We start from the raw sequence: 54,928 nt of genomic DNA, 5'->3' as shown, positions 1-54,928 counted from the left end.
CCGCCCTGGAGATCGTGCGCGCCCAGCGCCGTCACCTCGACACCCAATTGATCCTCCAGTCGGTCAGTGCGCTGCATGAGCGCCAGGGTCAGCTGGCCGCCGCCCTGGGCGCGGCGCGGGAAGCCCTGGACAGTGCCCAGGCGGCGCTGCACCACATGGGCGAGGCGGCGCTGCACCACCAGCACCTGGACCAGGAGCTGCGGCAGGCCCGCGCCGACGCGAGTTCCTGGCAGGACCGCCTGCGCCGCGCCGAGCGGCTGGCCCGCCAAGACGCCCTGACCGGCGTGCTGAACCGGCGCGGCCTGGAAGAAGGCATGCAACTGCTGCGCCGTCAGGAAGAGGGCAGCGCCCTGGCCGGCTGGTCGCTGCTGGCCGCCGTGTTCGTGGACATAGACCATTTCAAGAGCGTCAATGACCGCTTCTCGCACACCCACGGCGACCGGGTGCTGCAGGTGGTGGCCAGGCTGCTGTCGCAGGTGGCGGCCCAGGCCCGGCCCGGCACCCTGGTGGGCCGCTACGGCGGCGAGGAGTTTGTGCTGGTGGCGCCCATCCGCGCGCCGGGGCAGGCCCAGGCGCTGGCCGAAGCCTGCCGCCAGGCCGTCGAGGCGCACGAGTGGTCGGCGCTGCTGCCCAGCATGAACCTGACCGCCAGCGTGGGCTACGCCGTCGAGCGTCCCGAACGTCTGCCTGCCGCCCTGCATGCTGCTGACGACCACCTGTACCGCGCCAAGCGGGCCGGGCGCAACCAGGTGCATCCGCCTGGGTAAGGGAAGTGGGGAGTAGGCAGGAGGAAATGGGAAAGGCTCGGGGGCTGGGGTAGGGAGAAGGCAGCGCTTGGAAAGCCACCTCCAGGGCACCGAGTTGAACCGTCCCTGAAATGATTCCTCTACTTCCTACTCCCCACTTCCTGTCCGTCTAGCGCTTCAGAATCGTCTCAATCTGCTCCAGCACATCACTGCTCAGCCGCACACCGGCCGCCTTCACCGTGTCCTGAATCTGGCTGGTTTTGGTGGCCCCGGTAATTACGCTGCTGACGCCCGGCTGGCGCAGAATCCAGGCCAGGGCCAGCTGCGCGCGGGTGATGCCCAGATCGTCGGCGATGAGCCTAAGATCACGCACTTTCTGAATGTTGTCGTCGGTCAGGAAGTTCTTGCCCCAGTTTTCTTTCTCGGTCAGGCGGGCGCCCTCAGGCTTGCCGTCGTCATACTTGCCGGTCAGCAGGCCCATTGCCAGAGGACTCCAGACGACCAGGCCCACCCCAGCGCCCTCGGTGTAGGGCAGAATCTCGCCTTCCACCCGTTCGCGGCGCACCATCGAGTATTCGGGCTGCTCGGTCACGGGGGCGTGCAGGCCGTTGGCGCGGGCAAATTCGACGGCCTGGGCGATGCGCGCGGCCGGCCACATGGAGGTGCCCCAGTACAGCGCCTTGCCGTCACGAATGACCTGGTCAAAGGCCATCACGATTTCTTCCATGGGGACATCGGGGTCATAGCGGTGGGCAAAGTAGATGTCCAGGTAATCGGTGCCCAGGCGCTTCAGGGTGCCGTCAATGCTGTGCAGCACATGCTTGCGGCTCAGGCCACGGTCGTTGACATCGTCACTCATGGGCCAGAACACCTTGCTGGAGATCACCAGGGTGTGCCGGGGAAACTCGCGCAGCGCCGCGCCCATCAGTTCCTCGCTGCGGCCACGCGCGTAAATATCGGCCTGGTCAAAGAAATTGACGCCGCCCTCGTAGGCCGCCGTGACGATCTCACGCACCATCTTTGAGGCGTCCTCGTTGATGCCGTAGGTTTCCCAGCCGCCCAGGGCGACTTCACTGACTTTCAGGCCACTTTTGCCGAGGTTGCGGTAGTCCATGCGCGACACTTTATCCGTCTTCCAGAGGCGGCTGTGTTGGTTCGGCCTTTTCTCAAGGGAGAGCTGGCCGCAGAGCTGGCCAGTACAGGCGGTGAAGTGCTGCTGCGGTCAAAGGAGAGGCTGGCACGCCGCCGGGTGACGGTCGGGGATCTCAGATGAATGCTGACCGCACCGTTTCCCCGGCAGTGGTGACACGGGCAGGCCAAGAGCAGGGGTCATCAAGACGACCGAGCGCGTGAATAGAGCTGGGCTGCAGAGCCTTCAGTCCGGTCACAGCAACTAAAAAACGGCTTCAGGGTGCGGCCAGACCATGCACCTGCACGCCGTTGCGGCCGGCCGCTTTGGCGGCGTACAGGGCTGCGTCGGCCCGGTCCAACAGCAGTTGCAGGTGGCTGCCCTCCACCTCGGCCACCTCGCCGTGGGCCACACCAGCGCTCACGGTGACCGCGCGGCCATCGGGGTGGGCAGTGTGGGCGGCGCGCGCCTGCTCCACACGGTGCAGCACGCCTTCGAGTGTCGGCCCGGCGGTCAGCCACACGAACTCCTCGCCGCCTACCCGCACCAGGAGGTCGTGGGTGTCGGCGTGCGCCCGCAGCACCCCGGCAAAGCAGCGCAGCACCTCGTCCCCGACCCGGTGCCCATGGCGGTCGTTGATGGCCTTGAAGTGGTCCAGGTCCAGCATGACGACCGCAACCCGGTGTCCGGCTGGCACGCGCGTCAGCGAGCCCTCGAACTCGGCGTGCAGTGCCCGGCGGTTCAGCAGGCCAGTCAGGGGGTCGGTGCGGCCCAGGTGCAGCAGTTCCTGGGCCTCGTCCTCGGCGGCGCGGCGAAAGAAACTGACGGTCAGACCCGTGACCACCACCGGCACCGCCTGCACGACGGCTTCCAGCCACCAGCGCTCGGCGCCCGGCAGCAGCAGCTGGCGCGTGCTGGCCAGCAAGCCCAGCGTCAGCAGGCTCAGGGCCACCTGCCAGCGCAGCAGCGCGCGGCTCAGGAAGCCGGCGGCAAAGACCATCGGCCACAGCGCCACCTGCGCGGCGAAGTGGCTGCCGAACAGCAGCGTCTCGCCCAGCGCGGAGGTCAGGGTGCAGAAGTTGCCCAGCAGCATGAACAGGGTGTCAAAGCGTTCGCTACGCAGCACACCCGGCTGTCGCCAGGTCAGTGCCGCCGCCCCAAGCCCACACAGGGCGGTCAGCAGAAACAGGACCCGGCCTGCCCACAGGTCCGGTGCCTGGTGGGTCGGCAGCAGCAGGGTCAGCAGCGCGCCCAGGCCGCCGCCCACGAACATCAGGCGCAGCGCCCAGCCCTTGACGCGGCCCACGCGCCCCTGAAGAGGCGGCGGCACCGGGCTGGGGGCGGCCATCATGGCTCATCCTACGGCGTGGCCAGGGGGTGTCTAGCCCACCAGCCGGTGCCCCAACGGGGGAGAGGTGGCACACAGTTGCGCTCAGCCCTCAAGCACTTCCAGCCGGTTGCCAAAAGGGTCGTGGAGGAACACGCGCGGCACGCCGCCTTCGGCATCGGCGCGGGTGGGCACGCCCTGGGCAGCGCAGTGCGCGGCAAAGGCCGCCAGGTTCCGGCACCGCAAAGCCAGGTGCCCCTTGAGACGCGGCACGAAGTCCGGTGTCACGCCCAGATGCACCTGGCGCCCGTCAGGTAGGGCAAACCAGACGCCGCCCCGCGCCTGCAAGGCGACAGGTTTGGGCACCTCCTGAAGGCCCAGCAGGCCGCTGTAAAACGCACGCGCCGCCGGCTCGCCGCCCGCAGGCATTTCCAGCAGCACATGGTCTAGTCCAGTGATGAGGGTCATGCCTGAGCGTAGAAGACCCGCTGGGCCGGGCACGGTACTTCTCTGGGAACAACAGGCGGAGACGGCTGCCGATTCAGTTGCTTGCAAAAACGGTTAAAGCCGAGCTGAGCGAGCAGCAAAAAACAGGTTCCGGGCAGCTTCGGAGCATCCGGCAATTTCCCCGCCTTCGGCCCTTGGCAGGGCCAGTTTCTGGACAGCCGACCCTTTTTTCCTCTGCTGCGCCGCTCTGCGAATCATTCCAATCGGGTCAAACCTGAAGCTGTATCAGCCTCGGCCCCTCTCGTTGCCGCGCTTGAAGTTGCCAGTCACGCGGGCCATGACCAGTTGCGCGGCGTGGTCGTCCAGCCCAGCCACGCGCGCCAGAAACCGCTCGGCGTCCCGGCCAGCCAGGGTGGTGACGGGGCGGCCGTACCACGACACGACCACCCGGCCATCCTTCTGCGCCCGGAAATCAAAGCGGCCATCTTGCAACTCGCCGCGCGCGTCTTCGGGCATTCAGGCGCTTAGCGTGTCAGCAGGCGGATCAAACTCGTCGCGCGCGCGCTCCACCAGCGTCAGGATGTCGTAGGTGGCGACCAGCGCGCCATCCTGGTTGGTGATTTCCGCTCGCCACTCCACCACGCCTGTCGGGCGGGTTTCATCTGGGCGCAGGTCCTTGCGAATCTTGCGCTTGCAGGTGAGGCGGGTGCGGATGGTGTCGCCGATGCCCACTGGCTCTATAAACCGCAGCCCTTCCAGGCCGTAGTTCGCCAGCACTGGCCCTGGTGCGGGCCACACGAACTGCCCGGCAGCGGCCGACAGCAGGAAGTAGCCGTGCGCCACCCGCTTGCCAAAGATGCCCTCGCGCGCGCCAATCTCGTCCACATGGGCGTAAAAGTGGTCGCCCGACACATTGGCGAAGTTCACGATGTCGGCCTCGGTCACGGTGCGGCGGTGGGTCAGGAGGCTGTCGCCCACCTCAATCTCGTCGAAGGTCTTGCGGAAGGGGTGGGTGCCGTCCTCCTGCACCTGCGCGCCGGGCACATATTCGTGCGTGATGGCCGCCAGGGTGGTGGGGTCGGCCTGCACCGCCAGCCGGTTCATGTGATGGCGCACCGCCGAGAGCCCGCCCAGTTCCGAGCCGCCGCCCGCCCGGCCGGGGCCGCCGTGGTTGAGCTGCGGCAACGGTGAGCCGTGGCCAGTGTTCTCCTTGGCGTTCTCGCGGTTCAGGACCAGCAGGCGGCCGTGGGTGCTGGCCATTCCCAGCACCAGCTCGGTGGCCTCGGCGCGGTCGTGCGTGACTATGCTGCCTGCCAGCGAGCCGCGCCCCAGTTTGGCCAGCTGAACAGCGTCGTCCAGCGACTCGTAGGGCAGCAGGGTCGCCACTGGCCCGAAGGCTTCAAGTTCATGCGGTCCTTTCGCGGTCAGCGGCGAGTCGCACAGCAGCACCGTGGGGTCCAGGAAGGCGCCCTTCTCGCGGTCGCCCCCCAGCAGCTGGGCCTCGCCGCTGATGACGATGCGGGCTTCCTGCTGCAACCTGACGAGGGTCTCGCGCACCCGCTCGCGCTGCTCCACGCTGACCAGGGCGCCCATGCGCACGTCGTCGCGGGCGGGGTCGCCCAGGGTCACTTTGGCCAGCTCGCGGCGCAGCCCCTCGGTCACGGCCTCCACCAGATGACCCGGCACGATGGCCCGGCGAATGGCGGTGCATTTCTGGCCTGCCTTGCCGGTCATCTCGCGGGCGACCTCACGTACGAACAGTGCAAATTCGGGGTCCTCAGGCTTGACGCTCAGGCCGAGCACCGAAGCGTTCAGGCTGTCGGCCTCGGTGTTAAACGGCACGTTGCGCGCCACCACATTGGGGTGAACCCGCAGCTTGGCCGCCGTGGCCGCCGAGCCGGTAAAGGCCACCACATCCTGCTCCTCGACATGGTCCAGCAGGTCGCCGGGGTCGCCGGTCACGAGCTGCAGCGCCCCTTCGGGCAGCAGCCCCGAGGCCAGCATGTCGCGCACCACGCGCTCGGTGACATACGCCGTTTGCGGCGCAGGCTTGACCAGGCTGGGCATCCCGGCAATGAAGCTGGGCGCAAACTTTTCCAGCATGCCCCACACCGGAAAGTTAAAGGCGTTGATCTGCACGGTCACGCCCTCGCGCGGCACGAGCAGGTGGCGGCCCACAAAGGTGCCTTCCCGGCCCAGGCGCTCGACCTTGCCGTCGGGCCAGAAGCGCTCGTCGGGCAGGTCGCGCCGTGCCACGGACGCGTAGGAAAACAGGGTGCCAATGCCGCCCTCGATATCCACCCAGGAGTCGCGGCGGGTCGCGCCGGTCAGGGCGCTGAGTTCGTAATAGGCTTCCTTGCGCTCCATCAGGTAGGTGCCCAGGGCCTTCAGCGCGCGCGCCCGCTGGTGAAAGGTCAGGCGCCGCAGCGCCGATGCCTGTTGCCGCCCGTAGGCCAGCGCCTGGGCGAAGTCAATGCCTTCCGAGGAAATGACGGCGACGGGGCGGCCATACACGGCGTCCACGAGGGTTTGCCCGTCGGGATTGCTGTGCCACGTCCCATAAACGTAAGAGGCGGGGCGAAGAAGTTCGGGAAGGGTGGATTGGGTCATGAAAAATAAACCTCAACAGTAAGGGGTTGTTATTGGGGATTCTCAAGTGTATGTATCGAATTCCCAATTTGTCCGACGTGAAATTTGCGCTGCTACCTCTTGCCAACTTGGAGCCATGCATCGGGAGATGGCCTTATCAGCGATTCGTTTTATTTCCAACCGGTTATAGTCGTTCACTATTAGGAGGTCACATCTCCACATGAAACCTTCGATCTCGATTTGCTCTTTAATCCACCCCGGGGAACAAGCTGTGAAGCGAAAAGACTCCGACCACTCCTCACCTACTGGGCCAACCATTGCACGAAGCTCCACGGCAAAGTGTTCAGGGTCGTCAGGAACGAAAGTGTAGAAGTCTGAAAAGTCAGATAAGTAAATTGCCTTAATTTCAACAATCATGAAGTCCGCCGACTTTTGCCGTCACACGCTCTTGAAGCCTTCAAACGGTTCTTTGCAGCTGTCGCAGACGTACATGCGCTTGCATAGCGTCGGGCCAAAGCTGGCGGTCATGCGCACGTCAAAGCTGCTGCACCGGGGGCAGCGGGTCGGCTCGGCTTCCAGCTGAATCAGCTGCCCTTCGCCGGCTGGGGCAGGCGGCGCGATGCCGTACTGGCGCAGCCGCTCGCGGGCGTCTTCGTTGATCCAGTCGGTGGTCCAGGGCGGGGTCAGGGTACTTTTGACTTCAACCTCGGCCACGCCCAGCTCCTTGACGGCCTGCTCAATGCTGTCCCGAATGACGTGCAGCGCCGGGCACCCGCTGAACGTGGGGGTAAAGGTGACCTGCACGCGCCCGCCGCCGTCCACCGTTACGTCCCGGACCATGCCCATGTCCGTGATACTGACCACCGGAATTTCGGGGTCTGGAACGGCGTTCAGGGCCTGCCAGACCGCGCCGGGCGTAGGGGAGGCGGCCATGAGGTTACCAGACCTCCGCGTCCGGGTGCTGGCGGGCCACCGCCTGCATCTCGGCCAGGAGGGGCGCCAGGTGACTGGTATGCACAGTGCGCGGCGCCTGCTCGGCAGGCAGCGCTGGTAGGGTCAGGCCGCATTTGCCGTGCAGGTGCCGGGCCACGAGGTCCTGCCAGCGGGCCTGCACCGCGCCCAGGTCTGGCAGCAGGCCTGCCTGGGTCAGTTCGGCTTCGCCGTCCACCGGCTGAAACAGTTGGCCCACATGCGGCCACAGTTCGGCCAGGGCCGCCTGAAGTCGCCGCAGGCTTTCGGGCGTCCCCAGGGCCAGGCGCTCAACCCACAGGGCCGTGTGCTGCACATGAAATTTCTCCTCACGCACCGCTTTGGCGGCCACGGCGGCCAGCGGCGCGTAGGTGCTGCGCGTGGCGGCCTCCAGCCACAGGGCCTCGAAGGTGTCATAGAGAAAGTGGCGCAGCATCGTCAGGGCCCAGTCGCCGCGCGGCAGCTCAACAAACCGGGCGCAGGTGTACCCGTCGGCGTCCCGGAAAAAGGCCAGGCGGTCGGCGTCACTGCCGTCCAGCTCGGCGCGCAGCCCCAGGTACAGCCCAGCGTGGCCCAGTTCGTCCTGGGCCATGTTGGCCAGGGCAATGTCCTCTTCCAGAATGGGGGCGTGCCCGGTCCACTCGCCGCCCCGGTGCGCCAGGACGATCTCGTCGTCGGCCAGGGCGGTCAGCCGCCGAATCAGGCCGGCCGTCTGGGCTGGGGTCAGGGTGGCCTCTGTAGCGGCGGTCATGGCTGCTCCTCGGTCGGGGCGCGGCCGGGCATCAGGCCCGCGCGCTTCAGTTCCCCAATGTGGCGGCCGATCACGCCGTAAAACTGCTGCTGCTTGTAGGTTTTTTCCTTGGCCGGCGCAAACCAGCTGTCCACGGTGCCGGGGTCGTCGTCTGTGCGGACAGCCGCTGCATCAGGAAACACCAGCCAGGCCAGGGCGTCCGGGTGGGCGGCCTGGGCCTGCCGCAGCGCGTCGCCCGGCCCAGTGGCCTCGGCGGTGCCCACCACGTCCACGAAGGTCATGGACCGCTTGTGCGTGCGCTTAATGGCCAGCTGATAGATGCTCGCCTCGCCGGGGGTGTCCAGCAGCCCCGGATGGGTGCTCAGTTCTTCGGGGGTGGCGGTCAGCAGGTCTGCTTCCCGCACGCACCACAGGCTGACGGCGGCGGGGCGGCGCACAAAGACGCTGCGCGCGGTCAGTAGGGCGTGGTCGGGGTCACCGGCATGAACGGTGCCCACCGCCTGATGGGGCCGGCCCGGCGCGTCCTGCTTGAACACCTCCCAGCGGGGCCACTGGGTGTCGGTGGGGGGGTGAAGGGTGGGATGGGTCATCGTGTCTCCGAATAGAGAAAGTGGGAAGTGGTGAGTGGGAAGTGGAAAAGATCAACCCCACTCACCGCTTCCCACCACCTCCTTTCTGTGAAGCGTCAGTCGGCGGCTTCGGCCCGCTGGCGGTCGGTGTAGGCCTGAAGCGCCTCGCGCACCCAGGCGCCTTCATCGTGGGCCGCCTGGCGCGTGCCCAGACGTTCCCGGTTCAGGCCCTGCTCGCCCTTGATGACGGCCCAGAACTCGGCCCAGTTGATCGGGCCGTGGCGCCAGTTGCCCGCCGCGTCCTGGTGCAGATCGGGGTCAGGAATGGTCAGGCCGGCTTCCAGCAGTTCGGGGACATGCTCGTTGATGAACTCCTGGCGCACCTCGTCATTGGTCTTCAGCTTGATGCCCCATCCGGCCAGCGCGCCCGTGTTCGTGCTGTCGGCGTCGTGCGGCCCCAGCATCATCATGGCGGGCCACCACCAGCGGTTCAGGGCGTCCTGCGCCATCTGGCGCTGCTCGGGCGTGCCCTGGGCGTAGGCCACGATCATTTCCTTGCCCTGCTTGTGGTGAAAGGTTTCCTCGCTGCAAATCCGCACCATCGCGCGGCTGTAGGGGCCGTAAGAGCAGCCGGCCAGCATGGTCTGGTTTTTAATGGCGGCGCCGTCCACCAGCCAGCCGATCATGCCCACGTCCGCCCAGGTGTGGGTGGGGTAGTTAAAGATGCTGGAGTATTTGGCCTTGCCCGAGAGCAGCGCCTGAAGCATGTCCTCGCGGGTGGCGCCCAGCGTTTCGGCGGCGTGGTAGAGGTACTGGCCGTGGCCAGCCTCGTCCTGCACCTTGGCCATCAGGATGGTCTTGCGCTTGAGGCTGGGGGCACGGGAAATCCACTCGCCCTCGGGCAGCATGCCCACCACTTCGCTGTGGGCGTGCTGGGAAATCATGCGGATCAGCTGCCGGCGGTACTCGGCGGGCATCCAGTCGCCGGCCTCGATCTTCTCGCCGCGCGCGATGCGGGCCTCGAAAGCAGCGTGCTGCTCGGGGGTTTCGCCATTTGGAATCTGGGGTTGGGTCATGCGGCCACCTCCATTGTGAACTGGGCCCAGTGTACCTAACGGGCGTTAGGCTGGGTGTGGCGCAGGTCGCAAGGCCGGGACAGAGGCAGGCTGGGGCGCGGCTTAGCCTTCCTGCGGCTGCGCTTGAAGCAGCCCCTGTACCCACGCCAGGGCACTGGGCAGCGGGTCGCCTTGCGAGGTCTCCAGGCTCAGGCAGGGTGCCGGCCCCAGGTCCAGCGGCGCGTGACACCAGTAAGCCGGCGCCTGGGCGTACTTCAGAGGTAGGTCGATACCGGGCCGCGTCCCCGAAGCGACCCGGGCGTCGTGGCGCTGTTGCAGCACCTCCAGCGGCGCGTGACAGAACACCTGGGCCAGCCTCGCCCCATGCGCCTGTGCCAATTTTAGGATGTAGGCTTCGCTGAGCCCGTGATAAAAGTGTGTTTCCAGCAGGGTGTCCAGGCCAGCGGTCAGGGTGACGCCGGCCACATGCCACATCAGGTCAAAACTGAGGGGACCCGCAACGTCGCGCGGTAGGTCCGGCTGCCGCGCCAGCACGATGGCCTTGTAATCGTCCTTGGTCACGAAAGGCAGGCGAAGGGTCCGGGCCAGTTGCCCCCCCAGCGTGGACTTGCCCGCAGCGGGCAGCCCAGTCACCACAAGCAGTAAAGGTGCAGGCATTCCGGGACGCTAGCACCCCGCCCCGGAGAGGGGGGCAGGCTTTGCCGTGGGCTGCCGGAGCAAGTGACACGGCCTGGCAGGTGCGGTCCCATTTGGGGGTGGGCCGGGCCCGCTAGAGTGCGGCCCATGACCGCCCTGCCTGCTGTGGCCCGCCACCTGACCGCTGGGGGCACGCGGGTCTACACGCTGCCGCTGCGGGCCTTTCCGCATTTCACGGCAAACGCCTTCCTGGTGGTGCAGGGACCGCCGCAGGCGCCGACCTACACGGCCCTGGTGGATATGGGCAGTGCCCACGAGGACAGTCTGGCGGACCTGCACGCGGCTTTAGGGGAGGTCCGCGCCGCACATGGCGAGGCCTGGTCATGGGCCCGCCTGGACCGCCTGGTGGTTACCCACCCGCACCCCGACCACGCGGCGGGGCTGCCGGCCGTGCGCGACCTGACCCCGGCGCCAGTCGCTGCCCACGCCTGGGCGGTGCCCACGCTGGAACACCCGCAGACCCGTCAGGAAGCCTGGCGCGCGGGGGTAGAGGGCCATCTGGTGTGGGCCGGGATTCCCCTGGACAGTGCGTATGCCGCCCGTCTGCGCCGCCGCGCCGAGAACCTGATGCTGCCGCGTGGGGTGCCGGTTCAGACCCCTCTGGCAGACGGTGACCTGCTGGACGGGGTGTTCAGGGTGGTCCACACGCCGGGCCACGACGGCGCGCAGGTGTGCTTGCAGGTGGACGACCTGCTCCTGAGTGCTGACCACCTGCTGCCGCACAACTCGCCGCCATTGATGCCCGAGCGCTATCAGCCCGGCGCGGGGCTGCGGCATTACCTGGCCTCGCTCGGCCGCGTGGAGGCGCTGCGGGACGTGACGGTGGCTCTGGGGGGGCACGGCGGCCCCATGCCGGACTGGCGGGGGCGCATTCAGGCGCTGCGGGCGCGGTACACAGACAAACGGGCGGCGGTGCGGGCGGCCGCCACCACGCCCCTCACCATTCACGACCTGCTGGGCGCCCTGTACCCCAACCTGCGCCCGGTCCAGGCCATCTTGCTGCTGGACCAGACGGCGGCGCTGGCCGAGTATCTGGCGGCCAAGGGCACCCTGACCGAAACCCGGCGCGAGGACGGCGCCGCGCTGTTTCAGGCAGCCGGGTGACCTGGCCGCCAGCCGCTGTGCAGCGGGCCTGGGGCCTGACCGTAGAAGCTGACCTGGGCGGGCGGCTGAATCTGCACTGGCAGGTCCGTGCCGCTGGAGCGCGGGCTGTTCTGCGCCGCTGGCACGGCCCGGAAGCAGAGGTCCGGTACGAACTGAAGGTGCTGCGGCAGGTGGCCGGGCTGGGGTGGGCGGTGCCCTTGGCGCTGCATGCCCCCATGTACGGGGCAGGGGCGTGGTGGAGCCTGCACGTCTGGGTGCCGGGTGACCCCGCCCCGCGCGAGAACCCAGAGGCGCGGGGCCGCTGGCTGGCCGAGGTTCACGCGGCGTTGGCCGCGCTGCCGGCCCGCCCCGGCTGGCGCCCAGACCTGGAGGTGCTCACTGACCCCGCCACCGACGCCCTGCTCAGCGCCCACGAGGCCGCCCGCCCTGACGAGGTGCGCCTCTACCGCTGGCATCTGGAGCGCGCCCGCGCCGCGCTGGCGGGCCTGGACACGGCGGACCGTCCTGTGCATCTGATTCACGGGGATTTCACGCCCTGGAACCTGCGGGTGCAGCGGGGCAGGCTGACGGGCCTGCTGGATTTCGAACTGGCCCGCCCCGCCGACCCTGTGGCCGACTTTGCGCTGGCCTGGCGCGGGGTGCATGACGGGGTGGTGGCCGGGTACGCCGAGGTGCGGCCTCTGTCCGGGGAAGACCGTGCCCTGCTGACCCCGCTGTGGTGGGGGCATCTGCTGACGGGCGCCTGCGCCGCGTTGCGGGCTGGGGTGCCTGACGACGGCTGGACCGCCCGCAAGTTGCAGGTGCGCTCACCTCTGATGGGGTCCCTGGCCGCGCCGTACCCCGGCTGAGCGCCCTGCGCTACCCTGGAGCGTTATGACCCCCGAGCGTTACGCCAAGATTCTGCGGGTGCTCCGCAGGCGCCAGCCCACCCTGACTGTGCTGATGGACGAGGTAAATAAGCCCCACAACCTCTCGGCCATCGTGCGCACCTGTGACGCGGTGGGGGTGTTGCAGGCGCACGCGGTGCCGCCGCGCGGCGGGCGGCTGGCGGCCTTTGACGGCCACACGTTTGAAGCCACCAGCGGCAGCGCCCACAAGTGGGTGCCGGTGCAGCGCCACGAGGACGCGGTCAGCGCCGTGCGCGCCTTGCAGGCCCAGGGCTTTGCCGTGCTGGCCACCCACCTGTCGCAGCGCAGCGTGGACTACCGCGAACCCGACTACACCCGCCCCACCTGCGTGCTGTTGGGCGCCGAGAAATGGGGCGTGTCCGATGAAGCGGCCGAGGCCGCCGACGCCAACATCGTGATTCCCATGTTCGGGATGGTGCAGAGCCTGAATGTCTCGGTGGCCGCCGCCACCATTCTGTTTGAGGCGCAGCGCCAGCGCCTGGCCGCCGGCCTGTACGACACCCCGCAGTTAAAAGACGAGGAACTGCGCGCCTGGGCGTTTGAATGGGCTTACCCCGACCTGGCCCCCGGTTACCGCGAGCGCGGCGAGGCGTACCCGGCGCTGGACGAGCAGGGGCAACTGGTGTAAGGCGGGACTGCTCTGCTGGTCGGGGCAACTGGAAGGACAGTGGTGTCTTACCGGTGGCGCAGCATGAGCACAGGGTGCACCGCCGTTTCGCCCACTCTTTGGCGGCTGCGGTGGTCTTCTGCGGAATCGTCGCTATTCCTACAGAGCGCGGGTTGACCGTGCCCGACCCCCGTGACCAGCAGTCATGGCCGCGCCCGCCTCTGGTCGCCCGCGCCTGCCCATATCGCCTGACCGCCCTGTTTGAGGCCAGCGTTACACTGCCCCCATGCATGACCAACTCGACACCATCCGCGACCTGGCCAAGAAAACCGACAGCAAGATTCTGATGGTGGTGCTGGACGGCGTGGGCGGCCTGCCGATGACTGTGAATGGCGACAGCGAACTGGCCGCCGCCCAGACGCCCAATCTGGACGCGCTGGCCGCGCACAGCCAACTGGGCCAGATCGAGCTGGTGGGGGCGGGCATCACGCCGGGCAGCGGGCCGGGGCACCTGAGCCTCTTCGGGTACGACCCGCTGCGCTACGTGGTGGGGCGCGGCGCCCTGAGCGCGGTGGGGATTGGCGTCAAGCTGGAAGCCGGCGACGTGGCGGTGCGCGGCAACTTCGCCACCCTGGGCGAGAACCGCATCGTGCTGGACCGCCGCGCCGGGCGCCCCAGCGATGAGAAGAACGCCGACATTGTGGCCCAGTTGCGCGCCGCTCTCCCCAGCCTGGACGGCACCCCAGTTGAGATTTACACCGAGAGCGAACACCGGTTTGTCGTGGTGTTCCGGGCAGCGGGCGGGGCGCCCCTGGGGGCCAACCTCAGCGATGTGGACCCCCAGGCCACCGGCGTGCAGCCCATGACCGCCCAGGCCCACGACGAGGCGAGTGCGCGCACCGCCGCCCTGGTCAACGCCTTCGTGGCCCGCGCCGAGGCGACCCTGGCCGCCGAACCGCAGGTGAACGGGGTCCTGTTCCGGGGGTACAGCGACGTGCCGCGTTTTCCCTCCTTTGCCGAGGCGTATGGCCTGCGCGCGGCCTGCATCGCCAGCTACCCCATGTACAAGGGGCTGGCCAGCCTGGTGGGGATGGACGTGCTGACCGTCGAGGGCCACGAGGACGCCCTGGACGGCAAGGTGCAGGCCCTGACCGAGAACTGGGCCAAATACGACTTCTTCTATTTTCACGTCAAGAAAACGGACTCGACTGGCGAGGACGGCGATTTTGCCGCTAAAGTCAAAAAGATTGAGCTGTTCGACGCCCTGCTGCCGCAGCTGCTGGCCCTAAACCCGGATGTGCTGGCCATTGTGGGTGACCACAGCACGCCCAGTAAACTGGCGACCCACTCCTGGCACCCGGTGCCGCTGCTGATCCGTAGCGAGTACGGGCGGAGGGACGTGGCCACCCGCTACACCGAGGACGGGGCGCAGAAGGGCAGCCTGGGTCTGCGGCGCGGCACCGACGTGATGCCGCTGCTGATGGCGAATGCGCTGAAACTGAACAAGTACGGGGCGTAAGCGTGCCGTTCCATCCGTGACCGCTGCGCCATGACGGTCCCGCTGCCCCGCCCGCTGCTGGTGCTTGACCTGGACGAAACGCTGTGGCACGGCGTTCCGGACCAGACGGCCCCCAGCGGCGTGCGCTTCGGGCTGCGCCCCTTTCTGGGGCAGTTTCTGCAGACAGTGTCGCAGGGCTACGATCTGGCCGTCTGGACAGCCGCCAGCGAGGACTGGATGCTGTGCGGGCTGGACGCTGCGCAGCAGGCCACAGGCTTTGACCTGCGCGGGCAGGCGGTCTTTCTGTGGGCGCGTGACCGCTGTGCGTGGCGGCGCAGCGAAACTGGCGAACTGCACCCACGTAAGCCAGCCCGGAAGTTCCGCGCGGGCTGGTTGCGGGCGCGCTACCCCCGGTCCCGCATCCTGGCGGTGGATGACCTGGCAAGCACTTACGCCTGCGGGTACGGTCATCTGGTCAAGGTGACCTCATGGACCGGCGCCCAGGACGACACTGAACTGCTCAGGCTGGGGCCTTATCTGCTGACGCTCGCCGCCCAGCCTGATCTGTGTCAGGTGGAAAAACGCGGCTGGCAGGCCAGGTCGGCCGCTGACTGACCCTGCCCTCCCATCTTTTCCCACTCCCCACAACCCACTGCCTACGGCCCCCTCACGCCAGCCGCTCTGAGCCGCTCCGGCCCTGAAACGACACCCAGGCGTCCCGCAGGCGGCGCACTGCCTCGGGCAGCCGGGCCGGGTCCAGGGTAAACGGCAGGCGCAGGTACTGGTCGGACAGCGGCGTCACGCTCATGGCCGCGCCAGGGAAGAGGCGCAGGCCGTGGCGGGCGGCGTGGTGGGTAAAGCGGCTGGCGTCAGGGGTGGGCAGGGTGACCCACAGAAATTGGCCGCCGCCGGGCAGCTCAAAGGCCCAGTCGGGCAGTTCGGTGCGCAGCAGGGTCGCCAGCAGGTCGCGGGCGGGGGTCACGGCCTCGCGGCGTTGGCGGCGCAGCGCCTCCGGGTCACGCAGCAGGTGCAGGGCGGCGTGCTGGGCGGGCAGGCTGCCGCCAAAATCAGCCAGAGTTTTGGCCTGACCCAGGGGCGCGGCCAGGCCGGGCGGCAGGCGCATCCAGCCCACCCGTAGCCCGGCCCAGTACAGTTTGGACAGAGACCCAACGGTGATGATGGGCGCCGCCGGCGCGAGGGCGGCCAGACGGGGCGGAGGCGGGTCGCCGCTAAAGCCCAGGTCCAGCAGGGTGTCGTCCTCGATGGTGGGCAGCTTCGCCTGCTGGACGAAGGCGGCCAGGCGCTCGCGGGCGCGCAGCGGCAGGACCCCGCCCGTGGGGTTCTGGTAGGTGGGGGTTAGGAAGGCCAGTCGGGGGCCATGCTCGCGCGCCAGGGCCATGAACGTGTCAGGATTGAGGCCGCCGCCCAGCACCGGCACCCCCACCAGCGCCGCGCCCGCCGCCCGGAACACGTCAATGGCCCCAAAGTAGGTGGGGGTTTCCAGCAGGGCCGCGTCGCCCCGGCGCAGCAGCGTGGCGGCAATCAGGGCGATGGCCTGCTGGGCGCCACTGGTCACCACGACCTGTTCTGGGGTGGTGGGCAGGCCCCCTTCTATGGTGTACAGCTCGGCCAGGCGGGCGCGCAGGTCGGGCAGGCCGTGGGGGTGATAGACACTCTCCCGGAAGGCGTCGGCGCTGGCGTCCCGCAGCTGCTCGCGTTGGGCGTCCGACAGCAGGGGCACGGCGATGGTGAAATCCAGTTCGGCCGGCTGGGCGCCGCCCACCGGGGTCCGCAGGGTCAGCACGGGGGCGGCGCGCGGCGCGGTGGCCGAGACGCGGGTGCCGCTGCCCACCCGGCGCCGCAGCCAGCCTCCGGCCGTCAGGTCATCTAGGGCCGTGACCACGGTGGCGCGGCTCACCCCCAGAAGGGCCGCCAGGGGCCGCTCGGCAGGCAAGCGGTCACCAGGCCTGAGTTCGCCCCGCTCAATTGCGGCGCGGATCTGCGCGGCCAGGCGAACGGGTAGCGGCCCCTCACCAGCACGCCAGCCGGCCAGCAGCGCGGTCCAGCGGGGCAGGTCGGCGGCGGGGTCAGAGCTGGGCATGTGTCTAGCCTACAGGCCAATGGCTTCAGGTGAGCGGGCCAATTCTCAGGCCATTGCCCCTGCCCACCAGGCCAATGCGGGGGCACACTGGAAGCCATGACGATCCTGCCCACTCGCCCGGCGGCCTTCTGGCGCGACACCCACCCCAGCGCCGTGCTGGCCGGTCTGGTGACGGTGGTGATTGGCTGGGCTGGCCCCAACGTCTTGATTTACGCGGTGGCCCAGGCCGCGGGTCTGAGCGACGGCGTGGCGATGTCGTGGCTGTGGGCGCACGCGGTCTTCACGGGCCTGACGGGCATTGTGCTGAGCCTGCGCACTCACACGCCCATCCTGACCACCTGGAGTACGCCGGGCATCGCCTTTCTGGTGACGGCCCTGCCGGGCATTCCCTTCGCTGAGGCGGTGGGGGCTTTCTTGCTGTCGGGCGCTCTGGTGTTGCTGCTGGGGACCTTTGCGCCCCTGACCCGCGCCTTGCAGGCCATTCCGGCGCCGCTGGCCGCCGCGCTGAACGCCGCTATTTTGTTGCCGTTTGGCTTCCGGGCCTTGCAGGCGTTTGGCGACACCCCCGCGCTGGCGGGCGCCATGATAGCGGCGTACTTCGTGTTGCGGCAGTTGGCGCCGCGTTGGGCAGTGGCGGGCGTGCTTGTGACCGGGGTGCTGGCCAGCGCCGCGCTGGGGCTGTGGCACCCCTCGCCGGTGCCGCTGGCCCTGACCCGCCCGGAGTTCGTGTGGCCGCAGTTCAGTCTGCACGCCACCCTGAATCTGGCGCTGCCGCTGACACTGCTGGCGTTTACCGGTCAGTTTGTACCGGGGTTTGGGGTCCTGAAGGCCAACGGCTACGAGCCGGCGCCTGGGCCGGTGCTGCGGGCCTGCGGCGTCGCCAGCATCGGCGCGGCCTTATTTGGCTGCCACAACCTCACGCTGGGCGCCCTGCTGGCCAATATCGTCAGTGGCCCCGAGGCGCACCCGGACGCGGGCAAGCGCTACACCGCCGCCGTGTGGGCCGGCGCCCTCAACATTCTGGTGGGCCTGTTTGCGGGCACCTTCCTGCACCTGATGGGCATCTTGCCGCCGCAGGCGCTGGCGGCGCTGGCTGGCCTGGCCCTGCTGGCGGCGATGGGCAGCAGCTTGCAGGGGGCCTTCCAGGGGGCGCGGGCGGGGAGCCTGGCCGCGCCGGTCATTCTGGTGGTGACCCTGAGCGGCATCGCGCCTCTGGGGATCGGCGCGGCGTTCTGGGCCATCCTGGCGGGCCTGGCCGTGAACTGGATCGAAACGCGCGGCCATCTCGGCTTCTCTGGCTTGCCTGCTCAGGCGCAGGAGCGCCCCAGTCCTTGACAGGTAGGGGAAGGCCTGTTATCCTTGCTGTTCTGGCCCGAAACGGCCGTGCTGTGCAGACCACGATGTACCTATGCACTTGAGGGAGGCGTCCACCTCTAGGATTTACGAAAATACGGACGCGCGAGCAGCAGCGAACTGGTCATCCTGGTTCCTCTGACCCATAAAGACGCCGCCCACCCTGGGCGGTGTTTGTTTTTGTTGGTCGAGAACAAAAAAAACTCCGCACTGGGCGGAGTCTTTGTCTTGGAGCCGAGAGTCGGATTCGAACCGACGACCTACTGATTACGAATCAGTTGCTCTACCCCTGAGCTACATCGGCAGGCAAGCTCAAAGAGTATAGAAAGGGGGCCGGGGGGTGTCAAGGCGAGCGGCGGCCTATGCTGTGGCCCGTGAGCAGCCCAGCGCGCCCCTTTGACACCATTTTTGGGCAGGTCCGTCCCCTGGACTGGCTGTGTCTGGCCCCCCACCCCGACGACGCCGAGATCGGCGCGGGCGGCACCCTGATTCGGCTGGCCCAGGCTGGGCGGGCCGTGGGCATTCTGGAACTGTCACGCGGCGAGCGGGGCACCCAGGGCACGCCCGAGGTGCGGGTGGCCGAATGCGCCCGCGCCGCCGACATCATGGGACTGGCCTGGCGTGGCCAGCTGGGCCTGCCCGACGGCGAACTGCGCGACACGCTGGAGGCCGCGCACGCCCTGGCCGCCACCCTGCGCGCGGTGCGGCCCCGTGTGCTGGTCGTGCCGCACCACCATGACCGCCACCCGGACCACTTCGGCACCTACCACCTGAGCAAACGCGCCGTTCACCTGGCCCAGCTGAAGAAGGCCGACCTGACCGGCGAGCCGCACCGGGTCTCACGGGTGCTGTTGTACCAGGGCAACGCCGATATTCGGCCCACCCTGCTTGTGGATGTCGAGGCGGTACAGGACACCTGGGCCGCCGCCGTGCTCGCCCACCAGAGCCAATTTGCGGGCGCCGCCATCTCCGAGACTGTGACGCCCGAAATCGTGGAGCGCCGCCGCGCCCGCCTGACCTACTGGGGCACGCTGGCGCGGGCGCGCTACGCCGAGGCCTTTGAAACCGAAGACCCCCTGCTGGCGGACCCGCTGGCGCTTTAAGCCTTCTCGGCAGCGGGCGGGGTCATGGCGCTGACCCAGGTGTCAAAGGCGCTTGGGCGGCGTACAGAGAGGCCGCGCAGGCGGTCTTCCAGTTCGTCGGCCAGGTCCAGGCCGTATTTATAGGCGGCCTGCCCCGCCACCACGTTGCTGCCGTATTTGTCGCGGTAGGTACTGGCCGGGCGGTCATGGGTCATGGCCTCGGCGGCGGCGTTGGTCTGCGGCAGGCGGGTGGTCAGAATGGGCGGGGTGGCCTCGCCCGTGCCCGCAAAAGCGCGGTCCAGGTCGCCGGGCAGCCGGCTCAGGCCCTGTCGGTGCTGGGTGCTGCTGCCCTGAAACTTGGTCAGCAGCACGCCCAGGCAGGTCAGGCGCAGGCCGCGCGCCCGGCGCAGTTCGCCGATGCGGCCAGCAATCTGCCCAATCCCGTAGGTGCTCAGTCGGTCAGGGATGGTGGGAATCAGGTAGTGGTCGCTGACCTCCAGCCCGTTTTGCGTGACAAAACCCAGGTTGGGCGGGCAGTCAATCAGCACGTAGTCGTACCCGGCAAACTGGGGCGCCAGGTACTTCTTGACCGCTTCCATGGGGTTGACCGAGTAGTGGGTGCGCGCGGCGATGTCCTGCATGCGGTCCTGCACGTCAATCAGGCGAATGGAACTGGGCAGGATATCCACCCGGCCGTACTGGGTGCCCTGGGGCAGCTGCGCCATCAGTTCGGGCGGCACGCGGTTGAGGTTGCTCGCGCCGCGCACGATGGCCCGCGCCGGATCAAAGCTCTGGGTGCCGTGTAGCAGGTCCAGAAATAGGTGGGCTAGCGTCTGCCCGGCCTCGTCGGCCTGCGCCCAGCGTTCCTCGCCGATCAGGGCCAGGGTGGCGTTCGTCTGCGGGTCCAGGTCCAGCACCAGCACCCGCTTCTGTTTCATGAAGGCTAGGGTGTCGGCCAGCTGCACGGTGGCGGTGGTTTTGGCCACGCCGCCCTTAAGGTTGATGAAACTCAGGACGCTCGGGGCCATTTACAGCCCGCGCAGCTGTGCCAGCACCGCTTCGGGGCGCACGGTGTAGGCGCCGGTGCTTTCCTCGACATGCTGATACCGCACCACGCCGGCCTTATCGATCAGAAAGACGGCCCGGCCACTGATGCCGCGCTCGTCAATGGCCACGCCGTACTGCCGGGCCACGTCCAGTTTCATATCCGCCAGCAGGGGCACCTCAATCCCGTATTCGGCGGCCCAGGCCTTGTGGGCATGCACCGAGTCGCGGTTGACCCCCAGCACCACCGCGCCGGCATCGGCAAAGTCGTCCTGCCGGCCCGAGTATTCAGGCAGCTGCATGGAGCAGACTGGGCTGAAGTCCAGCGGATAGAACACCAGCACCACATGCTGCTGGCCCCGGTAACTGCTGAGGGTCATCTGCTCGCCCGTTGAGGCAGGCAGGGTGAAATCGGGGGCGGGCTGTCCCACAAGGCTCATGGAAGGCAGTCTACCGGGCGCTGAGGGCAGTGGCCTGTTGTGTCTGATACGGGCCTGCCTGGCATCCGGGACAGGTCGGCTTGACCGCAGCCGGGTCTCTGGTGGCCCGAACCACTTCCTTCTTTCTAAGAGCAGGTTCTCCTTACTCTCAGCCCACCTGACGCTGTTCTGAGGGCAGGCTTCAGTTTGGCTCAGCTTGAACCGCGTCCCGCTTCACGGCTGCGCCGCGTCTCTCCGTCTACTCTGGGGTCAGTACCGTCCCCGGCGTGTGCTGGTGGTGTCCGGGGCAGGAGGAACGAAGTGGCCGATGTGACCCCCCCCAACATGCTTCAGGAACGCCCCCGCACCCCCGCCGGGCTGCTGAGCAATGCCGAAAAAGACCGCCTGATCGAACGAGGTTTTCTGGGCCTGTACCGCTGGTACACCGCCCGCAGCCAAGAGACCCGCAACTGGAACCCGGACCGCAGCTTTGACTGGCGCGCCCTGAATAAGGACCTGCCGTCCGAACTGGTAACAGTGCTGCAAGGCTTCTTTGCCGTGGAGCAGTACGCGCCGGACTTTACCAGTAACCTTGTGCATCTGGTGCGGCGCAGCCACGGCCGCAGCCACTTTCAGCTCCGCTGGGGCAGCGAGGAAGAAAAGCACGCCGACGCCTGGGAAAACGCCGTGCTGTTCAGTGGCCAGCGCAGCCCCGAGTGGATTGCCGAGTACAAGGAACGTCTGAAGTCCCAGACCTGGGAGCTGCCTTTCCCGGACGCCATCCACAACCTTGTGTATACCGTGTTTCAGGAGCGCGCCACCCAGCTGAACTACCTGAACATGATGAAAATTGCGCAGGGCAAGAGCGACAAGCCGCACCTTCAGGGCTTCAGTGACCCGGTGCTGGCCAAGGTCGCCCAGACCATCGCTGTGGACGAGGCCGCGCACTATAACTTCTTTCTGGAAGGCGTGCGGATGTACCTCTACTACTACCCCGAGCGCACCCTCAACGCCATCAAGAACGTGATCAGCCAGTTTTCTATGCCCGCTGCGACGCTGATTCCGGACTGGGAAGGCTTCTTCGAGACGGTGTACCGCGCCGGCATTTACGGCCCGCGCGACTTTCAGCGCGATGTAGTGCAGGTGGCGTTCCGCAACATGGGTATTGAGAGCCGCAAGGCCCTGGAAGAGGGCATTCGCAAGACCCGTGAGGTGCCGGATTTCGAGGGCAGCAACTTCAAGACCACCGCCATCTGGGACACCTTTGATTACGGCGCGGTCGAGGGCGATGTGCGCCGCCTGCACGTCAAGATTCAGGACTACGAGAAGGAAATCGGCTTTGATCTGTATGACCCCACCGAGTTCGTGACCAACCCCGAAGTGCCGGTCAAGGACCACCAGGCTGCGGACGACTGACCCCGGCGTCCCCTCACCTCAGGCCCCGCGCGTTCTGCGCGGGCCTTTTTTTGCCCTGCGGCGGCGCGCTGTGCCATGCTGGGCCAGCCCTCCGCGCCGCCTCTCTCTCTTCGCCTTCAAGGACGGTTCTCTGGCCATGCCTCCCAATCCGGCGTTACTGAAGCTGGGCTACGCGCCCGACGACCGCGTGGTCATCTTTCACGCCGACGACCTGGGGATGTGCCAGGCGACCGTGGACGGCTGCGCCGATCTGTTCCGGGCCGGCACGCTAGGGTCAGCGTCCGTGATGCTGCCGTGCGCCTGGGCGCCCTCGGCGCTGGCGCTGGCGCACGAGTTGCCGGGCGCCGACCTGGGGGTTCACCTGACCCTGACGAGCGAGTGGACGGCGGCGCGCTGGGCGCCCCTTAGCGGCGGCGCGGGCGGCCTGACCGATGAAGCTGGCTACCTGCACCGCACGGTGGAAGCGGTCTGGGCCGGGGCCCGGCCCGCCGCTGTGGGCCGCGAGATAGCGGCGCAGATTGACCGCGCCCTGGCTTGGGGGCTGCCGGTGTCGCACGTGGACTCGCACATGGGCACGGTGGCCCACCCCGCGCTGCTGCACCGCGCGGTGCGAGTGGCCCTGGCGCGGGGCCTGCTGCCGGTGCTGCCCCGGCTCGACCGGGCGGGGTGGCACGCCAACGGCCTGAGTGCTCCGCAGGCGGCGGGCGCGGCGCTGGTCACGCGCGCCCTGGAGGCCAAGGGCGTACCGCTGGTGGACGAGTTCGTGATGATGCCGCTGGACGAGGGCGGCGACCACCTACCCATTCTGGAGCGCATGCTCTTGGCTCTGAAACCGGGCCTGACCCACTTCATCCTGCACCCGGCACGCGACACCCCCGAACTGAGGGCGGTGGCCGGCGACTGGGCGGGACGGGTGGCCAACCACGCCGCCTTTCTGGACCCGCGCCTGCCGGGCATTCTGGCCGCCAGTGGCGTGCGTGTGACCACCTACCGGCCCCTGCGCGCCCTGCTGCGGAGGCGGCGGTGAAGGAGGGCACTACCTCCAGCGCGGTGCGGTGGCGCTACGCGGTCATGAACTTTGGGCTGACCATTCCGGCGCAGGCAGGCAGTTTCCTGCTGCTGTACTACGTGGACGACCGCAAGCTGAACCCGGCCTGGGCCGCCACCGCCTTGACCCTGTTTGCCCTGTACAACGCGGCCAACAACCCCCTGATCGGCTACCTGTCGGACCGCACGCGCAGCCGCTGGGGCCGGCGTATTCCGTACATCCGTTTTGCGTGGCTGCCGGGCCTGGTGGCCTTCGCGCTGCTGTTCATGACCCCGTTTAATGGGGTGGACAGCCCCGTGGCGCTGCTGCTGTACCTCGTGGTGGTCTGGGGCCTCTGGGAGACCTTTGGTACGGCGGTGGGGACCGGCTACTTGGCCCTGCTGCCCGAGATGTTCCGCACCTACGCCGAGCGTACGGGCGTGGCCTGGCGCATGAATCTGGTGCAGACCGTAGGGCTGCTGTTTGGCCTGGCGCTGCCGCCGCTGCTGGCCGGCTGGGTGGGCTGGGCCGGCATGGGCGTGCTGTTTGCGGTGTTGTCGGGCGTGGCGCTGCTGTTTGGGCTGGGCGCCCTGTTCGAGCGGCCCGACCCGGCGGCGCGTCCGTTGGGATTTCTAGAAGCCCTGCGGGCGACCTTCAGCCACCGCGCCTTTCTGACGGTGGTGGCCGCCCAGACCCTGCGCTTTTTTGCCACGGGGACGCTGGCGACCGGCATGGGCTTTTTTGTGCGCTACAGCCTGGGGGCAGAGGCGGGGGCGGTGACGACCGTTCTGCTGGCCGCCGCTTTCGTGACGGCCGGGGCCGCCCTGTGGCCGTGGCGCGCGCTGTTGGCGCCCCGCCTGGGGCCGCGCGGCACCCTGATGCTGGCGTTTGCCCTCAGCGCTGTCTCCTTGCTGCCGCTGGCGCTGGTGCAGACGGTGGCGGGCGCGCTGGTGTCCACGATTCTCTTTGGCGCCGCGCTGGCCGGCATGATTCTGATGGGTGACGTGATTCTGGCCGACGTGATTGACGAGGATGAGCTGCGCAGCGGCCAGCGCCGCGAGGGCATGTATTTCGGCATGTCGGGCTTTGTCACGACCCTCAGCGGCGCCCTGACCTCGCAGGTCTTTGGGGCGGTGACGCGCGCCAGCGGCTACGACCCCCGCCTGGCTGTGCAGCCAGAAGGAGTGGCCGACGGCTTCCGCTTCTTCATGACGGTGCCGCCCATCGCCGGAGCGCTGCTGGCGGTGCTGATTCTGGCGTTCTACCCGCTGCACGGTGAGCGCCTGCGCGCCGTGCGGCAGGCCCTGGCTGACAAGAGGGCGCAGGCCGGTGTGGACTGGTGACCGTAGCCTCCCAGAGTGATTGAAAGAGGAACCCTCAATCGCTATTCACGCGAATGAAGTGAGCCTCTGCCAGAAACAGCGGCTCCCACGGCATTGAGGGGCGCCGTTGGCCCCAGGTGGATCTAGGCGCCGCTGTGCGGCCGCTGGGCCAGCACGAAGCGTTCGCGGCCCGTCAGGTCGGGGGCGGTGTCGGCGGACCAGCCCAGACGGCGCAACTCCTGGGCAAAGGTCGCCGCGTTGCGGGGGTCAAGTTCTAGCAGCAACCAGCCGCCTGCCTTCAGCCCTCCAGAGGCCTGCGCCGCCAGCCGCCGGGCGATGTCCAGGCCATCTGGGCCGCCGTACAGCGCCAGGACCGGGTCGTGGCCGACTTCGGGCTGGGCCCCGGCCCGGTCCGCATCCGGCAGGTAGGGGGGATTGCTGACCACCAGGTCTAGGGGCCCAGACACTCCAGTCAGCAGGTCAGCTTCTAGGAACTCAACCTCCAGCCCATTCAGCGCGGCATTCTCGCGGGCGAGGCTCAGGGCCCCAGGGCTGAGGTCGGTGGCTCTGACGTGGGCGTCGGGGCGGGCAGCTTTGAGGCCCAGCGCCAGCGCGCCGGTGCCGGTGCCTACATCGGCCACGCGGGGCGCTGAGGTGCCGCGCAGCGCCTCTAAGGTCAGGTGCAGCAGCCACTCGGTTTCGGGGCGGGGCACCAGTGCGCGCGGGTCGCAGCGCAGGCGCACGCCGCCCCACTCCACCTCGGGCAGCAGGTGTTGCAGCGGAATGCGCTGGGCACGCTGGGCCAGCAGCGCGGCGTAGCGTTCGGCTCCGCTGGCAGGCGCGGCCTCCTGGCCCCGCGTCAGCAGCGCGGTGGGCGAGAGGCCCAGGGCAAACAGCAGCAGTTCGCGGGCGTCCACCTCCGGGGAGGGAACGCCCGCTGCTGCCAGGTGCGCCGCGCCCGTGTGCAGCAGGTCGCGGATGGTCATGGCCTAGCCGTGACGGGGTTTGATCATCAGGCGGCGGGCGGCGCCCTCGCCCACGGACTCGCTCATGACGTCGGGGTGTTCTTTCAGGGCGATGTGAATCACGCGGCGTTCGGCAGCGGGCATCGGCTGCAGTTCGTGGGGTTCGCCGCTCTTGGCGACCTGCACGGCCAGCCGCTCGGCCAGTTTGGTCAGGGTGTCGGCCTGGCGCTTGCGGTAACCGCCGACATCCACCCGCACGCGCTCCTTGGTGCGGCCCTCGTGCTTGGCCAGCACGGTGTAGGCCAGCACCTCAATGGCGCCCAGCGTGCGCCCGTCGCGCCCGGCCAGCTTGGCGGCGTGCTCGCCGGTAATCTCGGCTTCCAGGGCGTCCTCGGTTTCACGCACGGTCACGCTGAGGTCGGGGTCAATGCGTGAGATCAGGCCACGCAAAAAGCGTTCAAGTGTGGCCTGGGGGGTTTCCGGCGCGGCACCTGGCGTGGGCGGCGCGGTCAGGGCGGCGTCGGGAGCGGGCGGCGGCAGCTCGCTCTCGTCGGCGCCGCTGATGCCCAGCCCCGCGAGGTAGTCGTCCAGGTTCGTGCGGTTATCCATGCCCCGCAGTCTAGCGCGGCCGTTCTCACGGGGTTCCCACAGACGGCGGCGGGTCAGACGTGTCCCTGGTCCGCGCTCCGCGCCCGTAGACGGCCAGCCGCACCAGCGCTTCCACCGGCCCTCGCCCGAAGTGAGACAGCCACCACGCGCTCAGCGGCAACTGGCACAGGCCCACCAGCAGCGCCAGCCCCAGTCCCCCCGCCGCGCCCCAGATGGACAAGCCCCCTGCGTACACAAAGGCGTCCCCGCCTTCCCGCGCCGCCTGCACCCAGCGGCCCCCCTGCGCGCCCGCGTAGGGATAGAAAAACAGCGTCATCAGAAGGCTTTGCGACAGGTAATTGGTCATGGCCATGCGACCACTGGCCGCGAAGTGAATCAGCGGGCCCAGCCGCCCCGAGGTGGCCAGCAGCCCAATCACGCCCACGTAGCCCAGCGCCGCCGCCGCGCCGCCGCCCATGCGCACCGGAAAGGCCAGCAGCCCGGCCGCCGCGTCGGGCCGGGTGTTCAGGTATGCCAGGAGGGCGCCCAGCGGCAGGCCCACCAACAGGCCGCCTGCCGCCAGGCGGCGCAGCAGCGGCCGGTGGTCGTGGGGCCGGGTCAGCAGGCCGGTGCGCTGCGCCGCCGCGCCCAGACAGAACAGCGCCAGCAGCCAGGGGCCGTTGTACAGGTTGCCTGCGGTCAGCATGGGCCAGAAGTCTTGGGCGCGCTCGGCCACGTTGGCGGCATAGCTGGGTTCAATGGCGGGTAGCCCCGCCCAGCGCGGCCCTGTGCGGGCGGCCCCGGCAGCGGCTTCCATCAGCATGCCGCCCAGCCACCAGAGCCCCAGCCCACCGGCCAGCACCAGCAGGGTGCGCGCGCCCATGGCCGCCGTCAGCAGCAGGCCCAGCGCCAGCAGCGCGTAATTGCTGATGATGTCGCCGTGCCACACCAGCACGTAATGGGCCGCCCCAATAAGCAGCAGCACGGCGTGCCGCCTCAGAAAGACGCCCACCCCATGCCGCGCCAGCAGCCCGGCTGCCCCCCACCCGAACAGCATGGCGAAGATGGAAATAAAGCGCCCATTGGCAAACGTGTCGGTCAGCACCTGCGCGGCGCGGTCCAGGCCCCGCTGCTCCCAGGGCAGAAAACCTGCGAAGTCCTGCATGTTCACGATCAGAATGCCGGCCAGCGCCACGCCGCGCAGCACGTCGGGCAGCGGCGAGCGGTCGCGCACGGGGGCGGCGACCTCTGGGGGCGCGGGGTTAGGGGTCATACGGCCCCTGTCCGGACATCCGTTGCCGCTTCTGCTTCCGCTTTGCCGCAGCGGGGCATGTCCGGTCGGACAAGGCCGCAGTGGTTCGGAACTGGTTTCATGCAAGTTCCGGTGAAATCTGAACCATGTTTCGGATCTGGTCCGACTGGAAATAGGAGAGACGGGTTTCCGGGAATTGGAGGCACATCCGGTGCGCTCTCGGATGGCACGGACATGGACAGCATCCGTCTCAGAGGCTCGGCGGTCATGCGGGTCAGGCTAGCGCGCCTGGGGCTGGGGTTTTGCCGGAAGCGGGGCGCACCAGCACCCAGCCGGCCACGCCGCCCAGCACGCTCAGGGCCGCTCCCACCAGCGCCAGGGTGCGGAAGGCGTCAGCAAAGGCGGCGTCAGTGGCGGCTTGGGCGCGGGCTGGGGCGCCAGCTGGCAGGTGTACTTCGGTCAGGCGGGTGGCCTGGGCCTGAACAGCGCGCTGCACCGGAACGCTGGCCCCCACCGCCTCCAGCCGTGGCCCCAGCGCCGCGCGGTAACTGCCCAGCAGCAGCAGCCCCAGCGCCGCCACGGCCAGCAGCGAGGCCGCGCGCGCCACCGCGTTGTTCACGCCGCTGGCCACCCCACTTTGCTCACGGGGTACGCTCCCCATGACCGCGCTGGACAGCGGCGCCACCGTGAGGGCCATGCCCAGCCCCAGCACCGCCGCGCCGGGCAGGATGGCCGCCCACGACGCGCCCTGTCCCAGCCCCAGGAGGGCCAGCCCGCTGCCCGCCAACACTGGCCCCAACGTGAGCAGCAGGCGCGGGCCGTGGCGGTCGGCCAGGGCGCCCACTGGCCCCGACAGACCTGCCAGCAGCAGCGACAGGGGCAGCAGCGCCGCGCCCGCCGCTGCGGCGCTGAAGCCGCGCGCGCCGATCAGCAGCATGGGCAGATACAGGCTGACGGCCCCCAGCGCGCCGTACAGCAGCAGGGTCAGGAGGTTGGTGCCCACAAAGACGCGGTTCTGAAGCAGGGCCAGCGGCAGCATGGGCCAGGGCGTGCGGGCCTCCCGCCAGATGAAGGCCGCAAAGGCCAACGCCGCTCCCACCAGTAGCCCCCAGACCAGGCCGTCCCAGCCCGTTTCACCTGCGCGAATGAGGCCCGCCGATAGCCCACCCAGGCCGGCCGTCACCGCCAGCGCCCCCGGCCAGTCAGGCTGGGCGCCGGGCGCGCGCGTTTCTGGCACCCGGCGCAGCCACAGTAGGGTCAGAGCGGCCAGCGGCAGGTTGATCAAAAACACCCAGCGCCACGACACGTTGTCCACCAGCAGGCCGCCCACCAGCGGCCCCAGCAGCGTCGTGACAGAACTGGCCGCGCTCCAGAGGCCCACGCCCCGGCCCCGGCTGGCCTGACTGAACACGGCGCCAATCATGGCCAGGCTGCCCGGCACCAGCAGCGCCGCGCCCACGCCCTGCGCGGCGCGGGCGGCAATCAGGGCGCCCAGGGTGGGGGCCAGCCCACAGGCCAGCGAGGCCAGCGCGAAGATGCTTACCCCCCAGCCGTACACCCGCCGCCGCCCCAGGGCGTCGCCCAGCGCGCCGCCGGCCAGCGTGAGGGCCGCCAGCAGCAGGGCGTAGGCACCCACCACCCACTGCACGCCGCTGGCGGTGGCGTCCAGGTCGCGCTGCACGGCGTTCAGCGCCACATTGACCACCGTGCCGTCCAGAAAGGCCAGGCTTGAGCCCAGCACCGTAACGGTGAGCGTCCAGCGTTCGTCCGCCGTCAGGGGGGCAGCGGAGTCAGCCATGCTTCAGGGTAGGCGCCGCCCGCACAGTGGTGTGCGTGATTGCCTCCTGACTGAGAGGGGACGGCGGGGCAGGGTAGAGCCGTCAGGAGAAGGCCGCCTGGCGCCTTCAGCTGCTAGAGGCGAGAACCACCACCAGCGGGCCGCGAGGTCCCAGGGTCAACCCCGGTTGCGGCGTGGGGTCACCATGCACGGGCCGCAGTGTGGGCAGCGCCGCCAGCGTGTCCAGAATGAGGGTCTGCGCCAGGTGCATCCCCAGACACAGCCGCTCGCCCCCGCCGAAGGGCAGATACGCCCAGGCGGGCGGTTTCTGCGCCCAGCGGCCGGGGTCAAAGGTTTCGGGGGCAGTCCATAGAGTCGGGTCGCGTCCCGAGAGGTACGGCGAATACAGGGCCAGGGCGCCGCGCGGCAATCGTACCCCGTTCCAGACCACGTCCCGGCCCAGGCGGCGGCTGCCCATCCAGCCGGGCGGGTGCAGGCGCAGAGTTTCTTTAAGGACCGCTGGGTGGTGTTCCGGGGCGTGCCACTGCGGCTGCTCGGCCAGGTGCCACACCGCATAGGCCAGCGCGTGCGTGGTGGTGTCGTGGGCGGCAGCCAGCGACACGCGCGTCTCTTCCAGGCCGCCCGGCAGCGGCGCCAGCACCGACAGCAGGTCGTCGCCGTTCCCCCGGCTCAGGCGGGCGTGGGCCAGCCGCCGCACCTCGCGGTCAAAGCGCAAGAACAGGGCGGGGCGTGGCAAAGCGGGCGCCGGAAAGGGCCGGCGCAGCGGCGCTAGAAAGGCGTGCAGCAGGTCCTCGGGGAACTCACCGCTGAAATACGCCGCGTTGAGCAGGCACAGCACGGCGTGGTCAGCCCAGGCCAGGGCGTCGAATTCGCCCACCGGGACCGGGGGCAGGGCCGCCCGAATCCGGTCCTGAAGCGCGGCCAGATGCGCCCGGCCAAACCCCGGATTCATCAGGCGCCGCCGCCCTGCGTGGCCCGGCGCGTCGCTGAGAATGACCCCGCCCGAGAGGTACGGCACCAGCACCGAAAAGCTGCCGGCGCTGCGAAAGGTCGCCAGGTCGCTCAGCAGGGCGCGGTTCCAGGCCGGGCTGAAGCCCACCACGGCCGGGAGGCCCAGCCGCAGCCGAAAGAGGTCGCGGCCTGCCGCCCGCGCGCGCGCCGCGCCGTCTTCAATCAGCGTCAGCGGCGACAGCGCCCAGTCCTGCAGGTGGCCGTTGCCGGGGCGGGTAGGCGGCTCGGGCAGGGCGCCCAGGCCTCTGGGGCTCAGGGCAGAAATGGCCAGACCTCCTGGCCTGCCGGCACCTGCCGCCCGCCCAGGTCATCGTAGGGCAGGCCCAGCAGCCGCCCGGCGCCGTTCCAGCCGCTCAGGAAGGACAGGGGCACCCCTCCGCCCGGATGCACCGTGCCGCCCACCTGTACCAGGTTGCGGGTGTGGGCCAGCCCCCAGCCGGGCCGCAGGCTGCCCGTCAGGCCGTGGGGCGCGCGCCCGTACAGCGCTCCGGCTTTGGCGGTGCGCGCGTAGTCGGCCGGGGACAGCGCGTGCCACTCGGCCACCGGCAGCGGACCGCCCGCTGCCGCGCTCAGGCACTCTTGCAGGCGGGCCAGCAGCCAGGCGCCGTACTCGCGGGCGTCTTCCGTCAGGCCAGGGTCGGGCGGGGCGTTGACCAGCAGAAAAGCGCGGTCGCCGTCCAGATGCAGGTACAGCGTGGGGTCGCGCGGTAGGCGCCCAGCGCGAATATCCCGCCACTCGCGGCTGTAGTCGGCGGGCCAGAAGATGTGGTGGGCCTGGCCCCGGTTCTCTGTGAGGCGCAGCTGCAGCGCAAAGCCGCTGACCCCGCGCGGCGTGGGCTTTTCGGGGACGCCCAGCCAGGCCAGTGTGAGGGCCCGGTCGGCGGCGCTGACCCAGGCGTCGGCGGCAAAGGCGCCCTGACTGGTGTGCGCGCCCAACACCTGCCCGCCGTGGCTGCTCAGGCTGGTGACGCGCGTGCCAAATTCAAAGCGCACCCCCAGGCCCTCGGCCTGCTCGTAGAGGGTCTGGGCAAAGGCCAGCAGGCCGCCGGGCAGATGCCACACGCCGTGCCCCAGTTCGACCCAGGCGATGTTGTGCAGGACGGCGGGCGCGCGGTAGGGGTCGGCCCCCAGATAGGTGGCAAAGCGCAGCCAGAAGGGCGTCATGAACGGCCCCGAGCGCACAAACCGGCGCAGCGGGGTCAGCGGCGCGGCGCGGCGGCCGGCGGTCAGGGCGTAGCGGGCCAGCCGCAGCCGGCTGGGGGGTGGGGCAAACAGGAAGGTGTCCTGTGCGTCCTCGTACATGCGCCGCGCCGCCCTCAGCAGGGCCACGTAGCGCTGGCCCTCCGCGCGCGGCAACTGCGTCAGGGTCGGTTCCAGGCTGCCGGCGATATGCAGGGCCTCGGGGGCAAAGGTGCGCCCCGCGCCGTTGTAGGTCGTGGTGGGCCGCGCGGGGGTCAGGTTGGGCAGCGGTAGGTTCAGGCGCTCGTGGATGCCCCGGAACACCTGCGGCATGGTCACGACGGTCGGGCCACTGGAAAAGTCCTCAAAGCCCAGTGCCGCCTTGCCCCCGGGGCCGTCCAGGGCGTCCAGCACCGTCACGCGCGCCCCGGCCTGCGCCAGCCGCAGCGCCGCCGCCAGGCCGGCAAAACCCGCGCCAATGACCGCGACGTGGCGGGGGGCGTGCCTCATCCCCAGGCCCTCATTGCCGGTACTCCCGGCCTTTCCAGGTCACGCGGCGCTTCACGGCCCGAAGATACACGGGGACGGCCAGCAGCGGCGTCAGCGGCCCCAGCAGCCCTTCAGCCAGGTCGGCAGGGCGGCGGCGGCCGGCAATCAGGTTGACGACCAAGCGCTCCAGCACACTGGCCACCCGCAGCACCCGCGCGCCCGGGACCGGCACCAGCCAGGGCAAGGTGTGTCCGGCAATATGTAAAGCCACGCTCAGGGTCAGCAGCACCCGCGAATTGAGGTGAATCGGCAGGGTGTTCTTGCCAAACCCCGCCGCCGACTCTGGGTACGAGCGGTACATCCGTACGCTGATGCAGGTCCGGCCCATCGCGGTGGACACCGGCATACCGTGGGCCGCCAGCCGCCGGGCCAGTACCGTGTCTTCCAGCACTTCACCCTGCACAGCGGCGTAGCCGCCCACCCGCAGCAGGGCGGCGCGGCGGTAGGCCATCACCTGCCCGTTGGCAATGGTGGCCAGCGGCTGGGGCGGGCGCAGGCGCAGCAGCGGGTAAGGAAAGTACGACAGTACGGCGGCGTCCACCAGGGGCGTCAGCAGCCGCTCGCCGGGGGTGCGGTTGTCCTGGCGCGGCTGAATGCTCAGGAGGTCGGCCCCAGAGCGGTTCAGTTCGTTCAGCAGCCCCCCCAGCGCGCCGGGATGCCAGGAGACATCCGCGTCGGTAAAAATCAGCAGGTCGCCCTGCGCGGCCCGCAGCAGCTGCTGACAGGCCCAGGGTTTGCCGTACCACCCCGGCGGGCGGGGCTGCCCAGCGATGACCCGCGCGCCCAGCCCACGGGCCACCTCCGCTGTGCCGTCGGTGCTGCGGTCGTCCAGCACGATGACCTCATGGGCCCCTTGGGCCAATACGCCGGGCAGGGTGGCGGGGAGATTGTGCGCCTCGTTGCGCGCCGGAATCAGGATAGACACGCGTGGGCCAGTGGCCGGGGTAGGCGCGGGGCGCAGCCGGGGAAAGGTCAGGGCATTGACCGCCAGCGTCAGGGCCTTGGCACTCAGCCAGGTCAGCATGACGGTGCGGTAGAGGGCGCCCAGCTTCACGCCCGGTCTCCAGTGACCACGTTGAGCAGCTGCGCGGCCCAGCCCACCCGGTCTGATCGGCTGAGGCGCCCCGGTACGGCGCGTAGGTAACCGGCCAGCGGCTGCTCGGGGTCGCTAGACACCAGCTCGGCGTCCAGGGCAGCCAGTTCGTGGGCGATGGCACGCGGCAGGGCGGGTCCAGCCACCGCTGGCCCAAAGCGCAGGTACGCTTCCGGCCACTGGCCTCCGCGCAGGGTGACGCGCAGCGCCACGGGCACCAGCGGCACGCCGGCCGTCTGGGCTATCCAGGCGGCGCCGGGGGCGACCGTGCCCAGCGGGCCGGCCGGTTGCAGGGCTCCTTCTGGAAACACCGCCAGCCATCCTGCCTGCGCGCGGCGGACCCCGGTCCGCACCTCGTCGGCCCGCAGCGCCCCCACTCGGCGCAGAAAGGGAAAGCGGCCCAGCTGCCGCGCCGTCATCAGCACCGAAAAAGGGGTGCCCGCCCACCAGGCCACCTCGCGCAGCACGTAGCCGTCCCACCATGAATGGTGATTGGGGGCCAGCACCACGCCGCCGGTGGGCAAGGCGCCGCGCACCCACACGCCGGCCAGGCCGCCGCGCACGCTGCGCTGAATGCTGCGCGACAGCAGCGCCGTGGCCCAGGGCTTAGCGGTCATGCCGCGTCACCCGCCGCGCCAGGGCCAGGCCCAGGGTCATGGCGGCCAGGGTCACGGCGGCTTCCGCGTAGCGGCCCACCAGCACCAGCCCGCCGGGCAGAAAGAAGGTCTCGATGGGGTAGGCCACCCGGAAATCGGGGTTGCGCCTGGGAGTGCCGGGCAGCAGGCTGAGGCGCGGCTCGCGGCTTTCGGGGAAACTTCGCGCCCACCACGGCAGCGCCCAGCTCCATTCCAGGGTGCGCAGACCAAACAGTCTGGGGGCCAGGCCGGTAAAGACCCATGCCAACCCCGACCCCACCGCCCACCAGCCCAGAAAGTTCTGCAGCGGGGCCCCGGCCCACAGCCCCAGCGGGTCGCTCCAGAGCCAGTAGCGCTGCGCGGTCATCAGGGGTTCTAACCCCACGTCCCAGAGCATCATCAGCAGGCCGGCCAGCCAGGGGCGACCCCCGGACAGGCAGGTGGCCGTCAGCGTCAGCGCAAACCACCCCAGCGGCACTATCAGCGGCACGCCCAGCAGGGTGGGGGCCGGGGCCGTCGCGTAGGAGTAAGCACCAAAGGGAAACCCGGTGCGGCTGCCCAGGACCTCGACCCCCAGGCCCACGCTGAACGACACGGCCATCAGCAGCCCGGCGCGCACCCAGCCGGCACGCTCCCAGACAAAGGCCAGCGCGGCCAGAAAGAGGGCCGCCGTGCTGGCCAGCCCCAGCACCGGAAAGCCGTCCGGCCACAGCGGGACCGGAATCTTGAGGGCCACGTACAGCGCCAGCAGCGCCGTCCAGGGCCGGGTGCGGCCCAGCAAGTCAGTCAGGCGCAGAGACAGGACCTCGCCAAAGCGCGGCCCCAGCGCGTCCCCCGCCAGCGCCAGTACGCCGGCCAGGGGCAGGCCGAGTGCAATGAGGGCCCAGCCAGCCGCCGGGCCGGCCAGCACCAGCAGCGCTCCTAAAAAAGCCAGCCCCAGCGCGGCAAAGGCCAGGCCAAATCGCAGGAGGGTAGGGGAGAGGCGAGCGGTCAAGGGGCCGCCCTCAGGGCTTCAAAGTAGGCCTGGGTAGCGGCGGAGACTTCATCTGGCAGGGCGGCCAGCGGCCACCACCGCACTTCGGCCGCGTCGTCCTGCGCTTCAGGGGTGCCGTCCACAAACTTGGCGGTGAAGACATGGGTGTCCCAGTCCACCACGTTGCCGTCTGGGTAGGTGTGCTGGTGGGGAAAAAGACCGAGTGGGTTGAGCGCAGCGACGGTCAGCCCGGTTTCTTCCTGTAACTCCTGCCGGGCGGCTGTTTCGGGCCCCTCGCCCCGCTGCGCCCCGCCGCCGGGTACGTCCCACAGGCCATTATCCCCACGCCGAATGAGCAGGGCCTCCTGACCTCGCAGGACGGCGACCCCAGCCCCTACGCAGCGCTTACGCCCAGCCAGAAGCTTTTTTTTCACAACCCACAACCCACGCCCTACACCCTTCACTGCCACCGCCGCCGCGTCAGGTCCCGCACCAGAACATTCGCCGCGTTGCGTCCACTGGCGCCCATGATTCCGCCGCCCGGATGGGTGCTGGCGCCGGTCAAGTAGAGTCCTTTGACGCCAGGCCAGCGGTAGCCGCTCGCTTTCATCCACGGGCGGAACGAGAACATCTGGTCAAAGCTCATCTCCAGGTGCATGACGTTGCCCCGGTGCAGGCCCAGGTTGTCGTGAAGCCACTGCGGCGTCTGCACCAGTTCGCCCACAATTGTGTCGCGTGTGCCCGGCGCGTAGTGTTCGAAGGCGCGCAGGATGTTCTCCCGCGCTTCGGCGGTGCGGGTCTCCCACGAGCCGCTGCTCAGTTCGTAGGGGTAATACTGCGCCCACAGCCACAGCGCCTCGCCGCCAGGAGGCGCCAGCGAATCGTCCACCGCCGAAAAACTCATGGCAATCAGGGGCGGATCGGTGGTGGGTTCGCCGGCCAGGTACTGACCGTAGCCTTTCATCAACTGCCCCTCGTTTTTAATCAGCAGGCCCAGGCCCACGCGGCTGTCGGGTTCGGTGTGGTGGCGGTACTTGACCTGTTCGCTCAGGGCCAACCTCAGCACCATGCCAAAGCCATTGCCCACCCGCACCTGCCGCGCCGAGGCGGGCACATATTCGTCCGGCAACGCGCCCGCCGTCGTCAGAATGTGGGTGCCGGAGACCACGGCGCGTGCCGTGTAGGTGTCGCCGTTCTCCAGCCGCACACCCTGCGCCTTGCCGTCCTTGACCAGAATGTCCTTTACAGGTGCGTTGACGAACACCTGCCCGCCGTCGGCTTCAATCGCCCGCTTCAGGGCTTTGGTGAGTCCCCCCGAGCCGCCCTTAGGCCGCGCCACGCCGCCCTCGTGATAGAGGGGATGCCACAGGAGGAAAGGCGCGCTGAGGGGGTCGCTGGGTGGGGGACCGCTCTGGGCCGCCATCCACACCAGGGGCGCGCGCACCCGCTCGTCCGAGAAATACTCCTTGGCCACGTCGCCGTAAGGGCGCAGGATGCGGGGCAACTGCTCCATCCAGTCGCGCCCTTTGCCGCTGCTGACCACCATCTTGCCCATGTCCAGCGGCCCCGGCGCGCTGTTGAAGAGGTCTGCCACCGACCGCGCAAACGGCGTCCAGTCGTCCAGAAACCGGGTGTACGCTTCGCCCTGTCCGGGGAAGAGGGCCTCCAGCTCACGCGCGGTGCGCCCCGCGTCTCGGTGAATGAACCAGGGCGTCTCGCCGTCCGAGCAGTGGAACATCGGGTCTACGTCCAGGTAATGCAGGCCGTGGCGCGTCAGTTCCAGTTCACGTACCACCGGTGTCAGCCGAATCAGGATGTGGGCGCTGCCGCCGTAGTCAAAGCGGTAGCCGGGCACCAGTTCTTCGGTGCTGACGGCCCCACCGACCAGGTGCCGCCGCTCGAAGACGCCCACCTTCAGGCCCGCTTTGGCGGCGTAGGCCGCTGTGACCAGGGCGTTGTGGCCCGCGCCCATCACGATGACATCGAAATCCGGCATGTGGCGTCAGTCTGGCATGGGCCGGGGCAGGAAGAAGGTCAGGGAGGGGACAGACGGCCGCTTCAGGGCAGGGTGATGGTGCGTCCGCTGTCAAACGTCACAGAGACGGCGGGTTCGGTGCCGCTGCTGTCCGTCACCGTGCAGGAGGCAATCTGCTCGCGGTAGGTTTCGGGCAAGCCGTTCAGGGGGCACGGGCCGTCTTGCAGGGTGCCGTCCACCTGCGCCACCACCGCCTGCACCTGCACCGCCCGGGCGATGGCCATTTCGCCGGTCTGGTTGGCACGGTTGCGGGCCGACAGCAGATTGGGAATCAGAACCGCCGCCAGAATGCCCACCAGCACGAAGCCGATAAAAAAGTGCCCCAGAATCAGCACCAGCTTGACGGCCAGTTCCAGCGGCGGCTGAAAGTCACGGTCGGCCTGCTCGGCATAGACCCGGCCAAAGTGAACCAGCATAGCCACGAAGCCGATGAAGGGCAGAACCAGTGGTAATGGCGTGCCGGTCACGCCGCTCAGGATGGACGCCACGACGTACAGCCCCACTTGAATGCCGAACCAACCCAGGTGCCAGCCCCAGCGGTTAATGAGGGTAAAGCCTGCGCCTGGCAGCAGAATATTCAGCAGGTAACCCAGGGCCGCGCTGGGTGCTTTGGCCGGTGCGGCGGAAACAGGGCGGCGGAGGGTCGCGTCTTCGGGCCAGGACATCTCTGAACACTACTGATCGCTGAAGATCAGAGAAGCTGTATCTGCGCTGCCCCCAGCGGGGGCATGATGAAGCCATGCCTCCATTCACTGTTCGCCGCCTGCGGCCCGGCGATGAAGCTGCGCTGGCCCAGGTCGCCGCCGACGAGACGGACTTCACGGAAGAAGACCCCAGCCCGCCTCTGAGTGCGGAGGAAGCCCGCGCTTATCTGGCGGACCCCCACGTCTGGCACTGGCACGCCGACGATGAACACGGTCAGCCCGTCGGGTTCCTGATGGCCTATGTTCACCGGCGGCGCCACCGTTCAGGCACAGCAGAGACAGCCTGCGACGTGATGTTCGAGGAAATCGGGGTGCGCGAAAGCTGGCGCCGCGCGGGCGTAGGACGCGCCCTGGTGGCGGCTCTGCACAGCCAGATGCAGGTCGAGGGGCTGCGTGACGTGTGGGTGGCGGCCGACAACGAAGGGGCCCAGGCCTTTTACGCAACCTGCGGCTACGAGGTGGACGAGTTGCAGGGCGTGATTCTGAGCCGCGAAGTCTAGCCGCCCGGCCCCGGCATACGCTAGAGTGTGGGGCTGAACCGGCGCCCACCCCAGACGGGCAGGTGGCCGGATTGACGGAGGTGGGCTTATGGCAGAACGGGATATCGACAAGCTGCTGTCGCTGACAGACAGCAAATACCGCCTTTCGGTGGTGACGGCCAAGCGCGCCCTACAACTGCGCTCGGGGGCGCCTAGCGTGCTGCCCGTGGAGCAGCGCGTGCGGACCCGCAACCTGGTGACCCAGGCTATGCGCGAACTGGCCACGGGCAAGCTGACGGTGGGCACAAGCATGATGGACGAAGGCCGCTTTCAACAGGACTACGTGCGCCAGCGCCAGGCCCAGTTGCAGGCTCAGCTGAACGCCGAACGCGAGCGCGAGCGCGACTAAACCACGTGCCCCTGGCCCCGTCTAAATGGCGGGGCTTTTTGATGGACGCTCAGGCGGCTGAACCATGACTGTCTGGCCTTGCCCTCCCCCCGTATTGTGTCCCCCATGTTGAGTGCGTTTGCGGCCTTGCTGTGCGTCACGGCGCTGCTGGCTTTCGTCAATGAGCGCTGGGTGCGGCTGCCGACCACGGTGGGCGTCACGCTGGCCGGGGCGCTGGCCAGCCTTGTCCTGATTGGCCTGGATAGGCTGGGGCTGCCAGGTTTGCGCGGCTGGGCCACCGAGGTGCTGCAGACGCTGGACTTCACCACGTTTGTTCTGAACGGCATCCTCAGCGTGCTGCTGTTTGCCGGGGCGCTCAGTCTGGACACGCGCCAGATGCTGCGCCAGCGCGGCAGCATCCTGACCCTGGCCCTCTTCAGCACTCTGATCAGCACGGCGCTGATTGGCTTCGCCGCCTATGGGGTCTTCCGGCTGGTGGGTCTGGAGGTTCCCCTGATGTGGGCGCTGCTGTTCGGCGCACTGATTAGCCCCACGGACCCAGTCGCTGTCCTGGACCTGCTGAAACGCGCGAAGGTGCCCGCCAAGATTGAAACCCTGATTGCGGGCGAGAGCCTTTTCAATGACGGCGTGGGGGTGGTCGTGTTTCTGGCCCTGGCCAGTGCAGCGGGTCTGGGTGGGCACGGTTCAGGCGGTGATGGGGCAAGTCAGACCACCACAGCAGGTGTGCTGGCCCTGTTTGCGCAGGAGGCGCTGGGCGGCCTGGCTTTCGGCGCGCTGCTGGGCGGCCTGGGCTACTTGCTGGTGCGGTCCATCGAGCAGCACGCCGTCGAGGTTCTCATCACCCTGGCACTGGTGGTCGGGGGCTATGTGGCGGCGGCGGCGCTGGGGGTCAGTGGGCCACTGGCAATGGTGGTGGCGGGCCTGATGATCTCGCTGTGGCGCGATCAGGTCTTCGGTGACCACACGCGCGAGCATGTGCTGGGCTTCTGGGAGACCGCCGACCAGGTGCTGAATATCCTGCTGTTTGCCTTTATTGGGCTGGACGTGCTGCTGACCGATGTCAGCGGCCCGCTGCTGCTGGCCAGTGCCCTGCTCATCGCCCTGTCCCTGGGGGCGCGCTGGCTGAGCGTGGCGCTGCCCTTTGCGCTGGTGCGGGCGCGGGAAGGCTACGCCGCCTACACGGTGCGCCTGCTCACCTGGGGCGGCCTGCGCGGCGGCATCGCCATCAGCTTGGCGCTGGGCCTGCCCGAGAGCCCTTACCGCACGCCCGTGGTCACAGTCACCTACGCAGTGGTGCTCTTTTCCATCGCGGTGCAGGGCCTGACTGTCATGCCGGTGGTGAAAAAGGCAGCGGCGGCGCTGGAAGGGGAACGCCCAGTTCCTTCCCCCCCTCCATCCTGATGGGGTTGCGTGGGTTGCCGGGGGTTCGGCTCAGGCTCTCTAATCTGGCCAAAGCCGTTCCGTACCTTCTGACATTTGTGCGCTCATTGGTGAAGTGGCTGTCTTGCTTATCGAGTTGACAACTCCACAGCCCAGGAGGCAAAAGATTCACTCATTATTGACATTCGATATCGTAATTCTATATTGAGACATGCCTCTGCACGATGGTGACCTCGAACTTGCGCTGCTCACGCTGCTGTCAGGACAGGAGCGGTATGGCCTGGACCTCGCCAAGGAACTCCGGGAGGTGACGGGAGGTGACCTGGACTTGAACGCTGGCACCCTCTACCCAGCCCTCCACCGCCTAGAGCGGCGTGGGTGGTTGCGCAGCTCCACTCGGCCTAGTCCCAGAGGGGGCCACGCCCTACGGTATTACGCCTTGACAGATGAGGGAGCCAGGGCTTTCCAGGCCAAACGCGACGCCTATCGCCGCTGGCATCATGGCCTTATTACGCGGTGGGGAAACTCGTGAGAACGCTGACTACCTACCTCACCCGCGCCACTCAGGCCCTGCCCTCCCGTGATCGGCAACGTGTCTGGGACGAACTGCGCGGAAGCATTCTTGAACGGGCGGCTGAGTACCAGGTGGCGGGTCACGCCCCAAGCCGCGCCCTAGACCTGGCTTTGCAAGAATTTGGAGACCCTGCCCTGATGGCCAGGGGAATGCAGCGACTCTACACGGCTCCACGGGTCCTTCTGGCCGTGACGGCGCTGCTCGGTACGGCGGCTGTGCTCACTCTGGCTCATCTGCAGGCGCCTGCCGCCGGTGGAATGCCCAGTCTCATGACGCCAGACGTTGCCGCACAGGAGCGGTGCTCTTTGCAGCGTTTGGCTGCCAGCGGCGCGCCGTGGTGGCTCACGCCCGTCAACTGGTGGCACTGCCAAAGAGGGGTGACTGACCGGGGTGTCTTCCGGCGCAGTGATTTCTTGATGGCCCTGGAACGGCAGGGCGTTCGCACCCAGGTCAACGGTACCCGCATAGCCCTTTTGTTTCCTGGGACCTTGACACCGGTGCAGGTCGGCCTGACCGGTCAGTGGCGGGGGGAAGAGCAGTGGCTGAGCAAATACAGCTTCGTGACAGAACTGGCTGAGCAACTTGATATGCCCGTGCGGCTGTCTGGTACAGACAATCCCACGTTGAAGCTGGGGCGCCTTGACCTTCAACTCGGGACCTCTCGTGCGCCGGTAGAGGTCGCTGACCTGTACGTGACGGCCGCTCAGAGAGCCGTCATCCCCGAGTTGGGGCGTGCTCTACCTTCTGGTGTGACGCTGAATATGAGCGTGATCGGGGCTGTCTTCGACGATTCTGAGGCACCCGTTGTGCACGTTCAGGGCGGTGAAGAAGCCGTCTATGCGATGGTCGACAATCTTGATTGCCTTGTGAGGGGCCTAACCGCATGTGGCCACTACAGCCTGCGTGTGCGCACTGCCCAGGGTGGACGGCTTGCCTTGAGAGCCATGAGCGGCGAGGTGCCTGAGGTCGTCCGGACGCCAGAGGCATTTGTAGCGGCCAGTCAGGTCAAGCAACCCGCTGTGCTGGTGTGGCGTTTGGGGACGGATAACCTGAGCCATTCGACCCTTTACCCGATAACTACCAATGTTCGGAACTGACGCTAGTTGTTGAGCAGGTGTCTGGTGTCAAGAAGAGCAGTGTTGGTGCAGGTTAAGTGGCGTCCAGGCCGCACAACTTAGTCAGCGGCGCAGCCATTCTCAGAGCGTGCCGTCTTCTTCTTCCGCTGGCCCACTTTCGGACAAGCTCTGCGCACCTGCCTCAATAACTGTCAGCGAGCGCAGAGTGGCGCCCTGATGCCAGCCGTACTGCGGCTCTTTCAGGCCCAGGGCGGCCGCAATGGCTTCGGCGGCGCCGCGCTCCGGCTCGCCGTCCAGGCAAAACAGCAGGAATTTGCGTCCACCCGGCGCAATCCGGATAAACAGGTCCTCGCCAATTTCCAGCTGCTGGGTGCGGCCCAGACGCTCGGCGCGGCCCTGAGCGTAACGTATGGCCTCGCGGATGGGCACGGTCACGGTGGGGTGGCTCATGGCTGGGCCTCCTGGGCGGCATGTGCAGGCCGCAGACCCAGCAGCAGCATGTCGGCAAACTGTTCGGCCACGTCCCGTGGGGCCAGGGTGCCGCCGGGGCGATACCAGGTATAGGCCCAGTTGACGGCCGACAGCACCAGATACGCCGTCATCTTGATGTCCAGTTCGGGGCGAAAATAGCCTTCCTGCACGCCCTGGGTAATCAGCTCGCGGTAAAAGGCGTCAATGGTGTCGCGCCAGCCGGTGACGCGGTCGTAGGCCTCGGGGGACAGGTGCTTCCATTCGTGAAAAAACACCGTGGCGCTGTCCATATTGTCGGCCACCACGCGGATGTGGCGGTACATGGCCTCCCGCAGTTTGGCGTCGGCAGGCCTGGGGTCGCCCCGCAGTGTAAACAGCGCCTCGTCAAACTGCCGCGACGCCTGGTTCACGATTTCGATCAGCAGCTCTTCTTTGCTCGAAATATGGGCGTAGAGGCTGCCGCCCTGCATGCCCAGTTCGCCGGCCAGGTCGCGCATGCTGGTCGCGTGATAGCCGCGCTCGGAAAACAGGCGGCTGGCCGAGTCGAGAATCTGCTCGCGGCGGGGTTTGGGGGTGTCGGTCATGGTGGGGGCAGGGGGCGGCGTGGCCCCTGGGCTGCCGTGCAGCGTAGCACGCGGCCCAAACGGGCGTTTGGGTGGGGCGCCGCCGGGGCAGTTTGTCATGGGTGGACGCGCCGGGCGGGGGGGGTGGTACAACGGGCCTCATGACGACAGAATCCGCTGCTGCCCCCGCCGGGGTGCGCGAGGCCGTGCGGCGCGTGCCGGCCTATCCGTTCACGCCGACCAATGAACCCATCAAGCTCGACCAGAACGAAAACCCCTACGACTTTCCGGCCGAGCTGAAGGCTGAGGCCCTGTCGCGTATGGCGGCCCGCGACTGGAACCGGTATCCCGACCTGCACGCCGACGAGCTGCGCCGCCGCATTGGCGTGTATGAGGACTGGCCCGAAGCGGGCGTGGTGGTCACGCCGGGCAGCAACGTCCTGATCAAGCTGCTGACCGAGCTGGCCGGCATCGGGCAGACCGTCCTGACCGTCAGTCCCACGTTCAGCGTCTATACCCTGGAGGCGCAGCTGCTGGGCGCCCGGCTGATCGAGGTGCCGCTGAATGAGGACTTCAGCCTGCCCGTCGCCGCCCTGAAAGCCGAACTGAAGCGTCACGAGCCGGGCGTGCTGTACATCACCCAGCCGCACGCGCCCACGGGTGTGGTGGACAGCGCCGCAGCCGTACGCGAGCTGGCCGAGGCGGCGGGCGACTGGGTGGTCGTGCTGGACGAGGCCTATCACCAGTACAGCGGCACCGACTTCCGTGACCTGGCCCGCGCGGGCCAGGGCCGCCTGAGCCTGCGCACCTTCAGCAAGGCCTGGGGGCTGGCGGGCCTGCGCCTGGGCTACGCCCTGACCAGCCCGGAACTCGCCACGCAATTGCAAAAGCTGGTGCCCGCCTTCAATGTCAGTACGCTGACCCAGGCCGCCCTGGAAGTGGCCCTGGAGCAGCCCGCCTATGTGCAGGCCCGCGTGCAGGAAGGGGTGCAGGAGCGCGAGCGGGTCCTGGCCGCCCTGGCAGGTCACCCCACCTGTCAGGCGTTGCCCAGCCAGGCAAACTTCTTTCTGCTGCGCACGCCAGATGCGGCGGCCGCCTACACGCAGCTGCGCGCGCGCGGCATCGTCACGCGGCGTCAGGACAGCTTTCCGGGTCTGGCTGGCTGCCTGCGCGTCGCCATCGGCACCCCCGCCGAGAACGACGCCCTGATTGCCGCCGTGAACGACCTGGGGTGAAACTGTCCCCAGAGGAACGCGCCCGCTTTGCCGTGCCGCCCGGCATGGCGCCGCGCAGTGTGCTGGTCACGGCTTGCACGGCGTGCGGGGCCTGCTGCGCCGCGCCCGATATTCACGCGCTGGGCAAGCCGCTGGGCGTGCCGTGTGTGCACCTGGGCACCGACACCGGCCAGGGGTGCCTGTGCGCCGTGTACGCCGACCGGCCTGCGGTGTGCCGCAGCTATCAGCCCGACTGGGTGTGCGGCGACGTCGCGCCGCTGCCGACCCTGGAGGCGCGCACCGCCCGTTTCCTTCAGATTTACGGTCTGGAGGTTGAGGGAGGACCGTGAGGACAGGGGAGATGGCCCTGCGATGAGAGGGCTTCCGTCTCTTCCACGCGCCAAGCGGACGGAACCGATGGGCGAAGTCCACGCCTGAATCCTCTTCCTGATCCCGCTCGGCTTGCCCCGTTGATGAACGCGAGGCAAGCCGAGCCTCTGTGCGTCAAGGGATACAGGGTCGGGGTGGTGGACCGCCCTGGCAGGAAGAGTGCCTCTGGGCGGGGGAAGGCGAGCCCTGTCTGACCCGGCTTCCTTCTGTTCTCTGGGTACGTCGGGGAGAGTGCCACCTCCTCTGCTTTGGCCTGAACTGCTGGGGCCACCGGTGGAGTCAGTGTCTCTCCAAGACGGTTGGGCCGCTCAGCCCAGCCGCCTGCTGGTTTCCACTCCGCTCTTCATGCCTGAATGCGAGAATGGCCCCCATGAGTCAAGCGGCCCCTACTTCCGCCCCCCGCGCGCGCATCCCTAAAACCGTCTGGGACCTGATCTTCACCCTCCTGATTCCCATCGTCATCCTCACTCCCAATATCCTGGGCAGCGGCATCAGCGTGGCCGACCAGGTGTTCGGCGGCGGCACGGCGGGCAACATCCGTGCCTATCTGCTGGCGGCGCTGGTGCCGGTGGCTTACGTGCTGTGGGACCTGCTGGTGAATCGCAACGTCAGCCCGGTGGCGCTGCTGGGCGGGGCCGGGGCCATCTTCAGCGGCGCGCTGGCTTTCTGGTACGTGGACGGTTTCTGGTACGCCGTCAAGGACAGCGCGCGGTCCTACCTCATGGGCCTGCTGTTTCTGATCAGTGCGGCGACCAGCGTGCCGCTGTTCCGGGTGTTTCTGGATGCCAGTTCGATCGGCGAGAGCCCAGAACACCGCGCGGCCACCGGGGCGGCGGTGCGTGACCCCCAGGTTCACCGGGGCCTGGTGCTGGGCACCGTGGTCTTCGCGGTGGTGGACCTGATCGGCGGTGTAGTGAACAGCGTCGTCAACTACGCCCGCGTGACGGCCAAGTTTGGCACCGACGCCTTTAACGCCCAGGTCGCCGAGGTGAACGCCATCATGCGCGTGCCCGGCCTGGCCATCAGCCTGGCGGGCGTGTTTGCCGCCATCTGGCTGGTGCAGCGCGCCGTTAAGGCCCGGTATGGCCAGGACGCCAGCCTGTTCGAACCCGCCAAGCTGACCGCCGCGATGCGCCGGCGCGGTGAGGCCCCCGAACCAGCGGCCGGCAGTTGACAGTTCCGGACTTCGCCGTTAAAGTAAGCGAGCCCTGAAACGCGCCCCAGTGCGGGCGCCCCCACCGAAAGTGTGCCGAGGTGGCGGAATTGGTAGACGCACTAGTTTCAGGGACTAGCGCCGCGAGGTGTGTGGGTTCAAATCCCATCCTCGGCACCAGAAGACCCCCAGTGAATGCTGGGGGTTTTTTCTTGTTGTGGGTATGGTGGTCCTGGCCCCGCGCGGGCCTCTTGCTGTGTGTGCTGAACCTTTGCGCCCAATGGTGGCCGGGGGAGATCCCGCCTCGTTTGTCATAAAGCAGCGCCCCTGGTGGATGACCAGGGGCGCTGTCTTAGGCTGTGTTATTCGTCGTCGCGGCGGTTGGTCCAGCCACGGTCGGCGCGGGCGCGGGGGCGGAACTCGCCCGGCTGCTGGTCCTCGCGGGGGCGGAAGGCCGGGCGGTCGCCGCCACGGTCGTCACGGGGACGGAAGCCGCCCCGGTCGCCGCCACCCTGGAAGCCACCGCGGTCGTCACGGGGACGGAAGCCGCCCCGGTCGCCGCCACCCTGGAAGCCACCGCGGTCGCCGCCGCGGTCGTCACGGGGACGGAAGCCGCCCCGGTCGCCGCCACCCTGGAAGCCACCACGGTCGCCGCCGCGGTCGTCACGAGGACGGAAGCCGCCCCGGTCGCCGCCGCCCTGGAAGCCACCACGGTCGCCGCCGCGGTCGTCACGGGGACGGAAGCCGCCCCGGTCGCCGCCGCCCTGGAAGCCACCACGGTCGCCGCCGCGGTCGTCACGGGGACGGAAGTTGCTGCGCTCACCACGGTCACCGCCGCGGAAGCCGCCCTGACCCTGGCTCTCGCGCATTTCGCGCATCTCGCGGCGCAGGCCACGGATTTCCTTGGCCTGGGCTTCCAGCAGTTCTTTCAGCTCGGCCAGGACGCCCATCAGTTCGTCGGCGTCGATGTACTCGTCGTCCTCACCTTCTGCGCCGTCGGCACTCAGGCCGGCCTCGGCCTCGTCTTCCTGCGCGTCCAGTACGGGGTCCTCGTCGGCTTCGCCTTCCAGTTGCGGAAGGATGTCGCGCAATTCCTCGGGGGTCTGCTCCTGCTGGGCCTGTGGCCGCTCGTTGTTGTCGGTCATGTGTCTTTCTCCTTTGGTCTGCACGGCGGGGGCCAGGGGGTGGGCGCGGGATGCGCGCATTCTCGACTCTCGTCCGCGTGCGAGCGTGCCCCCGAGTGTAGCACCCAGGCGCCGGGCCACGCTCCGCGCCGGGAGCTGGCCCGCCTGCGGCATCCAGAGCGCAAGAGGCGCCTCAACCGCTGCCCAGGCAAACAAAGTGAGTCTCTGCAAGAAGCTGCGGTGTGGGCCGCAGACAGGGGCATCCTTAGACCGGCCCGCCGCTGTGAGGCCATCCGCGCAGGGTCAGGCCAGGACAGGTAAGCTGGACCTATGTTTGGTCGCCGCGTGCCGCCCCACATCGTTTTCGCCCTGAGTCTGCTGCTGGCGGCCCTGTGCGCCTGGGCTGCCTACGCGGGCCTGACTTCTGGCCGCACCATCTGGGGCGCTGTGGCGGCGGTGCTGGCCGTGTGGTTCGTGGTGGACGCCGTGCGCTCTTACAGCTGGGCGCAGAACAAGAAACGCCAGGACGCCGAGAAAGCCGCCCAGAACCGGGAGCGTTAGGCCCGGACCCAGAAGTGCATGGGGTGCGCCGTGTCCTGGCCGGTGCCGAGCGGCGGCGGAATCTCGGGCCAGTGCAGGGTGGCGGCCAGTTCGGGGTGTTCGCGGTAGCCCCGCGCCGCCCAGAAGGCGTGCAGGGAGCGCTCGGGCTGAGGCCGCGCGGGGTGCTGTTCGGGGCGCTGCACCGCGCAAAAGGCCGTGACACCCAGCCCCAGCTGCGCCGCGTGGGCCTCACGGTGGTCAAAAAAAGCGTGGCCCAGGCCCCGCCCCCGGTACTCGGGCAGCAGCACGCTCTCGCCCAGGTACAGCACCTTTGCCGGGTCATAGGGCGAATTCAGCAGGGGCCGCTGCAAGGCTTCTGTTTCCTGGGTCAGCGGCAGGGCGCTGCTGGCCCCCACCACCGCCGCGCCGTCCCATGCCAGGACGACCAGGGCGTCTGGCGTCTGGAGCAGGGGCCGCAGATACGTTTCCTCGTAGTCGGCGCTGCCGGCATACAGATAGGGGTATTCGCGGAACACCGTGACACGCAGCCGCGCGAGTTCCGGCAGATGTGCAGCCAGCTCGGGGCCGCGCAGCGGCGTGACCTTCAGGGTCAAGCGGAAACCTGCCGCGTCCAGTCGGCCAGGTTGTAGTAGTTGGTGACGCGGGAGATGAGGCCGCCCTGCACCTCGAAAAAGGCGCCCACCGGCAGGGTATAGGTCTGTCCACGCGCCTCGGGCAGCCCGTGGTCGGTGTACAGGTAGGTGCCCTGAATAACAAACTCGGCGCTGGCGCGCGCGCCGCCTTCGCCGACCATCACCACCAGGTCGGTGACCTGCTCGCGGTAGTGCCGGTCCATTCGGGCCAGAAAGGCGCTGAAGGCGGCGCGGCCCAGTTCGGTGCCGCCCTCGTTGATGTCGTGACGCACATCCTCGCTCAGCAGGGCCAGCATGCCAGCGGGGTCGGCGGCGTTGAAAGCAGCGTAGTACTGACGAATGACTGTCTCGGTCTGGGCGGTCATAGCCAGCAGGATAGAGGGACACGGCAAAGCCGACGGCGTGCGGCTCAGGCTCGGCGGGGTGCGGGGCGTATTCCCTGTGGATTCTGGCTCTGCTGTGGTCAGCACCGACCTGCTCCGCCTGATCTTCTGCTCGTTCCACGGCAAAGCCGCAGCAGTCTGTGGTGCCACTTCCCAACCGACTGAACCGCTGGTGCTGGGGTCCGTCTCAGCTGACCGCGTGCCCAGGCGGGGCAGGTACACTGTGGACCACTGCCCCACCCCCCCAGAGGAGACACATGTTTGACCAGACCAAACGGCCGGCCAAGTCGGTTCAGCCTCAGGGGAATCCGACCCAGGGCAAGACGCCAGCTGTGACGCTGCCAGCGCTCAAGGGCAAGAAGCCAGGGACCACCCGGCCTGGGCCCGCCCGCCAGGAGAAGCCGGCCAAGCAGGCCGCCCCGACCACACCCGGCCCCCAGCAGAGCCGCCCCGCCCCACAGGAACTGCTGCCCACCGACAACACCACGCAGGTGGGCACGCTGTCCGTGCCGCTGCCGGAAGGGCTGACGGCCCCCACTGAGGCCGAGATGTCGCTGGCGTTTATCCGTGTCTATATGCCCGAACTGCCGGCCGCGTATCAGGAAGGCTACGCGCGGGGCGTGGCCTACAGCCTGGAAACCACCAGTTTTGGCTCGGCGCCTATTCGGGACGGGGCCTTCACAGCGCGCATCACGCCGTACTGGGTGGAGGTCAAGAAGCACCCCGAGAAGTTTCAGGTCACGGCCGATGAGGTCACGCAGCAGATGCTCTCAGGAGATCTAGGGGACTTGCCGGGACGCACCGAGACCATCTACAACGAACTGCACGCCCGCGCCCTGAGCTTTACCGATTCGGCGGCCCTGCGCGGCGCCCTGGAGGACTTGACCGACGAGCAGATGCGGCAGCTCAAGGCGCTGTATTACCGCGAGTACGGGGTGGACCTGGAGCAGGAGTTTGCGCGGATGGACCTGGCCATTGACGGCCAGGGAGTCAGGACCGAGGTGCTGCGCCGGTTGCGGCGGCCCAGGGACGAGGCGCAGCGGGCTACCTTTGACGCCGAAACGGCGGCCCAGGCGCTGATCAATGACCTGGGGGTCTTTGACGACGTGGCGCACATGGAAAAGGTGCTGCGCCAGATGGCACCGGGGGCGCGCGCCGCGTTCAAGGCGGGCATCTCGACGCCGGGGACGCGCCTGAACACCCTGTGGTTCCGGGTGCGCCTGGCACGCGGCGACGGCAGCACCGACATGCAGGTGCTGCGGGCGCTGGTGGACGGTGACCCGGCGCGGGCCGCTGCGCTGCGGCTGTCAGAAGCCATTCAGGGGTGGTTTGGGGGCCGCGACGCTCTGAAAACCTATTCCGGGCCAGGGGCCGGGGCTTCCGGGGCCGAGATTATCGCCGCCTACGCCCGGCTGCGCCCCGGCCGCGACCTGCTGGCCGACCTGCGCGCCGCGTACGGCAACGACGCCTGGTGCGACGAGGCCATCGCCTCTCTGTCCGGCAAGGCCGCCGAGGCCACCGCCGCGCGCATGGCCCAGCAGCGTGGGTGGTTCAGCACCGACGGCGGCAAAATGGCCGAGGAGCTGGAAAACAAGGAAGATCAGGAGCGCCAGGCCGCTCTGGCCGCTTTCAAGGGGCGTTACGGCGAAGTGGGTACGGGCCTGAATGCCGCCCAGCAGGCCCGCATTCAGGCGGCGGCCAGCAGCGGCAAGGTGCCGGAATGGATGATTCTGCGCGACGCCATCGAAGGGGCCGGCACCGATGAGGACGCCATTCGCAAGGTGCTGTCTGGCCGCAAGAAAGAGGACATCGTCCGGATTGCGCAGGATTACCAGAAACACACCCGCCGCAGCCTGGAAGCCGACCTGTTCAAATCTGAGTGGGGTTTTGCCGAACTGGACGGCCGCGACGCCTTCGAGATTCGTCAGGCGCTGCGCGGCGCCCCCGAGTCCACGGCCGAGAAGGTGCAGCGGGTCAAGGACAGTCTGGCTTTCGAGCGGGGGAGCACGGCGGGCAGCGCCGTGATGGACGGCCTGGAGTGGCTGGGTCAGCACAGCACCGGCAGCCGACTGCGCCAGGAAAGCCAAGCCCTGCTGGAGATGGTGACGCCCGAGGGCAACCTGAAGCCGGGGGTCAGCGCCGAACGCTTTGAGCAGCAGTTTCAGCGCCAGCAGGCCGCCGGGCGCAGCTACGCCCGCGCCGAGAGCAGCGCGGTGGACACCATCAAGACGGCGGCCAGCATCACGGCCAGCGCGCTGGCGACCCTGGCCACGGGCGGCCTGGCCTCCGGCTGGCTGGCGGCGACCCTGGCCGGTGTGGTGGGCGCCGCCACCGGGGTAGGGGTGGACGTGGCCCTGCGCGGCGGCAAGGTGGGCAGCACCCAGATTGCCACCGACGCGGTCACGGGCGCGCTGGCCGCCGCTGTGGGCGGGGTGCTGCGCGACGGCAGCCAGCTGACCGCCTATCTGGACAAACTGACCAAGGTGTTTGGCAGTGCCTATGCGCGCAAGGTGGCCCTGGAAGCGGCGCGCAGCGCCCTGAACGGCGCGACCGAAAAGGGTCTGGAAGCCGCCACCAACGACGCCAACTGGCGCGCCGGCTACCTGGTATATGTGGCGGGGATTGCGGGCGGTGCGGGCCGTGGGGGCCTGGCTGGCAGCGTGTCGGGCGCCACCAAGGGCGTGGTCGGGCAGGTCAAGGTGCCGGGGCGGCGCGCCCAGCTGGCCGTCAAGGCCGCCGAGAGCGGTCTGGAAACGACGGCGGGGCAGGCCACCGAACTGGGCCTGGACCTGCTGCGCGGCCAGAACCTCAGCGCCGCCGATATTCAGAACCGCCTGGCCCAGGCCCTGATGAAGGCGGTGGGGGGCGCCGTGGGCAACGCGCTTGGAGACAGCGCCCTGCCGCCCAAGGTGCGGGCGCTGGCCAGCCGGGCCTACGAGGCGGCGGCGCAGCGCGGCCGCTCGGCGGCGGATATTGCCAGTGCCACCGTCACCGACTTAGGCGAACTGCTGCGCAGCGCGGGTGTGCAGGCCAAAGGGTCGGTTCAGGACCTGCGCCGGACCCTCACGGCCCTGCTGGAAGCGGCCCAGCAGTCGGCGCAGCGCCGCCTCAGGGCACAGCCCAAATCCGGGGACACCTCACCGGAGCCGTCCCCCATGCCCACGAAGGCGCAGCCCCGGCCCAAATCCCAGCCGGCGGGTCTCACGTCTCAGCCCAAACCCCAGTCGAAATCTGAGTCAAAGGGGAGCGTCAGGCCAAAAGCCGAGGGCGCCCCGAGGACCCCCAAGCGCGTCGTTCTGGAGAAAAACCGCCAGGCCCTGCAGGAGGACACCCCGCAGACGCCGGTCAAGGTGGCCCCCACCCCCGCCGAGGCGGCCCTGATAGAGCGCATTGGCCGCAGCAACTACGACAGCTTGGCCCGCGTGCTGCGCGCCGCTGGGGTCACGGACGCCCCGCCCCTGATGACGGCGCTGCTGGGCCATGTGTATGACCCGCTGGAACTGCGCGCGCATCTGCGTAAGGTGGACAGTCCGGCAGGCCTGCTGGACCTGTTCGGGCAGTACCCGGCGCCGGCCGTCCGCGAGGCCCTGAGCAGCATCGACAGCCGCAGCATCAAACCGGCCTACGCGCTGCGGGTGCTGCGCCTGCAACTGGCGTCTCCCGTGACCACCACGCCCCTGCGCCCCGAACAGGCGGCGCTGCTGAACACCAAGGTCTGGACCGCCGAGGCCATCGCCCGCCTGTCTCCCGAAGACCGCGCCCGCCTGGACCCCAAGCCCAACACCGACGTCACGAGCGCGCAGCACGCTCTGCTGGACTCGCTGTACCGGGGCCGCAACCCGCAGCGCCTGGCCGACGCCACGCCCCAGGCGCAGGCCGACGACGCCGCGCTGGGCGAGCGCTATCAGGCGGTGCTGAAAGAGATCCTGGCCGACAGCAGCACGGATTACGTGTACCGCATCACGAGCCGCTGGGTGGTGGAGAACAAGTACAAGAAAGACGGTAAGATTCCCGCCGCCTTCATGACCAACGTGCAGCCCACCGACGCCAACGAAGCCGCCTATATGGCCCAGATTGAAGGCCGCTGGTACGCCCCGACCGAGGGACTGCCCGAGGTCGTGCTGAGGATTCCCAAGTCGGCCCTGAGGCTGGAATCGGTGCGCGCCCTGAAAATCAGCGGTGACAACCCGGACCTGCTGGGCTATGAGCTGACCACCGCCGCCTACCCCACCGCAGGCCAGGGCGGCGTGCTGCAATTTTCCGGTGAGACCACCACCTTTGACCCCGCCTGGGTCATTCCGCTGCAGGCCGTCAATCCGGGGCGCAAGTGACGCCGGCCTCCGTTCCATTAGACGCGGCGGCCCGCGCGGCAGTGGGTCACCTCCTGAGTGCTCTGTACGCCGAACACGCGGCCGCGCCGCCCAGTCTGGCGCCGCTGCTGGCCCCCGCCCTGGTGGCGCAGGTCCAGCGATACGGGGTGACCCCGCCGCACGAAGAGACTTTCCGGCAGGACGTGCTGAGCATGGCCGGGGCGTTTGCGGCGCACACCGACTGGGCCGAATATCACGCCCTGGCCACGGGCGAGTACGCCGCGCTGATTGACCTGCCTGCGGTCATTACCCGGCGGCTGGCAGCGCTGATTTAAGCGCATGGAAAAGCCCACTGGGACGGAGCGTTTCGGCGTTTTCAGGAGGAGGTCATGGTTGGCTAGAAAGCTGGGTTCGGGCTCTAGTCGGCTCTACCTGAGCCGTGATGATCCGCCTGCCGCTCTGCAACTCCTGACCTTCCTATAGTTTTTGCGCGGCTCTTGCACAGAAAGTCTGCTACTTTAGGAAAAATTTATTCTGCTGTGCGTGGTTCTGCCTGGCATCTGGGGGGGTGCGGGGCGGGGACCAGAGGAGTTCATGCGTGAAAGCAATGCGCTATGTCATCACCCGGCCCTGCCTGCAAGAAGGCAGCCTGCGTCTACTCAAGTATCTGGGCGCCACCTTTCCGTCGGCAGGACCAGTCACGCTGCTGGATGACCGGGGCCAGGAATACACGGCGCAGGTTGATCCAGAGCGGCAGCGGGTGTGGGGGCTGGGGGCGCTGTACCAGGCGCAGAATCTGGGCGTCAACGACGTGCTGGTGATTACGCCGCTGACGCTGGGGCGCTACCAGGTGGAGGGCATTGTCAAGCCGCATGCGCCGCCCCCTGCCCCCCGCCGGGACACGCCGCCGCGCCCGGAAACGCGCCGCGTGGTGGTCAGCTCGACCCCCCATGTGCGTGAGGTGCGCCTTCAGGAAGTGGGCCGTGCCGAGGCCGCTCGCCCAGACAGCCCTCCCCGCACGGAAGCGACCCGCACGGAAGCGACCCGCGCAGAAACGACCCGTCCAGAGGCGAGTCGCCCCGAGACTGCAGCCCCCTCCGAGCCGCGCACAGAGGCTCGCCGGGAGGACTCGTCCCGGCCAGCCACGGCGCCGCGCCCCCGGCCCGAGGCGGCCCCCGAACCTCACCGCGCTGTCAGTGTCGCCCCCGTGATCCCAGACGCGCCCGCCCGCCGGGTCCAATCAGGCAGCGCGGCGCCGGTCAAACCACTGGACGTGCGCTTTGCCAGCCCTGCCTCTCCCAGTCCGGCCGCCTCAGCCATCACCCCTGAAACGCAACTGGCCGAACTGGCTCGCCTGACGGGCTACCGCCTGGACCAGCTGGGGGGCGGCGTGCTGCGCCTGAAGGCCGACCTGGGCGCCCACGGGTACTCGGTGCTGGTGGCGACCAGTGAGGCCGCCGTGCAGACGCCCGCCTGGAAAGAACAGGCTGACTACTGTGTCCTGCTGACCACGGAACAGGAGCGCCCCGCCGGCACGCCGCGCCTGACGCGTGAGGCCCTGGCCGCCCTGATTGACCACGCGATGCTGGCGCCGCTCTCGGCGGTCGAACTGCGCGGGTACTGGAAAGCGGGCAGCGTGGACCTCGAATCGGCGGCCAGTGTGGCCGAACTGGTGGGCGCGCACCTCGCGCAGCGCGGGGCCTTCAGCGCGGTGCTGCTGACCCTGGCGCAGCAGCCGGCCCACAGCGTGGTCAGCGTGCAGCGCCTGGCCGAACGCCTGGGCAGTGGCGTAACCTACGCCGAGCTGGGCGGCATTCTGGACACCCTGACCCGCGCGCCCTTCCTGGCCCTGACCCCTTTGCCGGGCGGCGGCTACCTGCTGCGAGCGGGTGTGCCCGACCTGCTGACCGACCTGACCGAGTACGCCGAGGGCGTGCGCCGCCGCCTGCGCGTGCCGGCCGAGCGCGAGCGCCTGCGCGCCTGACCCCAACCTCGGCCACGGTCCTGCGGTCACCGCGCCTCTAGACTGGCGCGGTGACCGCTTTTTCTGAGGCAGAGGCAGGGCCAGCACCCCTGCCGGTGCCGGCCCTGCGCGCGGCGCTGCTGGCCTGGTTTGACCGCGCCGGACGTGACCTGCCGTGGCGGCGCGGCCCCGAGGGCGGGCGCGACCCCTACCGCGCCTGGGTGGCCGAGGTCCTGCTTCAGCAGACGCAGGTGGCGCGCGGCCTGGGCTACTACGACCGCTTTCTAACGGCTTTTCCCACGGTGCAGGCTCTGGCCGCTGCGCCTATTGACGACGTGCTTAAAGCCTGGGAGGGCTGCGGCTACTATGCCCGCGCGCGCAACCTGCACCGTGCGGCGGGTGTGGTGGCGGCCCAGGGCTTTCCCACCACCTACGCGGGCTGGCTGGCCCTGCCCGGCGTGGGGCCGTACACGGCGGCGGCCCTGAGCAGCTTCACGCTCAATGCCCCCTGCGCCGTGAACGACGGCAATGTGCGCCGGGTGCTAGCGCGGCTGCGCGCCCAGGCTGTGCCCACGCCCGTCTGGGTGCAGGCGCAGGCGGACACCCTGCTGGACCCTGCGCGGCCCGGCGCCTGGAACGAGGCGGTCATGGACCTCGGCGCAACGGTGTGTATCCCCAAGGCCCCGCGCTGCGCACAGTGCCCGGTGAGCGCGTGGTGCGCGGCGCGGGCAACCGGGCAACCGGCGGCCTATCCAGCGCCGAAAGTTCGGGCGGCCGTGCAGGAGGTGCAGGCGGCGGCGCTGCTGGTTGGCGACGCGGCCCACGCTTACCTGGAGCGGCGCGAGGGCGCCCTGCTGGGCGGGCTGATGGGGCTCCCCACCGAAGCCCTGCGGCCCGGTGAGGCGGTTGCGTCGGCGCTGGCGCGGCTGTGTGACCGCCTGGGTGCGCAGCCCGGTCTCCTGCTGGGGCAGGTGCGTCACGGCATGACCCACCGGCAGGTCACCTTGCATGTGTACGCGGCCCAGGCTGAGCTGCCCCGGCAGGATACGGGCCGCGCCGCCCTGTCCCGCCTGGATCAGAAAGCTCTGGCCCTGGTCGGTAGCCGGCAAGCCGGGCTGTTCCCCGTGGAGTGAATAGAGGAGGGGGTTGCAGATTGGAAGGAGGAGAGGCTTGCTCTGCTGCTCCTTTCTGAAAGGCTGAGTGCCTGCGAAATACAGAGATTCTAAGACCTGCTAACCCTGAAGCTCTGGTTTGATGTAAGTAGACCTGTCGTAAACCTGCTCT

At 68.7% G+C, this 54,928-nt stretch carries 55 protein-coding genes, 2 tRNA genes and 1 pseudogene (1 of these 58 cut by a window edge); 26 read left to right on the top strand and 32 right to left on the bottom strand.

Annotated elements, in window-relative coordinates; all coding sequences use genetic code 11:
• Positions 1-767: the 3' portion of a GGDEF domain-containing protein gene (locus K7W42_RS13490; RefSeq protein WP_224575315.1), read on the top strand. Its footprint begins 976 nt before the window's first position; the window shows 767 of its 1,743 coding nt (coding positions 977-1,743); its start codon lies beyond the left edge, outside the window; its stop codon occupies positions 765-767.
• A gap of 148 nt (positions 768-915) precedes the next feature.
• Here K7W42_RS13490 and K7W42_RS13485 read toward each other — a convergent pair whose 3' ends face one another.
• The 11 genes from K7W42_RS13485 to K7W42_RS13435 all read right to left on the bottom strand — a co-directional run bounded on the left by K7W42_RS13485 (position 916) and on the right by K7W42_RS13435 (position 10,260).
• Entirely contained in the window at positions 916-1,860 is a 945-nt protein-coding gene (locus tag K7W42_RS13485) for an aldo/keto reductase family protein (RefSeq protein WP_224575314.1), read from the bottom strand.
• 292 nt (positions 1,861-2,152) lie between these two features.
• Positions 2,153-3,226 carry a GGDEF domain-containing protein gene (locus K7W42_RS13480; protein ID WP_224575313.1) on the bottom strand — a complete coding sequence of 358 codons (1,074 nt, stop codon included), beginning with the start codon at positions 3,224-3,226 and terminating at the stop codon, positions 2,153-2,155.
• Between the two features lie 81 nt (positions 3,227-3,307).
• On the bottom strand, positions 3,308-3,670 hold the full coding sequence (locus tag K7W42_RS13475) for a VOC family protein (RefSeq protein ID WP_224575312.1): 363 nt from the start codon (positions 3,668-3,670) through the stop codon (positions 3,308-3,310).
• Positions 3,671-3,934: 264 nt separating this feature from the next.
• Positions 3,935-4,165: a hypothetical protein gene (locus tag K7W42_RS13470; protein WP_224575311.1), complete on the bottom strand. Its 231-nt coding sequence runs from the start codon at positions 4,163-4,165 to the stop codon at positions 3,935-3,937.
• Positions 4,166-6,259, bottom strand: a complete 2,094-nt coding sequence (paaZ, locus tag K7W42_RS13465; RefSeq protein ID WP_224575310.1) for a phenylacetic acid degradation bifunctional protein PaaZ — start codon at positions 6,257-6,259, stop codon at positions 4,166-4,168.
• A 42-nt stretch (positions 6,260-6,301) separates the two neighbouring features.
• The gene (locus K7W42_RS13460) at positions 6,302-6,655 is read right to left on the bottom strand and encodes an Imm8 family immunity protein (protein ID WP_224575309.1); all 354 of its coding nucleotides are present in this window, start codon (positions 6,653-6,655) and stop codon (positions 6,302-6,304) included.
• Between the two features lie 21 nt (positions 6,656-6,676).
• Positions 6,677-7,171 (bottom strand): 1,2-phenylacetyl-CoA epoxidase subunit PaaD, encoded by a 495-nt coding sequence (gene paaD, locus K7W42_RS13455; protein ID WP_157459965.1) that lies wholly within the window; start codon positions 7,169-7,171, stop codon positions 6,677-6,679.
• Between the two features lie 4 nt (positions 7,172-7,175).
• Complete coding sequence (paaC, locus tag K7W42_RS13450; protein WP_224575308.1) at positions 7,176-7,958, bottom strand: 1,2-phenylacetyl-CoA epoxidase subunit PaaC; 783 nt, start codon at positions 7,956-7,958, stop codon at positions 7,176-7,178.
• The gene (locus K7W42_RS13445) at positions 7,955-8,548 is read right to left on the bottom strand and encodes a phenylacetic acid degradation protein (protein ID WP_224575307.1); all 594 of its coding nucleotides are present in this window, start codon (positions 8,546-8,548) and stop codon (positions 7,955-7,957) included. The genes paaC and K7W42_RS13445 overlap by 4 nt, the downstream gene beginning before the upstream one ends.
• 95 nt (positions 8,549-8,643) lie before the next feature.
• Positions 8,644-9,603, bottom strand: a complete 960-nt coding sequence (gene paaA / locus K7W42_RS13440) for a 1,2-phenylacetyl-CoA epoxidase subunit PaaA (RefSeq protein WP_157459968.1) — start codon at positions 9,601-9,603, stop codon at positions 8,644-8,646.
• A 102-nt stretch (positions 9,604-9,705) separates the two neighbouring features.
• Positions 9,706-10,260 carry a P-loop nucleotide/nucleoside kinase family protein gene (locus K7W42_RS13435; protein WP_224575306.1) on the bottom strand — a complete coding sequence of 185 codons (555 nt, stop codon included), beginning with the start codon at positions 10,258-10,260 and terminating at the stop codon, positions 9,706-9,708.
• A gap of 126 nt (positions 10,261-10,386) precedes the next feature.
• Here K7W42_RS13435 and K7W42_RS13430 point away from each other — a divergent pair, with 126 nt between their 5' ends.
• From K7W42_RS13430 to K7W42_RS13410, 5 genes are all read left to right on the top strand, one after another.
• A complete protein-coding gene (locus K7W42_RS13430; protein WP_224575305.1) occupies positions 10,387-11,403 on the top strand; it encodes an MBL fold metallo-hydrolase in 1,017 nt (338 codons plus the stop codon).
• Entirely contained in the window at positions 11,400-12,251 is an 852-nt protein-coding gene (locus tag K7W42_RS13425; protein ID WP_224575303.1) for a phosphotransferase enzyme family protein, read from the top strand. Before K7W42_RS13430 ends, K7W42_RS13425 begins: the two co-directional genes overlap by 4 nt.
• A gap of 25 nt (positions 12,252-12,276) precedes the next feature.
• Entirely contained in the window at positions 12,277-12,939 is a 663-nt protein-coding gene (trmH, locus tag K7W42_RS13420) for a tRNA (guanosine(18)-2'-O)-methyltransferase TrmH (protein WP_224575301.1), read from the top strand.
• A 265-nt stretch (positions 12,940-13,204) separates the two neighbouring features.
• A complete protein-coding gene (locus K7W42_RS13415) occupies positions 13,205-14,437 on the top strand; it encodes a 2,3-bisphosphoglycerate-independent phosphoglycerate mutase (RefSeq protein ID WP_224575299.1) in 1,233 nt (410 codons plus the stop codon).
• Positions 14,438-14,467: 30 nt separating this feature from the next.
• On the top strand, positions 14,468-15,031 hold the full coding sequence (locus K7W42_RS13410) for an HAD family hydrolase (RefSeq protein ID WP_224575297.1): 564 nt from the start codon (positions 14,468-14,470) through the stop codon (positions 15,029-15,031).
• Positions 15,032-15,083: 52 nt separating this feature from the next.
• On the opposite strand, the gene K7W42_RS13405 is transcribed toward K7W42_RS13410, so the two are convergent.
• Positions 15,084-16,517, bottom strand: coding sequence for an aminotransferase-like domain-containing protein (locus K7W42_RS13405; RefSeq protein WP_224575295.1), 1,434 nt, complete (start codon positions 16,515-16,517; stop codon positions 15,084-15,086).
• 96 nt (positions 16,518-16,613) lie between these two features.
• Between K7W42_RS13405 and K7W42_RS13400 the strand changes: the two genes are divergently transcribed.
• Positions 16,614-17,852, top strand: a complete 1,239-nt coding sequence (locus K7W42_RS13400; protein WP_224575293.1) for a benzoate/H(+) symporter BenE family transporter — start codon at positions 16,614-16,616, stop codon at positions 17,850-17,852.
• A 247-nt stretch (positions 17,853-18,099) separates the two neighbouring features.
• On the opposite strand, the gene K7W42_RS13395 is transcribed toward K7W42_RS13400, so the two are convergent.
• Positions 18,100-18,174: transfer RNA gene (locus K7W42_RS13395), tRNA-Thr, on the bottom strand.
• 70 nt (positions 18,175-18,244) lie between these two features.
• Here K7W42_RS13395 and bshB1 point away from each other — a divergent pair.
• Positions 18,245-18,973, top strand: coding sequence for a bacillithiol biosynthesis deacetylase BshB1 (bshB1, locus tag K7W42_RS13390; RefSeq protein WP_224575291.1), 729 nt, complete (start codon positions 18,245-18,247; stop codon positions 18,971-18,973).
• On the opposite strand, the gene K7W42_RS13385 is transcribed toward bshB1, so the two are convergent.
• Both K7W42_RS13385 and K7W42_RS13380 read right to left on the bottom strand, forming a co-directional pair.
• A complete protein-coding gene (locus tag K7W42_RS13385; protein WP_224575289.1) occupies positions 18,970-19,980 on the bottom strand; it encodes a ParA family protein in 1,011 nt (336 codons plus the stop codon). The two genes, bshB1 and K7W42_RS13385, sit on opposite strands and share 4 nt — an antisense overlap.
• Positions 19,981-20,436: a peroxiredoxin gene (locus tag K7W42_RS13380; protein ID WP_224575287.1), complete on the bottom strand. Its 456-nt coding sequence runs from the start codon at positions 20,434-20,436 to the stop codon at positions 19,981-19,983.
• Positions 20,437-20,736: 300 nt separating this feature from the next.
• Here K7W42_RS13380 and K7W42_RS13375 point away from each other — a divergent pair, with 300 nt between their 5' ends.
• The 3 genes from K7W42_RS13375 (at position 20,737) to K7W42_RS13365 (ending at position 24,201) form a co-directional block, all read left to right on the top strand.
• Complete coding sequence (locus K7W42_RS13375) at positions 20,737-21,831, top strand: acyl-ACP desaturase (RefSeq protein WP_224575286.1); 1,095 nt, start codon at positions 20,737-20,739, stop codon at positions 21,829-21,831.
• Positions 21,832-21,967: 136 nt separating this feature from the next.
• Complete coding sequence (locus K7W42_RS13370; RefSeq protein WP_224575284.1) at positions 21,968-22,858, top strand: polysaccharide deacetylase family protein; 891 nt, start codon at positions 21,968-21,970, stop codon at positions 22,856-22,858.
• A complete protein-coding gene (locus tag K7W42_RS13365) occupies positions 22,855-24,201 on the top strand; it encodes an MFS transporter (RefSeq protein WP_224575282.1) in 1,347 nt (448 codons plus the stop codon). The genes K7W42_RS13370 and K7W42_RS13365 overlap by 4 nt, the downstream gene beginning before the upstream one ends.
• A gap of 122 nt (positions 24,202-24,323) precedes the next feature.
• Here the strand turns inward: K7W42_RS13365 and prmC are convergent, their stop codons facing one another.
• The 12 genes from prmC to K7W42_RS13305 form a co-directional block, all read right to left on the bottom strand.
• Positions 24,324-25,166: a peptide chain release factor N(5)-glutamine methyltransferase gene (prmC, locus tag K7W42_RS13360; protein ID WP_224575280.1), complete on the bottom strand. Its 843-nt coding sequence runs from the start codon at positions 25,164-25,166 to the stop codon at positions 24,324-24,326.
• A gap of 3 nt (positions 25,167-25,169) precedes the next feature.
• A complete protein-coding gene (locus K7W42_RS13355; protein ID WP_224575278.1) occupies positions 25,170-25,754 on the bottom strand; it encodes a Jag family protein in 585 nt (194 codons plus the stop codon).
• A gap of 25 nt (positions 25,755-25,779) precedes the next feature.
• Positions 25,780-27,006, bottom strand: coding sequence for a DUF418 domain-containing protein (locus K7W42_RS13350; RefSeq protein ID WP_224575276.1), 1,227 nt, complete (start codon positions 27,004-27,006; stop codon positions 25,780-25,782).
• 253 nt (positions 27,007-27,259) lie between these two features.
• Positions 27,260-28,783 carry an MFS transporter gene (locus K7W42_RS13345; protein ID WP_224575274.1) on the bottom strand — a complete coding sequence of 508 codons (1,524 nt, stop codon included), beginning with the start codon at positions 28,781-28,783 and terminating at the stop codon, positions 27,260-27,262.
• Positions 28,784-28,889: 106 nt separating this feature from the next.
• Complete coding sequence (locus K7W42_RS13340) at positions 28,890-30,050, bottom strand: cytochrome P450 (protein ID WP_304524152.1); 1,161 nt, start codon at positions 30,048-30,050, stop codon at positions 28,890-28,892.
• Positions 30,047-31,483 (bottom strand): phytoene desaturase family protein, encoded by a 1,437-nt coding sequence (locus tag K7W42_RS13335; protein WP_224575273.1) that lies wholly within the window; start codon positions 31,481-31,483, stop codon positions 30,047-30,049. Before K7W42_RS13335 ends, K7W42_RS13340 begins: the two co-directional genes overlap by 4 nt.
• 10 nt (positions 31,484-31,493) lie before the next feature.
• Complete coding sequence (locus tag K7W42_RS13330) at positions 31,494-32,576, bottom strand: glycosyltransferase family 2 protein (protein WP_224575272.1); 1,083 nt, start codon at positions 32,574-32,576, stop codon at positions 31,494-31,496.
• A complete protein-coding gene (locus tag K7W42_RS13325) occupies positions 32,573-33,232 on the bottom strand; it encodes a lysophospholipid acyltransferase family protein (RefSeq protein ID WP_224575271.1) in 660 nt (219 codons plus the stop codon). The genes K7W42_RS13330 and K7W42_RS13325 overlap by 4 nt, the downstream gene beginning before the upstream one ends.
• Positions 33,222-34,244 (bottom strand): carotenoid biosynthesis protein, encoded by a 1,023-nt coding sequence (locus K7W42_RS13320; RefSeq protein WP_224575269.1) that lies wholly within the window; start codon positions 34,242-34,244, stop codon positions 33,222-33,224. The genes K7W42_RS13325 and K7W42_RS13320 overlap by 11 nt, the downstream gene beginning before the upstream one ends.
• A complete protein-coding gene (locus K7W42_RS13315; RefSeq protein ID WP_224575268.1) occupies positions 34,241-34,657 on the bottom strand; it encodes an NUDIX domain-containing protein in 417 nt (138 codons plus the stop codon). The genes K7W42_RS13320 and K7W42_RS13315 overlap by 4 nt, the downstream gene beginning before the upstream one ends.
• A 26-nt stretch (positions 34,658-34,683) precedes the next feature.
• Entirely contained in the window at positions 34,684-36,219 is a 1,536-nt protein-coding gene (locus tag K7W42_RS13310) for a phytoene desaturase family protein (protein WP_224575266.1), read from the bottom strand.
• A 62-nt stretch (positions 36,220-36,281) separates the two neighbouring features.
• Positions 36,282-36,923, bottom strand: coding sequence for a hypothetical protein (locus K7W42_RS13305; RefSeq protein WP_224575264.1), 642 nt, complete (start codon positions 36,921-36,923; stop codon positions 36,282-36,284).
• A 74-nt stretch (positions 36,924-36,997) separates the two neighbouring features.
• Between K7W42_RS13305 and K7W42_RS13300 the strand changes: the two genes are divergently transcribed.
• From K7W42_RS13300 to K7W42_RS13275, 6 genes and pseudogenes are all read left to right on the top strand, one after another.
• Complete coding sequence (locus K7W42_RS13300) at positions 36,998-37,462, top strand: GNAT family N-acetyltransferase (RefSeq protein ID WP_224575262.1); 465 nt, start codon at positions 36,998-37,000, stop codon at positions 37,460-37,462.
• 88 nt (positions 37,463-37,550) lie between these two features.
• Positions 37,551-37,850: a DNA-directed RNA polymerase subunit omega gene (gene rpoZ / locus K7W42_RS13295; RefSeq protein ID WP_157459992.1), complete on the top strand. Its 300-nt coding sequence runs from the start codon at positions 37,551-37,553 to the stop codon at positions 37,848-37,850.
• Between the two features lie 105 nt (positions 37,851-37,955).
• A complete protein-coding gene (locus K7W42_RS13290; RefSeq protein ID WP_224575260.1) occupies positions 37,956-39,251 on the top strand; it encodes a cation:proton antiporter in 1,296 nt (431 codons plus the stop codon).
• Positions 39,252-39,441: 190 nt separating this feature from the next.
• A complete protein-coding gene (locus K7W42_RS13285; protein WP_224575258.1) occupies positions 39,442-39,762 on the top strand; it encodes a PadR family transcriptional regulator in 321 nt (106 codons plus the stop codon).
• Positions 39,747-39,947: pseudogene (locus tag K7W42_RS13280) on the top strand (permease prefix domain 1-containing protein); the annotation flags it as partial. The gene K7W42_RS13285 and the pseudogene K7W42_RS13280, both read left to right, overlap by 16 nt.
• Positions 39,948-39,992: 45 nt before the next feature.
• Positions 39,993-40,901 (top strand): hypothetical protein, encoded by a 909-nt coding sequence (locus K7W42_RS13275; RefSeq protein ID WP_224575384.1) that lies wholly within the window; start codon positions 39,993-39,995, stop codon positions 40,899-40,901.
• Between the two features lie 99 nt (positions 40,902-41,000).
• Here the strand turns inward: K7W42_RS13275 and K7W42_RS13270 are convergent, their stop codons facing one another.
• Positions 41,001-41,330 (bottom strand): hypothetical protein, encoded by a 330-nt coding sequence (locus K7W42_RS13270; RefSeq protein ID WP_224575256.1) that lies wholly within the window; start codon positions 41,328-41,330, stop codon positions 41,001-41,003.
• Positions 41,327-41,935, bottom strand: a complete 609-nt coding sequence (locus K7W42_RS13265; RefSeq protein WP_157460010.1) for a TetR/AcrR family transcriptional regulator — start codon at positions 41,933-41,935, stop codon at positions 41,327-41,329. Before K7W42_RS13265 ends, K7W42_RS13270 begins: the two co-directional genes overlap by 4 nt.
• 140 nt (positions 41,936-42,075) lie before the next feature.
• Here K7W42_RS13265 and K7W42_RS13260 point away from each other — a divergent pair, with 140 nt between their 5' ends.
• From K7W42_RS13260 to K7W42_RS13245, 4 genes are all read left to right on the top strand, one after another.
• Positions 42,076-43,149, top strand: coding sequence for a pyridoxal phosphate-dependent aminotransferase (locus tag K7W42_RS13260; protein ID WP_224575254.1), 1,074 nt, complete (start codon positions 42,076-42,078; stop codon positions 43,147-43,149).
• Positions 43,150-43,193: 44 nt separating this feature from the next.
• Entirely contained in the window at positions 43,194-43,478 is a 285-nt protein-coding gene (locus K7W42_RS13255) for a CxxCxxCC domain-containing protein (protein ID WP_224575380.1), read from the top strand.
• A 410-nt stretch (positions 43,479-43,888) separates the two neighbouring features.
• Positions 43,889-44,692 carry a VC0807 family protein gene (locus K7W42_RS13250; protein ID WP_157459996.1) on the top strand — a complete coding sequence of 268 codons (804 nt, stop codon included), beginning with the start codon at positions 43,889-43,891 and terminating at the stop codon, positions 44,690-44,692.
• Between the two features lie 74 nt (positions 44,693-44,766).
• Positions 44,767-44,851, top strand: a tRNA-Leu gene (locus K7W42_RS13245).
• 182 nt (positions 44,852-45,033) lie between these two features.
• Here K7W42_RS13245 and K7W42_RS13240 read toward each other — a convergent pair.
• Complete coding sequence (locus K7W42_RS13240) at positions 45,034-45,816, bottom strand: hypothetical protein (protein WP_224575253.1); 783 nt, start codon at positions 45,814-45,816, stop codon at positions 45,034-45,036.
• A gap of 309 nt (positions 45,817-46,125) precedes the next feature.
• On the opposite strand from K7W42_RS13240, the gene K7W42_RS13235 reads away from it, so the two are divergent.
• The gene (locus K7W42_RS13235; RefSeq protein WP_224575252.1) at positions 46,126-46,356 is read left to right on the top strand and encodes a hypothetical protein; all 231 of its coding nucleotides are present in this window, start codon (positions 46,126-46,128) and stop codon (positions 46,354-46,356) included.
• Here the strand turns inward: K7W42_RS13235 and K7W42_RS13230 are convergent.
• Positions 46,353-46,949 (bottom strand): GNAT family N-acetyltransferase, encoded by a 597-nt coding sequence (locus K7W42_RS13230; protein WP_224575251.1) that lies wholly within the window; start codon positions 46,947-46,949, stop codon positions 46,353-46,355. The two genes, K7W42_RS13235 and K7W42_RS13230, sit on opposite strands and share 4 nt — an antisense overlap.
• Positions 46,946-47,353, bottom strand: a complete 408-nt coding sequence (locus K7W42_RS13225; protein WP_224575250.1) for a ketosteroid isomerase-related protein — start codon at positions 47,351-47,353, stop codon at positions 46,946-46,948. Before K7W42_RS13225 ends, K7W42_RS13230 begins: the two co-directional genes overlap by 4 nt.
• 275 nt (positions 47,354-47,628) lie before the next feature.
• Here K7W42_RS13225 and K7W42_RS13220 point away from each other — a divergent pair, with 275 nt between their 5' ends.
• The 4 genes from K7W42_RS13220 to mutY all read left to right on the top strand — a co-directional run bounded on the left by K7W42_RS13220 (position 47,629) and on the right by mutY (position 54,777).
• Positions 47,629-51,702: a hypothetical protein gene (locus K7W42_RS13220; RefSeq protein ID WP_224575249.1), complete on the top strand. Its 4,074-nt coding sequence runs from the start codon at positions 47,629-47,631 to the stop codon at positions 51,700-51,702.
• Positions 51,699-52,016 (top strand): hypothetical protein, encoded by a 318-nt coding sequence (locus K7W42_RS13215; protein WP_224575248.1) that lies wholly within the window; start codon positions 51,699-51,701, stop codon positions 52,014-52,016. Before K7W42_RS13220 ends, K7W42_RS13215 begins: the two co-directional genes overlap by 4 nt.
• A 272-nt stretch (positions 52,017-52,288) precedes the next feature.
• Entirely contained in the window at positions 52,289-53,665 is a 1,377-nt protein-coding gene (locus K7W42_RS13210; protein WP_224575378.1) for a hypothetical protein, read from the top strand.
• A 50-nt stretch (positions 53,666-53,715) separates the two neighbouring features.
• Positions 53,716-54,777: an A/G-specific adenine glycosylase gene (mutY, locus tag K7W42_RS13205; RefSeq protein ID WP_224575247.1), complete on the top strand. Its 1,062-nt coding sequence runs from the start codon at positions 53,716-53,718 to the stop codon at positions 54,775-54,777.
• Positions 54,778-54,928: the final 151 nt, after the last annotated feature.

Source organism: Deinococcus betulae (genome assembly GCF_020166395.1).
Classification (GTDB): Bacteria; Deinococcota; Deinococci; order Deinococcales; family Deinococcaceae; genus Deinococcus; species Deinococcus betulae.
Note: the sequence above shows the minus strand (reverse complement) of the source record. Positions and strands in the feature narration are given on the sequence as shown.

Bases quoted from the DNA above. Each gene is read 5' to 3' on its own strand.
- K7W42_RS13485 (WP_224575314.1), bottom strand. From the start codon at position 1,860: ATGGACTACCGCAACCTCGGCAAAAGTGGCCTGAAAGTCAGTGAAGTC.
- K7W42_RS13480 (WP_224575313.1), bottom strand. From the start codon at position 3,226: ATGATGGCCGCCCCCAGCCCGGTGCCGCCGCCTCTTCAGGGGCGCGTG.
- K7W42_RS13475 (WP_224575312.1), bottom strand. From the start codon at position 3,670: ATGACCCTCATCACTGGACTAGACCATGTGCTGCTGGAAATGCCTGCG.
- K7W42_RS13470 (WP_224575311.1), bottom strand. From the start codon at position 4,165: ATGCCCGAAGACGCGCGCGGCGAGTTGCAAGATGGCCGCTTTGATTTC.
- paaZ (WP_224575310.1), bottom strand. From the start codon at position 6,259: ATGACCCAATCCACCCTTCCCGAACTTCTTCGCCCCGCCTCTTACGTT.
- K7W42_RS13460 (WP_224575309.1), bottom strand. From the start codon at position 6,655: ATGATTGTTGAAATTAAGGCAATTTACTTATCTGACTTTTCAGACTTC.
- paaD (WP_157459965.1), bottom strand. From the start codon at position 7,171: ATGGCCGCCTCCCCTACGCCCGGCGCGGTCTGGCAGGCCCTGAACGCC.
- paaC (WP_224575308.1), bottom strand. From the start codon at position 7,958: ATGACCGCCGCTACAGAGGCCACCCTGACCCCAGCCCAGACGGCCGGC.
- K7W42_RS13445 (WP_224575307.1), bottom strand. From the start codon at position 8,548: ATGACCCATCCCACCCTTCACCCCCCCACCGACACCCAGTGGCCCCGC.
- paaA (WP_157459968.1), bottom strand. From the start codon at position 9,603: ATGACCCAACCCCAGATTCCAAATGGCGAAACCCCCGAGCAGCACGCT.
- K7W42_RS13435 (WP_224575306.1), bottom strand. From the start codon at position 10,260: ATGCCTGCACCTTTACTGCTTGTGGTGACTGGGCTGCCCGCTGCGGGC.
- K7W42_RS13430 (WP_224575305.1), top strand. From the start codon at position 10,387: ATGACCGCCCTGCCTGCTGTGGCCCGCCACCTGACCGCTGGGGGCACG.
- trmH (WP_224575301.1), top strand. From the start codon at position 12,277: ATGACCCCCGAGCGTTACGCCAAGATTCTGCGGGTGCTCCGCAGGCGC.
- K7W42_RS13415 (WP_224575299.1), top strand. From the start codon at position 13,205: ATGCATGACCAACTCGACACCATCCGCGACCTGGCCAAGAAAACCGAC.
- K7W42_RS13410 (WP_224575297.1), top strand. From the start codon at position 14,468: ATGACGGTCCCGCTGCCCCGCCCGCTGCTGGTGCTTGACCTGGACGAA.
- K7W42_RS13405 (WP_224575295.1), bottom strand. From the start codon at position 16,517: ATGCCCAGCTCTGACCCCGCCGCCGACCTGCCCCGCTGGACCGCGCTG.
- K7W42_RS13400 (WP_224575293.1), top strand. From the start codon at position 16,614: ATGACGATCCTGCCCACTCGCCCGGCGGCCTTCTGGCGCGACACCCAC.
- K7W42_RS13385 (WP_224575289.1), bottom strand. From the start codon at position 19,980: ATGGCCCCGAGCGTCCTGAGTTTCATCAACCTTAAGGGCGGCGTGGCC.
- K7W42_RS13380 (WP_224575287.1), bottom strand. From the start codon at position 20,436: ATGAGCCTTGTGGGACAGCCCGCCCCCGATTTCACCCTGCCTGCCTCA.
- K7W42_RS13370 (WP_224575284.1), top strand. From the start codon at position 21,968: ATGCCTCCCAATCCGGCGTTACTGAAGCTGGGCTACGCGCCCGACGAC.
- prmC (WP_224575280.1), bottom strand. From the start codon at position 25,166: ATGACCATCCGCGACCTGCTGCACACGGGCGCGGCGCACCTGGCAGCA.
- K7W42_RS13355 (WP_224575278.1), bottom strand. From the start codon at position 25,754: ATGGATAACCGCACGAACCTGGACGACTACCTCGCGGGGCTGGGCATC.
- K7W42_RS13350 (WP_224575276.1), bottom strand. From the start codon at position 27,006: ATGACCCCTAACCCCGCGCCCCCAGAGGTCGCCGCCCCCGTGCGCGAC.
- K7W42_RS13345 (WP_224575274.1), bottom strand. From the start codon at position 28,783: ATGGCTGACTCCGCTGCCCCCCTGACGGCGGACGAACGCTGGACGCTC.
- K7W42_RS13335 (WP_224575273.1), bottom strand. From the start codon at position 31,483: ATGAGGCACGCCCCCCGCCACGTCGCGGTCATTGGCGCGGGTTTTGCC.
- K7W42_RS13325 (WP_224575271.1), bottom strand. From the start codon at position 33,232: ATGACCGCTAAGCCCTGGGCCACGGCGCTGCTGTCGCGCAGCATTCAG.
- K7W42_RS13310 (WP_224575266.1), bottom strand. From the start codon at position 36,219: ATGCCGGATTTCGATGTCATCGTGATGGGCGCGGGCCACAACGCCCTG.
- K7W42_RS13305 (WP_224575264.1), bottom strand. From the start codon at position 36,923: ATGTCCTGGCCCGAAGACGCGACCCTCCGCCGCCCTGTTTCCGCCGCA.
- K7W42_RS13300 (WP_224575262.1), top strand. From the start codon at position 36,998: ATGCCTCCATTCACTGTTCGCCGCCTGCGGCCCGGCGATGAAGCTGCG.
- rpoZ (WP_157459992.1), top strand. From the start codon at position 37,551: ATGGCAGAACGGGATATCGACAAGCTGCTGTCGCTGACAGACAGCAAA.
- K7W42_RS13290 (WP_224575260.1), top strand. From the start codon at position 37,956: ATGTTGAGTGCGTTTGCGGCCTTGCTGTGCGTCACGGCGCTGCTGGCT.
- K7W42_RS13285 (WP_224575258.1), top strand. From the start codon at position 39,442: ATGCCTCTGCACGATGGTGACCTCGAACTTGCGCTGCTCACGCTGCTG.
- K7W42_RS13270 (WP_224575256.1), bottom strand. From the start codon at position 41,330: ATGAGCCACCCCACCGTGACCGTGCCCATCCGCGAGGCCATACGTTAC.
- K7W42_RS13265 (WP_157460010.1), bottom strand. From the start codon at position 41,935: ATGACCGACACCCCCAAACCCCGCCGCGAGCAGATTCTCGACTCGGCC.
- K7W42_RS13260 (WP_224575254.1), top strand. From the start codon at position 42,076: ATGACGACAGAATCCGCTGCTGCCCCCGCCGGGGTGCGCGAGGCCGTG.
- K7W42_RS13255 (WP_224575380.1), top strand. From the start codon at position 43,194: ATGGCGCCGCGCAGTGTGCTGGTCACGGCTTGCACGGCGTGCGGGGCC.
- K7W42_RS13250 (WP_157459996.1), top strand. From the start codon at position 43,889: ATGAGTCAAGCGGCCCCTACTTCCGCCCCCCGCGCGCGCATCCCTAAA.
- K7W42_RS13240 (WP_224575253.1), bottom strand. From the start codon at position 45,816: ATGACCGACAACAACGAGCGGCCACAGGCCCAGCAGGAGCAGACCCCC.
- K7W42_RS13235 (WP_224575252.1), top strand. From the start codon at position 46,126: ATGTTTGGTCGCCGCGTGCCGCCCCACATCGTTTTCGCCCTGAGTCTG.
- K7W42_RS13225 (WP_224575250.1), bottom strand. From the start codon at position 47,353: ATGACCGCCCAGACCGAGACAGTCATTCGTCAGTACTACGCTGCTTTC.
- K7W42_RS13220 (WP_224575249.1), top strand. From the start codon at position 47,629: ATGTTTGACCAGACCAAACGGCCGGCCAAGTCGGTTCAGCCTCAGGGG.
- K7W42_RS13210 (WP_224575378.1), top strand. From the start codon at position 52,289: ATGCGCTATGTCATCACCCGGCCCTGCCTGCAAGAAGGCAGCCTGCGT.